General features: G+C 63.4%; 55 protein-coding genes and 1 tRNA gene (1 of these 56 running past the window's edge). 25 read left to right on the plus strand and 31 right to left on the minus strand.

Translation table 11 applies throughout. From position 1 onward, the window contains the following. Both Q7J44_RS20640 and Q7J44_RS20645 read left to right on the plus strand, forming a co-directional pair. Positions 1–479 (plus strand): SRPBCC family protein (locus Q7J44_RS20640; RefSeq protein ID WP_370693051.1); only part of this gene is annotated, 479 nt, incomplete at its 5' end. Beyond that, on the plus strand, positions 476–919 hold the full coding sequence (locus Q7J44_RS20645) for an SRPBCC domain-containing protein (protein ID WP_304882999.1): 444 nt from the start codon (positions 476–478) through the stop codon (positions 917–919). The genes Q7J44_RS20640 and Q7J44_RS20645, both read left to right, overlap by 4 nt. Here Q7J44_RS20645 and Q7J44_RS20650 read toward each other — a convergent pair. Continuing rightward, a complete protein-coding gene (locus tag Q7J44_RS20650; protein ID WP_199489565.1) occupies positions 916–1,071 on the minus strand; it encodes a DUF2256 domain-containing protein in 156 nt (51 codons plus the stop codon). The genes Q7J44_RS20645 and Q7J44_RS20650 overlap by 4 nt on opposite strands. Positions 1,072–1,074: 3 nt before the next feature. Next, complete coding sequence (locus Q7J44_RS20655; protein ID WP_304883000.1) at positions 1,075–2,586, minus strand: FAD-binding domain-containing protein; 1,512 nt, start codon at positions 2,584–2,586, stop codon at positions 1,075–1,077. A gap of 139 nt (positions 2,587–2,725) precedes the next feature. Between Q7J44_RS20655 and pepN (Q7J44_RS20660) the strand changes: the two genes are divergently transcribed. Continuing rightward, the gene (pepN, locus tag Q7J44_RS20660; protein WP_304883001.1) at positions 2,726–5,284 is read left to right on the plus strand and encodes an aminopeptidase N; all 2,559 of its coding nucleotides are present in this window, start codon (positions 2,726–2,728) and stop codon (positions 5,282–5,284) included. A 65-nt stretch (positions 5,285–5,349) separates the two neighbouring features. On the opposite strand, the gene rlmJ is transcribed toward pepN (Q7J44_RS20660), so the two are convergent. The 8 genes from rlmJ to Q7J44_RS20700 form a co-directional block, all read right to left on the minus strand. Continuing rightward, positions 5,350–6,129 (minus strand): 23S rRNA (adenine(2030)-N(6))-methyltransferase RlmJ, encoded by a 780-nt coding sequence (gene rlmJ / locus Q7J44_RS20665; protein ID WP_304883002.1) that lies wholly within the window; start codon positions 6,127–6,129, stop codon positions 5,350–5,352. A gap of 79 nt (positions 6,130–6,208) precedes the next feature. Continuing rightward, positions 6,209–6,385, minus strand: coding sequence for a DUF4169 family protein (locus Q7J44_RS20670; protein ID WP_304883003.1), 177 nt, complete (start codon positions 6,383–6,385; stop codon positions 6,209–6,211). Between the two features lies 1 nt (position 6,386). Further along, a complete protein-coding gene (fumC, locus tag Q7J44_RS20675) occupies positions 6,387–7,781 on the minus strand; it encodes a class II fumarate hydratase (protein WP_304883004.1) in 1,395 nt (464 codons plus the stop codon). A 108-nt stretch (positions 7,782–7,889) separates the two neighbouring features. Then, positions 7,890–8,348 carry an SspB family protein gene (locus tag Q7J44_RS20680; protein ID WP_304883005.1) on the minus strand — a complete coding sequence of 153 codons (459 nt, stop codon included), beginning with the start codon at positions 8,346–8,348 and terminating at the stop codon, positions 7,890–7,892. A gap of 58 nt (positions 8,349–8,406) precedes the next feature. Continuing rightward, positions 8,407–9,648, minus strand: coding sequence for a chromate efflux transporter (chrA, locus tag Q7J44_RS20685; protein WP_304883006.1), 1,242 nt, complete (start codon positions 9,646–9,648; stop codon positions 8,407–8,409). Positions 9,649–9,851: 203 nt separating this feature from the next. Next, the gene (locus Q7J44_RS20690) at positions 9,852–10,403 is read right to left on the minus strand and encodes an adenine phosphoribosyltransferase (RefSeq protein ID WP_304883007.1); all 552 of its coding nucleotides are present in this window, start codon (positions 10,401–10,403) and stop codon (positions 9,852–9,854) included. Positions 10,404–10,412: 9 nt separating this feature from the next. Further along, positions 10,413–11,081, minus strand: coding sequence for a hypothetical protein (locus tag Q7J44_RS20695; protein WP_304883008.1), 669 nt, complete (start codon positions 11,079–11,081; stop codon positions 10,413–10,415). Beyond that, positions 11,078–11,944: an S-methyl-5'-thioadenosine phosphorylase gene (locus tag Q7J44_RS20700; protein WP_304883009.1), complete on the minus strand. Its 867-nt coding sequence runs from the start codon at positions 11,942–11,944 to the stop codon at positions 11,078–11,080. Before Q7J44_RS20700 ends, Q7J44_RS20695 begins: the two co-directional genes overlap by 4 nt. Positions 11,945–12,419: 475 nt before the next feature. Here Q7J44_RS20700 and Q7J44_RS20705 point away from each other — a divergent pair, with 475 nt between their 5' ends. Then, positions 12,420–13,199 (plus strand): 23S rRNA (adenine(2030)-N(6))-methyltransferase RlmJ, encoded by a 780-nt coding sequence (locus Q7J44_RS20705; RefSeq protein ID WP_304883010.1) that lies wholly within the window; start codon positions 12,420–12,422, stop codon positions 13,197–13,199. 60 nt (positions 13,200–13,259) lie between these two features. On the opposite strand, the gene pepN (Q7J44_RS20710) is transcribed toward Q7J44_RS20705, so the two are convergent. Beyond that, entirely contained in the window at positions 13,260–15,818 is a 2,559-nt protein-coding gene (gene pepN / locus Q7J44_RS20710) for an aminopeptidase N (RefSeq protein ID WP_304883011.1), read from the minus strand. A 140-nt stretch (positions 15,819–15,958) separates the two neighbouring features. Here pepN (Q7J44_RS20710) and Q7J44_RS20715 point away from each other — a divergent pair, with 140 nt between their 5' ends. Beyond that, on the plus strand, positions 15,959–17,470 hold the full coding sequence (locus tag Q7J44_RS20715) for a cryptochrome/deoxyribodipyrimidine photo-lyase family protein (protein ID WP_304883012.1): 1,512 nt from the start codon (positions 15,959–15,961) through the stop codon (positions 17,468–17,470). Between the two features lie 3 nt (positions 17,471–17,473). Further along, positions 17,474–17,629, plus strand: a complete 156-nt coding sequence (locus Q7J44_RS20720; RefSeq protein WP_304883013.1) for a DUF2256 domain-containing protein — start codon at positions 17,474–17,476, stop codon at positions 17,627–17,629. On the opposite strand, the gene Q7J44_RS20725 is transcribed toward Q7J44_RS20720, so the two are convergent. The 3 genes from Q7J44_RS20725 to Q7J44_RS20735 are packed head-to-tail and all read right to left on the minus strand — an operon-like array spanning position 17,626 to position 18,876. Then, a complete protein-coding gene (locus tag Q7J44_RS20725) occupies positions 17,626–18,081 on the minus strand; it encodes an SRPBCC domain-containing protein (protein ID WP_304883014.1) in 456 nt (151 codons plus the stop codon). The two genes, Q7J44_RS20720 and Q7J44_RS20725, sit on opposite strands and share 4 nt — an antisense overlap. After that, positions 18,078–18,545, minus strand: coding sequence for an SRPBCC family protein (locus tag Q7J44_RS20730; RefSeq protein WP_304883015.1), 468 nt, complete (start codon positions 18,543–18,545; stop codon positions 18,078–18,080). Before Q7J44_RS20730 ends, Q7J44_RS20725 begins: the two co-directional genes overlap by 4 nt. Next, entirely contained in the window at positions 18,523–18,876 is a 354-nt protein-coding gene (locus tag Q7J44_RS20735) for a helix-turn-helix transcriptional regulator (protein ID WP_304883016.1), read from the minus strand. The genes Q7J44_RS20730 and Q7J44_RS20735 overlap by 23 nt, the downstream gene beginning before the upstream one ends. Positions 18,877–19,088: 212 nt before the next feature. Here Q7J44_RS20735 and Q7J44_RS20740 point away from each other — a divergent pair, with 212 nt between their 5' ends. Beyond that, positions 19,089–21,251: a malate synthase G gene (locus Q7J44_RS20740; protein ID WP_304883017.1), complete on the plus strand. Its 2,163-nt coding sequence runs from the start codon at positions 19,089–19,091 to the stop codon at positions 21,249–21,251. Beyond that, positions 21,248–21,673, plus strand: a complete 426-nt coding sequence (locus tag Q7J44_RS20745; RefSeq protein ID WP_304883018.1) for a heme-binding protein — start codon at positions 21,248–21,250, stop codon at positions 21,671–21,673. The genes Q7J44_RS20740 and Q7J44_RS20745 overlap by 4 nt, the downstream gene beginning before the upstream one ends. Positions 21,674–21,688: 15 nt before the next feature. Here the strand turns inward: Q7J44_RS20745 and Q7J44_RS20750 are convergent, their stop codons facing one another. Then, positions 21,689–21,940, minus strand: coding sequence for a BolA family transcriptional regulator (locus Q7J44_RS20750; protein ID WP_304883019.1), 252 nt, complete (start codon positions 21,938–21,940; stop codon positions 21,689–21,691). A gap of 89 nt (positions 21,941–22,029) precedes the next feature. On the opposite strand from Q7J44_RS20750, the gene Q7J44_RS20755 reads away from it, so the two are divergent. Next, positions 22,030–22,665, plus strand: a complete 636-nt coding sequence (locus Q7J44_RS20755) for a J domain-containing protein (RefSeq protein WP_304883020.1) — start codon at positions 22,030–22,032, stop codon at positions 22,663–22,665. Positions 22,666–22,767: 102 nt separating this feature from the next. Here Q7J44_RS20755 and msrB read toward each other — a convergent pair whose 3' ends face one another. After that, positions 22,768–23,232 (minus strand): peptide-methionine (R)-S-oxide reductase MsrB, encoded by a 465-nt coding sequence (msrB, locus tag Q7J44_RS20760; RefSeq protein ID WP_304883021.1) that lies wholly within the window; start codon positions 23,230–23,232, stop codon positions 22,768–22,770. Between the two features lie 167 nt (positions 23,233–23,399). Here msrB and cobS point away from each other — a divergent pair, with 167 nt between their 5' ends. The 4 genes from cobS (at position 23,400) to Q7J44_RS20780 (ending at position 29,706) form a co-directional block, all read left to right on the plus strand. Continuing rightward, positions 23,400–24,374: a cobaltochelatase subunit CobS gene (gene cobS / locus Q7J44_RS20765; protein WP_304883022.1), complete on the plus strand. Its 975-nt coding sequence runs from the start codon at positions 23,400–23,402 to the stop codon at positions 24,372–24,374. A gap of 67 nt (positions 24,375–24,441) precedes the next feature. Further along, positions 24,442–25,863 carry a hypothetical protein gene (locus Q7J44_RS20770; RefSeq protein WP_304883023.1) on the plus strand — a complete coding sequence of 474 codons (1,422 nt, stop codon included), beginning with the start codon at positions 24,442–24,444 and terminating at the stop codon, positions 25,861–25,863. 104 nt (positions 25,864–25,967) lie between these two features. After that, positions 25,968–27,839: a cobaltochelatase subunit CobT gene (cobT, locus tag Q7J44_RS20775; protein WP_304883024.1), complete on the plus strand. Its 1,872-nt coding sequence runs from the start codon at positions 25,968–25,970 to the stop codon at positions 27,837–27,839. A 73-nt stretch (positions 27,840–27,912) separates the two neighbouring features. Then, positions 27,913–29,706 carry an aminopeptidase P family protein gene (locus tag Q7J44_RS20780; RefSeq protein WP_304883087.1) on the plus strand — a complete coding sequence of 598 codons (1,794 nt, stop codon included), beginning with the start codon at positions 27,913–27,915 and terminating at the stop codon, positions 29,704–29,706. Here Q7J44_RS20780 and Q7J44_RS20785 read toward each other — a convergent pair. Next, positions 29,703–30,110, minus strand: coding sequence for a SufE family protein (locus tag Q7J44_RS20785; protein ID WP_304883025.1), 408 nt, complete (start codon positions 30,108–30,110; stop codon positions 29,703–29,705). The two genes, Q7J44_RS20780 and Q7J44_RS20785, sit on opposite strands and share 4 nt — an antisense overlap. Before the next feature lie 135 nt (positions 30,111–30,245). Between Q7J44_RS20785 and Q7J44_RS20790 the strand changes: the two genes are divergently transcribed. Beyond that, positions 30,246–30,701: a hypothetical protein gene (locus Q7J44_RS20790; RefSeq protein ID WP_304883026.1), complete on the plus strand. Its 456-nt coding sequence runs from the start codon at positions 30,246–30,248 to the stop codon at positions 30,699–30,701. A 40-nt stretch (positions 30,702–30,741) separates the two neighbouring features. Here Q7J44_RS20790 and rnd read toward each other — a convergent pair whose 3' ends face one another. Further along, on the minus strand, positions 30,742–31,899 hold the full coding sequence (gene rnd / locus Q7J44_RS20795) for a ribonuclease D (protein WP_304883027.1): 1,158 nt from the start codon (positions 31,897–31,899) through the stop codon (positions 30,742–30,744). A gap of 170 nt (positions 31,900–32,069) precedes the next feature. On the opposite strand from rnd, the gene Q7J44_RS20800 reads away from it, so the two are divergent. Continuing rightward, positions 32,070–33,068 carry a Hint domain-containing protein gene (locus Q7J44_RS20800; protein ID WP_304883028.1) on the plus strand — a complete coding sequence of 333 codons (999 nt, stop codon included), beginning with the start codon at positions 32,070–32,072 and terminating at the stop codon, positions 33,066–33,068. Positions 33,069–33,274: 206 nt separating this feature from the next. On the opposite strand, the gene Q7J44_RS20805 is transcribed toward Q7J44_RS20800, so the two are convergent. From Q7J44_RS20805 to purM, 3 genes are all read right to left on the minus strand, one after another. Beyond that, a complete protein-coding gene (locus Q7J44_RS20805; protein ID WP_304883029.1) occupies positions 33,275–34,321 on the minus strand; it encodes a glycerophosphodiester phosphodiesterase family protein in 1,047 nt (348 codons plus the stop codon). Between the two features lie 185 nt (positions 34,322–34,506). Further along, entirely contained in the window at positions 34,507–35,106 is a 600-nt protein-coding gene (gene purN, locus Q7J44_RS20810) for a phosphoribosylglycinamide formyltransferase (RefSeq protein WP_304883030.1), read from the minus strand. Continuing rightward, positions 35,103–36,149, minus strand: coding sequence for a phosphoribosylformylglycinamidine cyclo-ligase (purM, locus tag Q7J44_RS20815; RefSeq protein ID WP_304883031.1), 1,047 nt, complete (start codon positions 36,147–36,149; stop codon positions 35,103–35,105). Before purM ends, purN begins: the two co-directional genes overlap by 4 nt. A gap of 253 nt (positions 36,150–36,402) precedes the next feature. Here purM and Q7J44_RS20820 point away from each other — a divergent pair. After that, a tRNA-Ile gene (locus tag Q7J44_RS20820) sits at positions 36,403–36,478 on the plus strand. A 239-nt stretch (positions 36,479–36,717) separates the two neighbouring features. On the opposite strand, the gene Q7J44_RS20825 is transcribed toward Q7J44_RS20820, so the two are convergent. Continuing rightward, a complete protein-coding gene (locus tag Q7J44_RS20825) occupies positions 36,718–37,488 on the minus strand; it encodes a DeoR/GlpR family DNA-binding transcription regulator (RefSeq protein WP_304883032.1) in 771 nt (256 codons plus the stop codon). Between the two features lie 253 nt (positions 37,489–37,741). Between Q7J44_RS20825 and Q7J44_RS20830 the strand changes: the two genes are divergently transcribed. The 8 genes from Q7J44_RS20830 to Q7J44_RS20865 all read left to right on the plus strand — a co-directional run bounded on the left by Q7J44_RS20830 (position 37,742) and on the right by Q7J44_RS20865 (position 47,126). Beyond that, the gene (locus Q7J44_RS20830) at positions 37,742–38,536 is read left to right on the plus strand and encodes an inositol monophosphatase family protein (RefSeq protein WP_304883033.1); all 795 of its coding nucleotides are present in this window, start codon (positions 37,742–37,744) and stop codon (positions 38,534–38,536) included. Between the two features lie 60 nt (positions 38,537–38,596). Continuing rightward, on the plus strand, positions 38,597–40,171 hold the full coding sequence (locus Q7J44_RS20835; protein ID WP_304883034.1) for an ABC transporter substrate-binding protein: 1,575 nt from the start codon (positions 38,597–38,599) through the stop codon (positions 40,169–40,171). A gap of 68 nt (positions 40,172–40,239) precedes the next feature. After that, on the plus strand, positions 40,240–41,220 hold the full coding sequence (locus Q7J44_RS20840) for an ABC transporter permease (protein WP_304883035.1): 981 nt from the start codon (positions 40,240–40,242) through the stop codon (positions 41,218–41,220). Then, complete coding sequence (locus Q7J44_RS20845; RefSeq protein WP_304883036.1) at positions 41,220–42,131, plus strand: ABC transporter permease; 912 nt, start codon at positions 41,220–41,222, stop codon at positions 42,129–42,131. The genes Q7J44_RS20840 and Q7J44_RS20845 overlap by 1 nt, the downstream gene beginning before the upstream one ends. Position 42,132: 1 nt before the next feature. Then, a complete protein-coding gene (locus tag Q7J44_RS20850; protein WP_304883037.1) occupies positions 42,133–43,977 on the plus strand; it encodes an ABC transporter ATP-binding protein in 1,845 nt (614 codons plus the stop codon). Then, positions 43,970–45,253: a Zn-dependent hydrolase gene (locus Q7J44_RS20855; RefSeq protein WP_304883038.1), complete on the plus strand. Its 1,284-nt coding sequence runs from the start codon at positions 43,970–43,972 to the stop codon at positions 45,251–45,253. The genes Q7J44_RS20850 and Q7J44_RS20855 overlap by 8 nt, the downstream gene beginning before the upstream one ends. After that, positions 45,250–46,185, plus strand: a complete 936-nt coding sequence (locus Q7J44_RS20860) for a phosphotransferase (RefSeq protein ID WP_304883039.1) — start codon at positions 45,250–45,252, stop codon at positions 46,183–46,185. Before Q7J44_RS20855 ends, Q7J44_RS20860 begins: the two co-directional genes overlap by 4 nt. A 92-nt stretch (positions 46,186–46,277) precedes the next feature. After that, on the plus strand, positions 46,278–47,126 hold the full coding sequence (locus Q7J44_RS20865; RefSeq protein WP_304883040.1) for a choline/ethanolamine kinase family protein: 849 nt from the start codon (positions 46,278–46,280) through the stop codon (positions 47,124–47,126). A gap of 113 nt (positions 47,127–47,239) precedes the next feature. On the opposite strand, the gene Q7J44_RS20870 is transcribed toward Q7J44_RS20865, so the two are convergent. The 7 genes from Q7J44_RS20870 to Q7J44_RS20900 all read right to left on the minus strand — a co-directional run bounded on the left by Q7J44_RS20870 (position 47,240) and on the right by Q7J44_RS20900 (position 54,358). After that, positions 47,240–47,446 (minus strand): hypothetical protein, encoded by a 207-nt coding sequence (locus Q7J44_RS20870; RefSeq protein WP_304883041.1) that lies wholly within the window; start codon positions 47,444–47,446, stop codon positions 47,240–47,242. A 118-nt stretch (positions 47,447–47,564) separates the two neighbouring features. Further along, the gene (locus tag Q7J44_RS20875; protein WP_304883042.1) at positions 47,565–49,667 is read right to left on the minus strand and encodes an FAD-dependent oxidoreductase; all 2,103 of its coding nucleotides are present in this window, start codon (positions 49,665–49,667) and stop codon (positions 47,565–47,567) included. A gap of 2 nt (positions 49,668–49,669) precedes the next feature. Next, complete coding sequence (locus Q7J44_RS20880) at positions 49,670–50,425, minus strand: nitrilase-related carbon-nitrogen hydrolase (protein WP_304883043.1); 756 nt, start codon at positions 50,423–50,425, stop codon at positions 49,670–49,672. 88 nt (positions 50,426–50,513) lie between these two features. After that, positions 50,514–51,542: an extracellular solute-binding protein gene (locus Q7J44_RS20885; protein ID WP_304883044.1), complete on the minus strand. Its 1,029-nt coding sequence runs from the start codon at positions 51,540–51,542 to the stop codon at positions 50,514–50,516. 28 nt (positions 51,543–51,570) lie between these two features. Continuing rightward, positions 51,571–52,377, minus strand: coding sequence for an ABC transporter permease (locus tag Q7J44_RS20890; RefSeq protein ID WP_304883045.1), 807 nt, complete (start codon positions 52,375–52,377; stop codon positions 51,571–51,573). Further along, positions 52,377–53,300: an ABC transporter permease gene (locus Q7J44_RS20895; protein WP_304883046.1), complete on the minus strand. Its 924-nt coding sequence runs from the start codon at positions 53,298–53,300 to the stop codon at positions 52,377–52,379. Before Q7J44_RS20895 ends, Q7J44_RS20890 begins: the two co-directional genes overlap by 1 nt. After that, positions 53,300–54,358 carry an ABC transporter ATP-binding protein gene (locus Q7J44_RS20900; RefSeq protein ID WP_304883047.1) on the minus strand — a complete coding sequence of 353 codons (1,059 nt, stop codon included), beginning with the start codon at positions 54,356–54,358 and terminating at the stop codon, positions 53,300–53,302. Before Q7J44_RS20900 ends, Q7J44_RS20895 begins: the two co-directional genes overlap by 1 nt. 89 nt (positions 54,359–54,447) lie before the next feature. Between Q7J44_RS20900 and Q7J44_RS20905 the strand changes: the two genes are divergently transcribed. Then, positions 54,448–55,260, plus strand: coding sequence for a helix-turn-helix transcriptional regulator (locus Q7J44_RS20905; protein WP_304883048.1), 813 nt, complete (start codon positions 54,448–54,450; stop codon positions 55,258–55,260). Positions 55,261–55,285: 25 nt separating this feature from the next. Here the strand turns inward: Q7J44_RS20905 and Q7J44_RS20910 are convergent, their stop codons facing one another. Next, complete coding sequence (locus Q7J44_RS20910) at positions 55,286–55,477, minus strand: hypothetical protein (RefSeq protein WP_304883049.1); 192 nt, start codon at positions 55,475–55,477, stop codon at positions 55,286–55,288. 78 nt (positions 55,478–55,555) lie between these two features. Next, on the minus strand, positions 55,556–55,952 hold the final stretch of the coding sequence (locus Q7J44_RS20915; protein ID WP_304883050.1) for an ABC transporter ATP-binding protein/permease. It continues 1,322 nt past the right edge of the window; the window shows 397 of its 1,719 coding nt (coding positions 1,323–1,719); the start codon falls outside the window, past its right edge — the gene reads right to left on this strand; it ends in the stop codon at positions 55,556–55,558.

The raw sequence follows: 55,952 nt of genomic DNA on the forward strand, positions 1-55,952 counted from the left end.
GGAGGATGACGATGATCCTGAACCCCGAGACTGATCTTGAACTGGTGCGCCATCTGAAGGCCCCGCCGGCCAAAGTCTGGCGCTGCTGGACGGAACCCGCGCTGCTGGAACAGTGGTTTGCGCCCAAACCAGTCGTGACCCGCGATGTGCAGATCGACCTGCGCCCCGGCGGCATCTTTGCGACCACGATGGATATTCCCGGCATGGACAGCCAGACCGGCGCAGGCTGCATTCTGGAGGTCGTGCCAGAGCGGCGGTTGGTCTGGACCGATCTGCTGGGCCCTGGCTATCACCCGGCTGCGGACAGCTTTGGCATGACCGCCATCATCCTGCTGGAACCCGAAGGCACTGGCACACTCTACCGCGCCATCGCCCTGCACCGCACCCCAGATCAGCGCAAATCGCATGAGGATATGGGCTTTCACGACGGCTGGGGCACGGCGGCGGCGCAGCTCGACGCTGTGGCGGCGGCACTATGAGCGGACGTACAATCACCCTGTCGCGGCTGATCGCAGCACCGGTGCCAAAGGTCTGGCGCTGCTGGACCGATCCGGCGCTGTTGCCGCAATGGTTCGGGCCGGAGGGGTTCACCTGCCGCACTCATGACATCGACCTGCGCGAGGGCGGGCAGTGGCTGTTCGACATGACCGGGCCGGATGGCAAGGTCTGGCCCAACCGACACCGCTATACAAGGATGGAAGCGCCGCACCGGCTGGAGTTTCTGCTGGACGCAGGCACGGACGATGAGGCGGCGAATGCGGTGGTGATGACCCTGACTGCCGAGGGCGATGCCACCCGAATCCGCTATGAGATGACCTTTCCCAGCCTCGCTGCGCGGGCGATGGCGGTCGGGTTCGGTGCGGTGGAACTGGGGCATCAGACCCTGTCCAAACTCGCGGCGATGGCGCAGGGCGATTAACCCGGCTTGCGCTTTGCCTCGCCCCGGCACCGGTCAGAGCAAAAGCGCACTTCGTCCCAGACCTTTTCCCATTTCTTGCGCCAGACGAACGGCCTGCCGCAGGTGGCGCAGATCTTGCCGGGCAGATCGCCCTTTTTCACCATCTTTGCCATGGCTTACAGCCCAAGGCTCAACTGCGCCGAAGACACCGCCGCCCGCCGCTTGGGCGCGCGGTCGTTGACAAAGCGCGGATCGGCGCGACTGGCGTGGCGCTCGATGATCTCGACAATTTCGGCGCGTGGTGCGGTTTTGCGCAGGCCAAACACCGCATCGCGCGCGGCCCGCTGGGCGGCCATCACATCGACCACCGGCTCCGGATAGCGCCGCCCCAGCAGCCCGCGCGCGCCCTCCCACCGCCACGGGCTTTGCAGGAACGCATCCGGCACATCGGCCAGTTCCGGCAGCCAGCGGCGGGTGAACGCGCCGGTCGGGTCCTGATCCTGCCCCTGTTTCACCGGGTTGTAGATGCGCGGCGTGTTGATGCCCGTCGTGCCCGACTGCATCTGCACCTGCGGCCAGTGAATCCCCGGCTCGTAATCGGTAAACCGCCGCGCCAGCACAGGCCCTGTGGCGCGCCAGTCCAGCCAGAGGTGATAGGACGCGACCGATGTCACCATCGCCCGCATCCGGAAATTCAGCCAGCCGGTCGCCGCCAGATAGCGCATGCAGGCATCGACAAAGGGCAAGCCGGTTTCCCCCGCGCTCCATGCCGCCAGACGGCTGGCGTCGGGATCGCGCGGGCGCAGGTGTTCGGCGGCGCGGTGCAGGCAACGCACCTCGATCTGCGGCTCATCCTCCAGCTTTTGCATGAAGTGGTCGCGCCAGGCCAGACGGCTCTGGAAGCTGGTCAGCGATCCCGGCCAGCGCCCGCCGGGGCGCTCGGCCAGCCGGGTCGTGGTGGCTTGCGCCACCTCGCGCCCCGACAGCGCCCCCAGCGCCAGATAGGGCGACAGCCGTGAACAAGCGCGCTCGCCGGTCAGGGGCGAGGACATGGCGGTACGGTACGGCTCGCCGCGCAGGGTCAGGAAGGAGTCGAGCGCCAGCAGCCCATGCTGCCGCCCGCCCGCCTGCCGGTGGGCGCAACGATCCTCTGCCAGCCGCAGGGCGCGGGCTGAGGGGATCACCCCCGGCTCGACCCCGGAGACCGGGGTCAGCCCTGTGGGCGCGGGAAGTTGCGGCTGCGCAGTAAAGCTGTCGCGCTTGCGCGCCCAGCCATCCCGCCCGGCCATCCTGCGCACCACACCCGATTGCGGCAGCTCGGTCCAGTCCACCCCCGCCGCTTTGGCCCAAGCCGCCACGCGTTTGTCGCGGGCAAAGGTCCACAGATTGCCGGTCTCTTCATGGCTGACGATATGGCTGATCTTGTGCTGACGGCGCAGCCGCTCCATCACCTCGACCGCCTCGCCGACCCGCACGATCAGCCGCGCCCCCGCTGTCCCCAGATCCTGCCGCAGATCGGCCAAGGTTTCGGCGGTAAACTCCCATTGCCTGGCCGAGGTATCGGGCAGCGCCCAATACTCCGGCTCTACAATATACAGCGGCAGAACCGGCCCGAGGCTTGCCGCCAGCGTCAGGGCAGGGTGGTCATGGACCCGCAGATCGCGCTTGAACCAGATGAGAACATTCATGGAACATATCAGATAGCGGCTGGGCCAGATTCGTAAAGACCTGATCCGCCGTGCGCAGGATTTTTCCCCCGCGCCAATGCCTTCGGGCTTGCACGTGGCGGCACAGCGCATAGCTTGGGTGGGCAGGAGGACCAGACCCATGACCGACGCCCGCGCCATACACCTTGCCGATTACCAGCCGTTTTCGCACCTTGTGGATCAGGTCGCGCTGAAATTCCATCTGTCGCCACAGGCCACAAAGGTACAGGCGCGGCTGGAGATGCGGCCAAACCCGGCGCGGGGTGCGGGCCATGACCTGCGGCTAGATGGTGAGGGGCTGCGGCTCATGTCGTTGTCAATAGACGGGCGGGCGCTGTCGGTGCAGCCCGATGACACCGGGCTGACCATTCCGGCGGCGGAGTTGCCCGATGCGCCGTTTGTGCTGGAAACCGAGGTCGAGATCGCGCCCGAGGGCAATACCGCGCTGGAGGGCCTGTATATGTCGCGCGGCCTGTACTGCACCCAATGCGAGGCCGAAGGCTTTCGCAAGATCACCTTTTACCCCGACCGCCCCGACGTGATGGCGCGGTTCCGGGTGCAGGTCGCGGGCGATCTGCCGGTGCTGTTGTCCAACGGCAATCTGGTGGCCGAGGGGCCGGGCTGGGCGGAATGGGATGACCCATGGCCCAAACCCGCCTATCTGTTCGCACTGGTCGCGGGAGATCTGCGCGCCCATTCCGCCCGGTTCGTCACGATGTCGGGCCGCGATGTCGCGCTCAACATCTGGGTGCGGCCGGGGGATGAGGGGCGCTGCGCCTATGCGATGGACAGCCTGATCCGCTCGATGCGGTGGGATGAACAGGTCTACGGGCGCGAATACGATCTGGACGTGTTCAATATCGTCGCGGTCGATGATTTCAACATGGGCGCGATGGAGAACAAGGGGCTGAACATCTTCAACTCCAAATTCGTGCTGGCCAGTCCCGAGACCGCCACCGACGATGACTTCGCCCGGATCGAGGCGATCATCGCGCATGAGTATTTCCACAACTGGACCGGCAACCGCATCACCTGCCGCGACTGGTTTCAGCTGTGCCTGAAAGAGGGGCTGACCGTCTACCGCGACCAGCAGTTTTCCGGTGACATGCGGTCCCACGCGGTCAAGCGGATCGAGGATGTGCTGATGCTGCGCGCCCGCCAGTTCCGCGAGGATCAGGGGCCGCTGGCCCATGCGGTGCGGCCTGAGAGCTATGTCGAGATCAACAATTTCTACACCGCCACGATCTATGAAAAGGGTGCCGAGGTGATCGGCATGCTGAAACGTCTGGTGGGGGATGACGGCTATGCCCGCGCGCTGGATCTGTATTTCGAGCGCCACGACGGGCAGGCGGCCACGATCGAGGATTGGCTGGCGGTGTTTCAGGATGCCACGGGGCGCGATCTGACCCAGTTCAAACGCTGGTATTCCGAAGCGGGCACGCCCCGGCTACGGGTAACAGATGACTTTAACAACGGCACCTATACGCTTCATTTCGAACAGGAAAACCCGGTCACCCCCGGCCAGACGGTCAAGGGCGCCAAGGTGCTGCCGATTGCAGTCGGGCTTTTGAACCCCAATGGCGACGAGGTGGTGCCGACCACGGTGCTGGAAATGACCGAGACCCGGCAATCCTTCCGCTTTGACGGGTTGGCGGCGCGGCCGGTGCCCTCGATCCTGCGCGGCTTTTCCGCGCCGGTGCTGCTGGAGCGTACGGTCAGCGCCGAGGAGCGCGCCTTTCTGCTGGCGCATGACACCGACCCGTTCAACAAATGGGAGGCGGGGCGGGCCTTGGCCAAGGATCTGCTGGCGCGGATGGTGATCGACGGGGCTGCACCGGGGCCGGACTGGCTTGATGCACTGGCGCGGGTGGCGCAGGATGACAGCCTTGACCCGGCGTTTCGCGCGCTTTGCCTGCGGCTGCCGTCCGATGACGACATGGCGCAAACCTTGTACGCCTCAGGCCATGTGCCAGACCCGGCGGGGATTTACGCGGCGCGCAGACGGATGGGGGATGCGCTGGCACAGCGGCTGGCCGGGGTGTTGCCGGGGCTGATGGCGGGGCTTGCCGAACCCGGCCCGTTTACGCCCGATGCCCGCGCTGCGGGCCGCCGGTCGTTGCGGCTGGCCGCGCTGTCGCTGCTGTCCCGGGTCGATGGCGGCACCGCCGCGCGCGCCGCCTTTGCGGCGGCGGACAACATGACCGAAGAGGTCGGCGCGCTGTCCTGCCTGCTCGACATCGGCGCGGGGCAAGAGGAGCTGGCGCGGTTTGAATCCCGCTGGCGGACCGACCGCAATGTGATGGACAAGTGGTTTGCGCTGCAGATCGGCTTTGCCAGCCCGGAGCGGGCGGCAGAGGTGACCCGCGCCCTGACCGAACACCCGGATTTCGACTGGAAAAATCCCAACCGCTTCCGGTCAGTGATCGGGGCGCTGTCGGGCCATCATGCGGGGTTCCACCACATCAGCGGCGCGGCTTATGCGCTGGTGGCGGATTGGTTGCTGCGGCTCGACCCGCTGAACCCGCAAACGGCGGCGCGGATGTCGACCGCGTTCGAGACCTGGCCGCGCTATGACGCCGACCGGCAGGGCATGCTGCGCGATGTGCTGCGCCGGATGCTGGCAACCAAGGGGCTAAGCCGGGATCTGTCCGAGATGGCCGGGCGCATGCTGGGGGACTAAGCGCGCGCAGCAGGCCGGGCCCGAATTTTCGCCGAAAATTCGTCTGCGGCCGGGGGTGTGATCCGTCAGCCGAGCTTACGGAACAATCCGGTCAACCGCTTCGTCTCGGTTTCAATGCCAAAGGGCGGGTTGATCATCACCATGCCCGAGCCTTCCATCCGGTGCCCGTCGCGCACCGGGGGGAAGCGCACCTCATGCACCAGCGCCTCGGGCTGGATCGCGCGCAGCTCTACCAACATCGGCTTGTGATAGCCTTCGCGCAGGATCGGATACCACAGGTAAATGATCCCGACATTCCACTTGCGGTGCAGCTGGCCGACCACGCGCGGTATCGTCTCGTAATCGGTCTTCACCTCATAAGACGGGTCGATCAGCGCCATGCCGCGCCGGGGCGTGGGCGGGCAGATCGACAGCGCTTTGGCCAGACCATCCTCGTGATAGACCTTGGCCCCGAACGGGGCAGAGGCATATTCCAGCGCCGCATGTTCCTGCGGGTGCAGCTCGCACAGATGGATGCTGTCGGTTTCGCGCAGCAGGTGCCCGGCGATCAGCGGGCTGCCGGGGTAGGCGGCTGGCCCGCGCTGGTCGCGGGTGGCGGCCAGAGCGCGGCTATAGGGGTGCGTCGCGGGAAACCAGTTGGCGGCGATGGCAATGCCCTTGGCCGCCTCGCCGGTTTTCATCGCTTCGGGGGCGGTCAGATCATACAGCCCGCGCCCGGCGTGGGTTTCCACAGAGGTCAGCGGTTTGTCCTTGCGGGTCAGGTAATCGAGCGTGGTGGCCAAAAGCGCGTGCTTGTGGACATCGGCAAGATTTCCGGCGTGATACAGGTGTTGATATGACAGCATCTCATTGCCGTAGCAGGCGGCGGCCTGCCCCGCAAGGGCAGGGCGGGGTTTGGCGTCGCAAGGCGGGGTGAACCCCGCCCTACGGCTCGCGTTTATGTGCCGCAAGATCGCGGGCGGCTTTGTCTGCTTCGGCCTTTTGCCGGTCGCGCTCGGTTCGGGTCAGGCCAAACTTCACCGCGTTTTCATCCGCCTGCGCGCGGGCCGCCTTGCGGGCGGCCTGCTTTTTCACCATGCGCAGGTTGACGACCTCGGCCATATCAGCCTTTGGGGCCGATCATATCCTCGGGCCGCACCACGCGGTCAAAGGTTTCGGCGTCGACAAAGCCAAGCGCAATCGCCTCTTCCTTCAGGGTGGTGCCGTTCTTGTGCGCGGTCTTGGCCACCTTGGTCGCGTTGTCATAGCCGATGGTCGGGGCCAGTGCGGTGACCAGCATCAGCGATTCCTTCATCAGCTTGTCGATCCGCGCCACATTGGCTTGGGTGCCCACCACCATATTGTCGGTGAACGATCCCGCCGCGTCGCCCAGAAGTTGCATGGATTGCAGCAGGTTGTACGACATCATCGGGTTGTAGACGTTCAGCTCGAAATGACCCTGCGAGCCGGCAAAGCCGATGGCCGCATCATTGCCCATCACATGCGCACAGACCATGGTCAGCGCTTCGGCCTGCGTCGGGTTGACCTTGCCCGGCATGATCGACGATCCGGGTTCATTTTCCGGCAGGATCAGCTCACCCAGACCCGAACGCGGGCCCGATCCCAGCAAGCGCAGGTCATTGGCAATTTTGAACAGGCTGGCGGCAACGGTTTTCAACGCGCCCGAGAACATCACCATGGCGTCATGCGCGGCGAGCGCCTCAAACTTGTTGGGCGCGGTCACGAAGGGCAGATCGGTGATTTCGGCAATGCGCGCGGCGACACGGGTATCCCAGCCCACACGGGTGTTCAGCCCGGTGCCGACAGCGGTGCCGCCCTGGGCCAGTTCATAAATGTCGGGCAGGCACATTTTCACCCGGGCGATGCCCTTGGCGACCTGCGCAGCATAGCCGCCGAATTCCTGGCCAAGCGTCAGCGGCGTGGCATCCTGCGTATGGGTGCGGCCGATCTTGATGATATCCTTGAACTCTTCCGATTTCGCGACCAGTGCGCCGTGCAGCTTTTCCAACCCCGGCAGCAACACATCGCGCGCCATCATGCCAGTGGCGACGTGCATTGCGGTGGGGAAGGTGTCGTTGCTGGATTGCCCCATGTTCACATGGTCATTCGGGTGGACCGGCTTTTTGGACCCCATCACCCCGCCCAGCATTTCAATCGCGCGGTTAGAGATCACCTCATTCGCGTTCATGTTGCTTTGCGTGCCCGACCCGGTCTGCCAGACCACCAGCGGGAAGTTGTCGTCGAACTTGCCGTCGATCACCTCTGTCGCGGCGGCGGCAATCGCAGTGCCCAGATCGGCAGGCATATCGCCCTGATCGACGTTGACCAGCGCGCAGGCCTTTTTGATCACGCCAAGCGCGCGGATGATCGCAACGGGCTGCTTTTCCCAGCCGATCGGAAAGTTGATGATCGACCGCTGGGTCTGCGCGCCCCAGTATTTGTCGGCAGGAACCTCCAGCGGGCCAAAGCTGTCGGTTTCGGTACGGGTGGCGGACATCGGCAAGCCTCCTGATTTTGCTGCCCCGTCCTTACGGTGCGGGCGCAGAAAAATCAATCGGCATACCGTCGCATACAGGACCAGATCCCGTTGCTTTTTCCCAAAACGCTATTGCTTGCGGAACTTGTCCAGGCTGACAACCTCGGCGTCATGCTGTGGGGGCGGCGGATCATCGTCGCCGTCGTCTTCGTCGCCCTCATCCTCATCGTCTTCGACATGGCTTTCAAAGCGCAGGCCGAATTCGACGGACGGGTCAACAAAGGTGCGCACCGCATCGAACGGAATCACCATCGGTTCCGGCTGGTTGCCGAAGTTGAGGGTGATGGTGAAACCCTCATCCGTCACGGTCAGGTTTTCAAACCAGTGCTGGATCACGATGGTCATTTCCGCCGGATAGCGGGCTTTGAGCCAATCGGCCATCTCCACCTCGGGATGGGTGGTGTCAAAGGTGATGAAGAAATGATGCGCGCCGGGCAGGCCGTTCTGGCCCACATCCTCCAGCACAGACTGGATCAGGCTGCGCATCGCGCGATGCATCAGATTTCCGTAGTCGATCGACCGCGCCATTCCAAACCTCAAACTCTTGTCCCGTCAGCATAGGGGATTCGCCCCCGATGAAAAGGGGTCAGGCCGCACTGATTGCAACCGACAGCAGGGCCGAGGCGGCGAGCACCTGCCACAACGGGCGGTGAAACCCCAAGAGCAGCAGCGCCGACAGGGCCGCAAGACCAAGCGCGGTCAGGTTCAGACTGGCCGGATCGGGCACGATCAGCTGCACCGGACCCAAGCTGCGCGGCGTGATGGTGGCGAACAGCAGGTGCAGCGCAAACCACAGCGACAGATTCGCAATCACCCCCACCACCGCCGCCATGATCGCCGCCAAGGCCCCGGCAAGCCGCGGGTCAGCGGTGATGCGCGACAGGTACGGAGCGGCCACGAAGATCCACAAAAAGCACGGCGCAAAGGTCATCCACAGCGTGACACCCGCCGCCGCAATGCCCATCGCCCAGCCGCCCGCGCCATAGCCCGCCATGAAGCCCACGAATTCATTGACCAGTATCAGCGGGCCGGGCGTGGTTTCCGCCAGCCCCAGCCCCGCCATCATCTGCGGCGTGGTCAGCCAGCCCTGCACCGCCACCACCTCTTGCGTCATCCATGCCAGCACCGCGTAGGCCCCGCCAAAGGTCAGCACCGCGAGCTTGGAGAAGAACCAGCCGACATCGAACAAGATCCCGCCCGTCAGCCACAGCAGCGCCAGCGGCACCAGCCAGACCGACAGCCACAGCATCAGCGTTGCCGCCGTGCGCGGGGCAGTGACCTCGGGCAAGGCGGCGCGATTGCCGCGCGCGGTGATCAGCCCCCAGATCCCGGCGGCAAGGATGATCACCGGGAACGGCAGGTTCAGCACGAACAGGCCCAGAAAGGCAGCAATCGCAATCACATAGGCCACGCGCCCGCGCAGCGCACGGCGCGCCACCTTGATCAGCGCCTCGATCACAATGGCGATGACCGCCGCCTGCACGCCCAGAAACAGCGCCTGCATCAGCGGCAGTTCCCCCCAAGCGGCATAGGCCATCGTCAAAACCAGCACGACCAGCGCGCCGGGCAGCACGAACAGCCCGCCCGCAATCAGCCCGCCTTTTGTGCCCTGCAGCCGCCAGCCTGCCCATGTGGCCAGCTGCATCGCCTCTGGCCCCGGCAGCAGCATGCAAAACGACAGGGCCGACAGATAATCCTTTTCGGTCAGCCATTTGCGTTCGTCCACCAGCACCTTGTGCATCAGGGCGATCTGCGCGGCGGGGCCACCAAACGACAGCATGCCAATGCGGGCGAAGGTGCGGGTCAGGTCGGATATGCTGGCTGTCATCCGCGCAGGCTAAGCGCGCCGGATGACGAGGGCAAGACAGGAACCCCGCCGGCCCTGGGGGACCGGCGGGGCGGGGTCGTTTGACGTGTGATTGCAAGCAGCACGTCAACAAAGGGCACAACACCCTTACAAGCAGCAACGCGACCAGGGCCGCGTCAGATATGTCTAGGACCGATTCTCTAATTCAGGGTTAACAGCGCCGGTCACAGCCCTTCGAACGCACACAGGGCATGCACCTCCATGCCCAACGCCTCCAGCCTTTTGCGCCCGCCCAGATCGGGCAGATCGACGACAAAGGCGCAGCCCACCACCTGCGCGCCCAGACGTTCGATCAGCCTGATCCCGGCCTCGGCGGTGCCGCCGGTGGCCAGCAGGTCATCGACGATCAGCACCGCCTCGCCGGGTTGCAGGGCGTCGTCATGCACCTCGACCACCGCCTCGCCATATTCCAGCGTATAGGCCTGGCTGATGGTCTGCCCCGGCAGCTTGCCTTTCTTGCGCACCGGCACAAAGCCGGTCGACAGCTGATGCGCCACCGCCCCGCCAAGGATAAAGCCGCGTGCCTCCAGCCCCACCACCTTGTCGATCCGCACGCCCACATAGGGGGCCAAGAGCTGATCGACACACATCCTAAATCCGCGCGGATCGGCAAACAGGGTGGTGACATCGCGGAACAATATCCCGTCATGCGGAAAATCCACGATGGTGCGGATGTAATCCTTGACCGTTTTCGGGGCGGGTTTTGGCACGGGCATAGCAGGCTTTCAGGGTTCGGGCGGGTACAGATGGCGCAGCAGGCGCGCATCCTGACCGGCGATGGTGACAGTGGCGTTAGAGGTTTGCGACAGGATCGACACCCCCTCATAGGCAGCGGCATCAATGTCGAAGACAGGGCCGGTGGCCTGAAAAATCTCTTCCAGCACGACCGAGACAATCTCCCCCGGGGTGATCGAGGTGGAAATCAGGATCGAGGCTTCGGTGATCTTGTGATCCGGCGTCCACCACAGGGTGGCATAGCCCACCCCCATCACCCCGGCCCCCGACATGCCGGGCACCTCGGCGATCTGGCTGCCATCGGTCGCGTCGGTCAGCGACAGGCGGATATCCGCCTCTGGCCCGGCAATGCGGGTGATGGACAGGGCAGAGCCTGCGCCGTTAATCTGGGCAATCGCATAATCCACGCTGGCCGACAGCAGCATCCGGAACAGCAGCCCGCTTTGGGCGTCGGATGGCACCACCGCAAGGGTCAGGCTTTGCTTGCCCCAGGTTACCGGGGGCTGGCGGCAGTCCTGCCCGGGTGCGGCCCCGCAGGTGGCAGCGCGGAAGAAGTCTGCATCGGGCAGGATGCCCTCTACCGTCACGCCATCGAACGCCCAGCCGGCCCCGGCAAGGCACAGGGTCAGCGCTGCGGCAAGGGGCAGGCGTTGCGTCACAGCACCCGCCCGGCAACGGCGTCAAGCTTTGCCAGCAGGTCCGGATCGCGCAGCGACGGCGCCGTCATGATCGCATGATCCAGCGCCCGGTCGCAACCGTGCGGGCACGGCGCGCGGGTGGCCCCCAGCAGCGCGGGCAGGCGCGCCACCAGATCACGCGCTACCTGCGCATTGCGCCCCATCGTCGCCAGCACCTGCGCCACATCCACCGCGCCATGCGACGGGTGCCAGCAATCAAAATCGGTCACCATGGCGATGCAGGCATAGCACAACTCGGCCTCACGGGCGAGTTTCGCCTCGGGCATCCCGGTCATCCCGATTAGATCGGCCCCCCACTGCCGGTAGAGCCGCGACTCGGCGAGGGTGGAAAACTGCGGCCCCTCCATCGCGACATAGGTGGCCCCCTCATGCACCCTTGCCCCTGCAGCAACGGCGGCACTGGCCACGTGGCCGGACAGCCGCGCACAGGTGGGGTGGGAAAAGCCGACATGGGCCACACATCCGCTACCGAAAAAGGATTTCTCGCGCGCGAAGGTCCGGTCGATGTACTGGTCGACCACCACAAAATCGCCCGGCGCGTAATCTTCGCGCAGCGAGCCCACCGCCGACAGCGCCACCAGATCGGTGCAGCCCAGCCGCTTCAGCGCATCGATATTGGCCCGGTAGTTCACCGCGCTGGGGGAATGGACATGGCCGCGCCCGTGGCGGGGCAGAAACGCCATGGCGACCCCGTGCAGCCGCCCCACCAGAATATCGTCCGAAGGCTTGCCCCAGGGGGTCTTGACCCGCACCCAGCTCGCGCCCTCCAGCCCGTCGATCTGATAGAGGCCAGAGCCCCCGATGATCCCGATCATGGTGTCCATCCCGCGCCGCCCCTGTGCTGCCCCTGTTCCGGCCTGATCTTAAGCCGGGCAGCGGGTGGGGGGAAGAGGCGGCTTCCCCCTGTGTTGCACGGGAGCGGGGTGAGGGAAATCAAGGGGTTGGCGGAGGGGGATTGGGTAAGGTTCGGACGGGAGAGTCAGTGGGGTTAGTTGCGATGCGCTTATCAGTTAAACCCAGGCCTACCCGCGCAGCAATGTGCGATCAGGGTGCGCTCGGCCTGTATAGGGGCGTCGGGGCCGGTTTGCGCGAGGAAGTCTTCGACCGTTCTGAACATGCTGTGCCCCTTGCCACAGTCTGTTGGTGGCGGGTTCGTGCATTTGGTGCAAGGGGGATGCCGTTGCGCAATGGTGGGTTGACCCGCCCTGCCTTGGCGTGGCGGGGAGACCCCCGCCCTATCCATGCGACGATGCCCCACCCCATCTTGCGGGACCGCGCCCCACCTGCTACGGCAGGCTCATGCTGTCATATCAACACCTGTATCACGCCGGAAATCTGGCCGATGTCCACAAGCACGCGCTGCTGGCCACCACGCTCGATTACCTGACCCGCAAGGACAAACCGCTGACCTATGTGGAAACCCACGCCGGGCGCGGGCTGTATGACCTGACCGCCCCGGAAGCGGTGAAAACCGGCGAGGCGGCCAAGGGCATCGCCATTGCCGGGGGCTGGTTTCCCGAGGCGCATCCCTACAGCCGCGCTCTGGCGGCGACGCGCGACCAGCGGGGGGCCAGCTTTTACCCCGGCAGCCCGCTGATTGCCGGGCATCTGCTGCGCGAGACGGACAGCATTCACCTGTGCGAACTGCACCCGCAGGAACATGCGGCGCTGGAATACGCCTCTGCCCCCTTTGGGGGCAAGGTCTATCACGAGGATGGTCTGGCCAAGGCGCTGTCGATCTGCCCGCCGACGCCCCGGCGCGGCATCGTGCTGATCGACCCGTCCTATGAGGTGAAGACCGATTACGAGACCATTCCGCGCGTGATCGGCCAGCTGCACCGCAAGTGGAATGTCGGGATCGTCTATCTGTGGTATCCGATCCTGCGCGAAGGCTATCACAAGCCGATGCTGGCCGAGCTCAAGGCCATCGCCCCAGAAGCGCTGGTGCATGAGGTGCGCTTCCCCCCGGTGCGCGACGGGCACCGGATGGAAGGCTCTGGCATGGTGATGATCAACCCGCCCTACGGAATCGAGACCGAGACCAAACGGCTGACCGGGTTGTTCCGCAAGCTCGGCTGACGGACTATTCCCCCGGCCACAGACGAATTTTCACTGAGAACTCGCTCCCGGCCGGGGTGCTCAGTCGCCCAGCATCCGCCCTGCCATTTCGGTCAGATCCCGGCTCAGCCCTTCGGTCGCCAGCATCCGGCCCAGCACCTCGCGCACCATGGCCTTCCGGTCGGCGTCATAGCGCGGCCAGGTCTCGAACGCGGTCGACATCCGCGCCGCCGTCTGTGGGTTCAGCGGGTCAAGCCGCAGCAGCCAATCGGCCACCAGCGCATAGCCCGCCCCGCTGTGGTGGTGGAACCCGGCATGGTTGCCCGACAAGGCCCCGATCACCGAACGGAAGCGGTTGGGATTCTTCCAGTCGAAATCCTTGTGGGTGGTCAGGCCGCGCGTCACCTCTGCCGCCCGGTCGGGTGCAGCATAGGCGATCTGCAGCGCAAACCACTTGTCCATCACATTACGGTCGGCGTGCCAGCGGGCTTCAAACCGGGCCAGTTCCTGCTGCCCCGCGCCGATGTCGAGCAGGCAGGACAGCGCCCCCACCTCTTCGGTCATGTTGTCCGCCGCCGCATACGCCGCCTGCGCCGCCCGGCCGCCATCGACGCGGGACAGCAGCGACAGCGCCGCCAGCCGCAAGGCCCTGCGCCCTGCGGCGCGGGCATCGGGCGTGAACGGTCCCGGTTCGGCCAGCGATGCGATCAGCCCCGGCAAAACCCCGGCCAGCCGTTGCGCAAGTGCCGCGCCCATGCGGCGGCGGGCGGTGTAAATGCCGGCCGGATCAGGCACTTGGCCCGCTGCGTGCAGGGTCTGCGCCATATCGTCATCCGATGGCAGCCGCAGGCAGAGCGCGCGAAAGGCCGGATCAAGACTGTCATCCTGCGCCACGCGGGCCAAAGCATCCAGCCAATCCGGCCCCGGCGATGCGCCTTCCGTCACCATCCGCGCCAGCAGATCCTTGGCGAGTGCGCGCCCCGCCTCCCATTTGTTGAACGGGTCGGTGTCATGCGCGAGCAGGAAGGCGCGCTCTTCGGCGCTGACCGCATGGTCCAGCACCACCGGCGCGGAAAATCCGCGCAGGATCGAAGGCACCGGGCGGGTGGACAGCCCGTCAAACGAGAAGGATTGGCGGGTTTGCGTCATTTCCAGCACCGTGGTCGGCACCACCTCATCGCCATTTGGGTTCAAAAGGCCGACCGCAATCGGCAGCACCTTGGCCCCCTTGACCGGCTGGCCCGGGGTTTCCGGGTTTTCCTGTTCAAAATGAAGCGTATAGGTGCCATTGCTAAAGTCATCCGTCACCTTCAGGCGCGGCGTGCCCGCCTCGGAATACCAGCGTTTGAACTGGGTCAGATCACGCCCCGTCGCATCCTGAAATACCGCCAGCCAGTCCTCAATCGTGGCGGCCTGTCCGTCGTGGCGGTCGAAATACAGATCCAGCGCGCGGGCGTAGCCGTCATCGCCGACCAGACGTTTCAACATGCCGATCACCTCGGCGCCCTTTTCATAGATCGTGGCAGTGTAGAAGTTGTTGATCTCGACATACGACTCTGGCCGCACCGCATGGGCCAGCGGCCCCTGATCCTCGCGGAACTGACGGGCGCGCAGCATCAGCACATCTTCGATCCGCTTCACCGCATGGCTGCGCATGTCGCCGGAAAACTGCTGATCGCGGAACACGGTCAGCCCTTCCTTGAGGCAGAGCTGGAACCAGTCGCGGCAGGTGATGCGGTTGCCGGTCCAGTTGTGGAAATACTCATGCGCGATGATCGCCTCGATCCGGGCGAAGTCATCATCAGTGGCGGTTTCGGGGCTGGCCAGAACGAATTTGGAGTTGAAGATGTTCAGCCCCTTGTTCTCCATCGCGCCCATGTTGAAATCATCGACCGCGACGATGTTGAACACATCCAGATCATATTCGCGCCCGTAAACCTGTTCATCCCACCGCATCGACCGGATCAGGCTGTCCATCGCATAGGCGCAGCGCCCTTCATCGCCCGGGCGCACCCAGATGTTGAGCGCGACATCGCGGCCCGACAGCGTGCGGAACGCGGCGGAATGCGCGCGCAGGTCGCCCGCGACCAGCGCGAACAGATAGGCGGGTTTGGGCCATGGGTCATCCCATTCGGCCCAACCCGGCCCTTGGTCCAGCAGGTTGCCGTTGGACAAAAGCACCGGCTGGGTTCCTTCGACCCGCACCCGGAACCGCGCCATCACATCGGGGCGGTCGGGATAGAAGGTGATCTTGCGAAAGCCTTCAGCCTCGCACTGGGTGCAATACATGCCGCGCGACATATACAGCCCCTCCAGCGCGGTATTGCCTTCGGGCGCGATCTGCACCTCGGTTTCCAGCACAAAGGACGCGTCGGGCAGGTCTGTCGCCGGAAGGGTCAGGCCGGTGGCGTCGGGGGTGATATCAAGCGCCCGCCCATCCACCGTCAGCGACAAAAGCCGCAGCCCTTCGCCATCCAGCCGCAGATCAATCCCCGCACCGCGCGCCGGGTTTGGCCGCATCTCCAGCCGCGCTTTCACCCGCGTCGCCTGTGGGGACAGATGAAAGGTCAACGCGACCTGATCGATCAGGTGCGAAAACGGCTGGTAGTCGGCAAGATGGATGGCGCGGGCGTGGGTCATGGCAATGGTCTCCTGTCCCGGCCCAAGCTAGGCGCTTGGGGGGCACACGCAAGCCCGAAGGCTTTGACGCGGGGCAAAAATCCATGCGCGGGGCGGATCGGGGCTTTACGAATCTGCGCCAGCCGCTATCTGTTTGTTCCATGAATGTTCTCGTCTGGTTCAAGCGTGATCTGCGGATCGATGACCACCCTGCCCTGACCCATGCCACGGGCCTCGGGCCGGTGCTGCCGCTGTATATTGTGGAGCCGGAGTATTGGGCGCTGCCCGACACATCGGCCCGGCAATGGGCGTTCACCGCCGAATGTCTAGCCGATCTGCGTCAGGATCTGGGGGCGGCAGGTGCGCGGCTGGCGGTCCGGGTCGGCGACGCGGTGGAGGTGATGGAGCGGCTGTGCCGCCAGCACAAGATCACCCAAATCGTCAGCCATGAAGAGACCGGCAATCTGTGGACCTTTGCGCGTGACCGCCGGGTGGCGGCATGGGCACGCGCTGCCGGGGTGGCATGGACCGAACTGCCGCAATCGGGCGTGGTGCGCAGGCTGGCCGGGCGCGACGGCTGGGCGCGGCGGCGCGACAGCTTTACCGCGCAGCCGCAACTGCCAGCGCCTTCGGGGCTGACCCCGGTGTCGGGGGTAGAGCCGGGGGTGATCCCCACCGCGCGCGCGCTGCGATTGACTGAGGATCGCTGCGCCCACCGCCAGGCGGGCGGGCGGCAGCACGGGCTGCTGGCGCTGGATACGTTCCTGACCAAACGCGGCGAGCCGTACCGTGCCGCCATGTCCTCACCGCTGACCGGCGAGCGGGCCTGTTCGCGCCTGTCGCCCTATCTGGCGCTTGGCGCGCTGTCGGGGCGCGAGGTGGCGCAGGCCACCACCGCGCGGCTGGGTGAGCGGCCCGGCGGGCGGTGGCCGGGGTCATTGGCCAGCTTTCAAAGCCGTCTGGCCTGGCGCGACCACTTCATGCAAAAGCTGGAGGATGAGCCGCAGATCGAAACGCGCTGCCTGCACCGCGCAGCGGAAGGCTTGCGCCCGCGCGACCCTGATGCCGCGCGGCTGGCGGCGTGGTCCGCGGGGGAAACCGGCTTGCCCTTTGTCGACGCCTGCATGCGATACCTGGCGGCGACCGGCTGGCTGAATTTCCGGATGCGGGCGATGGTGACATCGGTGGCGTCCTATCACCTTTGGCTGGACTGGCGCGCCACCGGCCCGGTGCTGGCGCGGCTGTTCACCGATTATGAACCCGGCATCCACTGGCCGCAGGTGCAGATGCAGTCGGGCACCACGGGCATCAACACGCCGCGCATCTACAACCCGGTGAAGCAGGGGGTTGATCAGGACCCGACCGGCGCCTTCACCCGCCGCTGGGTGCCCGAACTGGCAGAGGTGCCGGACGCCCTGCTGCAAAGCCCATGGCGGTGGGAGGGCGCGCGCGGGTTGCTGGGGCGGCGCTATCCTGAACCCGTGGTCGATGTGATGGCCGCGCAAAGGGCCGCGCGTGAGGCTGTCTTTGGCCTGCGCAAGACCGCGCCGCGCGCGGAAATCGTAGAGATCATCGAACGCCATGCCAGCCGCGCCGACCCGCGGTTCGTCAACGACCGCGCCCCGCGCAGGCGCGCGCCGGTGTCTGCGGCGCAGCTGAGCCTTGGCTTATAAGCCATGGCAAAGATGGTGAAAAAGGGCGATCTGCCTGCCAAGATCTGCGCCAAGTGCGGCAGGCCCTTTGCCTGGCGCAAAAAGTGGGAAAAGGTCTGGGACGAGGTGCGCTTTTGTTCCGACCGCTGCCGGACTGAGGCAAAGCGCAAGCCCGGTTAGCGGGCGAGTGACCCGGTGCTTGCCATCACCGACAGCTTCGCCAGCGTCTGATGCCCCAGATCCACCGCGCCGAAGCCCACGGCCATGCTCCGCGCGGCAAGGCTTGGGAAGGTCATTGCATAGCGGATGCGGGTGGCGTCGCCCTCTGCCGTCAGGGTCATCACAACCTCGGACGCGGCTTCGTCATCCGCTCCGGAGTCGAGCAGGAACTCCAGCCGGTGCGGGGCCTCCATCCGGGTGTAGCGGTGGCGGTTGGGCCAGACCTTGCCGTCCGGGCCGGTCATGTCGAAGATCCAGTGCCCGCCTTGCCGCAGATCAATCTCATGGGTCTGGCAGGTGAAGCCCTCTGGCCCGAACCATTGCGGCAGCAGGGTAGGATCAGTCCAGCAGCGCCAGACCCGTGCCACCGGGGCCGCGATCAACCGCGACAGGGTGATCGTGCGCCCGCTCACAGTGCCACCGCCACGCTGTCCAGCTGGTCCGCCGCCGTGCCCCAGCCCTGATGAAACCCCATATCCTCATGATTTTTGCGCTGGTCGGGGGTGCGGTGCAGGGCGATGGCGCGGTACAGCGTGCCAGTGCCTTCGGGCTCCAGCAGGATGATCGCGGTCATGCCAAAACTGTCAGGTGCCGGGCGATAGCCGGGGCCAAGCAGGTCGGTCCAGACCAGACGCCGCCCGGGGACAACCTCCAGAATACAGCCCGCGCCGGTCTGGCTGTCCATGCCGGGAATATCCATCGTGGTCGCAAAGATGCCGCCGGGGCGCAGGTCGATCTGCACATCGCGCGTCACCACAGGTTTTGGGGCGAACCACTGCTCGAGCAACTTGGGTTCGGTCCAGCAGCGCCAGACCTTTGCCGGCGGGGCCTTGAAATGGCGGGTCAGGTCCAGATCAGTCTCGGGGTTCAGGATCATCGTCATCCTCCAGCGTTTCAAGAAATGCGCCCAGCCGGTCGGTCCGCGCCTCCCACTCGGCCCGGGCCGCGGCCAGCCAGTCGGTTGCCAGATCCAGCGTCACCGGCACTGCCCGGCACAGCCGGGTGCGGCCGCGCTTTTCAGACCGGATCAGCCCCGCCTCTTCCAGCACGCTCAGGTGCCGCAGCACGGTGGGCAGCGCAAAGCCGGTGGGGGCGGCCAAGGCTGAAACCGGCACAGGCCCCTGCCCCAGATGCAGCAGCAAGGCCCGGCGGGTGGGGTCGCCAAGCGCGTGAAAGATGCGCGACAGATCGGGATCATGCTTAGCCATATGGCTTAGTATCATAAGCGGCGCGGCGTGCCAAGAAAAACTTAGCAGATTGGCTTTGTATTGCACTCTTCGGCAAACGCGAAAGCTGTCATCCGGTTTTTTTGGTAAAATAACATGACCGCTTTTATTGCCTCTGGCGGGTTTTCTGACTATCTCTGCCCCAGCATACCACGGCATCCCATCGGACACCGAACCAGAGACGAGGACACCCCATGACAGACCGCATCGCCATCACCGGGCTGAAGGTTGACGCCCGTCTTGTGGATTTCGTCGATAAGCACGCGCTTCCTGGCACCGGGATCGACGCCGCCAGCTTCTGGCATGGATTTGCCGGGGCGGTGGCTGATCTGATGCCGAAGAACCTCGCCCTGCTGGCCAAACGCGCCGCTTTGCAGGCGCAGATCGACGATTGGCACAAGGCGCGGCGGGGGCAGAGCTTTGATGCGGGCGCTTACCGCGCGTTTCTGACCGGGATCGGCTATCTGGTGCCCGAAGGCCCGGATTTCGCGATCAAAACCACGCAGACCGACCCGGAAATCGCGCTTGTCCCCGGCCCGCAATTGGTGGTGCCGGTGATGAACGCGCGCTATGCGCTGAACGCGGCCAATGCGCGCTGGGGCAGCCTGTATGATGCATTGTATGGCACCGATGCTTTGGGCGATCTGCCGACGGCCAAGGGCTATGACGCGGCGCGCGGCGCGCGCGTGGTCGCCTGGGGCCGGACGTTTCTGGATGAGGCGGTGCCGCTGGCGGCTGGATCGTGGTCCGAAGCGCGCGGCTTTCGCGTTGAGGATGGCCAGCTTTGGGTGACCGGGGCGGAAGATGCGGTCGGTCTGGCCAATCCGTCGCGTTTCGTCGGCTATGCGGGCGATGCGACGGCCCCGACCACGATTGTGCTGAAGAACAACGGCTTGCACATTGCGGTGCAGGTGGATGCCAGCACGCCGACCGGGCGGGACGATCTGGCGCATGTGTCGGATATCCGGCTGGAATCGGCGATGTCGGCGATCATGGACTGCGAAGACTCGGTCGCGGCGGTGGACGCCGAAGACAAGGTGCTGGCCTATGGCAACTGGCTGGGGCTGATGAAGGGCGATCTGGCTGAGGTGATTGTCAAGGGCGGCAAGGAATCTGTGCGCAGGCTGAACCCGGACCTGAGCCTTACCGCCCCGGAGGGCGGCACGGTGACGCTGAAAGCGCGCGCGCTGCTGTTGGTGCGCAACGTCGGCCACCTGATGACCAACCCGGCGATCCTGACCGAAGATGACCGCGAGATTGGCGAGGGCATCATGGATGCTTTCTTGACCACGCTGTGTGCGATGCATGATCTGAAAAAGACGGACGGCACCCGCAATTCGACCATGGGTTCGGTCTATGTGGTCAAGCCAAAGATGCATGGGCCCGAAGAGGTGGCCTTTGCTTGCGAGATTTTTGACCGGGTGGAACAGGTGCTGGGCCTGCCCCGCTTTACCGTCAAGCTGGGCATCATGGATGAAGAGCGCCGCACCAGTGCCAACCTCAAGGAATGCATCCGCGCCGCCACGGACCGGGTCGCCTTCATCAACACCGGCTTCCTCGACCGCACCGGGGACGAGATCCACACCAGCATGGAAGCCGGACCGATGGTCCGCAAAGGCGACATGAAGGCGTCTGCCTGGATCAAGGCCTATGAGGACCGCAATGTCGATATTGGCCTCGCCTGCGGCTTGCAGGGCCGCGCGCAGATCGGCAAGGGCATGTGGGCCGCACCTGACCTGATGGGTGACATGCTGGCGCAGAAGATCGCGCATCCGCAGGCCGGGGCGAATTGCGCCTGGGTGCCATCGCCCACCGCCGCCACGCTGCACGCCACGCATTACCACCGCGTCGATGTGCTGGCGCGGCAGGTCGAGATTGCACGCGGCGGCCCGCGCGGCATGCTGGACGCGCTGCTGAACATCCCGCTGGCGCAAGGTGCCAACTGGTCGGAAGAGGATATCCGGCAAGAGGTGGAGAACAACGCGCAGGGCATTCTGGGCTATGTCGTGCGCTGGATCGATCAGGGCGTGGGCTGCTCCAAAGTGCCTGACATCCATGATGTCGGCTTGATGGAAGACCGCGCCACCTGCCGGATCTCATCACAGGCTTTGGCGAACTGGCTGCACCATGGGGTGATCGGGGAAGATCAGGTGATCGCGGCCATGCGCAAGATGGCGGCAGTGGTGGACCGGCAGAACGAAGGCGACCCGCTGTACCAGCCGATGGCCCCGGGCTATGACGGAGTAGCCTTCCGCGCCGCCTGTGATCTGGTGCTCAAGGGGCGCGAACAGCCCTCGGGCTATACCGAGCCGGTGTTGCACGCCCGTCGTCTGGAAAAGAAAGCACAAGCCCTATGACCATCAGCATCGCACAAGCCCGCACGATCATCTCCACCGCTCTGGCCACGGGGCATGCGGCGGGGATGAAGCCTTTGTCGGTGGTCGTGGTCGACACCGGCGGCCATACCATCGCCTTTGAGCGCGAGGATGGGGCCGCGCCGGGCCGCTATGCGCTGGCGCATGGCAAGGCCAATGGCTGCATCATGCTGGGCCTGCCCGGCAGCGCCATTCAGGCCCGTGCGGACAGTCAGGCCTATTTCATGCAGGCGATGAACGGGCTGTATGGCGGCGATTTCGTGCCGGTCAAGGGCGGGGTACTGGTGCGCGATGGGTCAGGCACCGTGCTTGGCGCGGTCGGGGTCACCGGCGACACGTCAGACAATGATGCGCTGGCGGCCTGTGCGGGGGTTGAGGCGGCGGGGCTGGTGGCGCAAAGCTGACCACCCGCCCCCTTCTCAACCAATATCCAGCGCGATGGAATGAACCCTCGTGTTGAGGTCGCCAAGTGCGGCATGAACCGCGCGGTGGCGGGCCACGCGGCCCATCGCAGCCAGACTGTCGGCCCGCAGCAGGATGCGGAAATGGCTCTCACCCGTGCCGTCATCGCCGGCATGACCGGCGTGCATATGGCTTTCGTTCACGATTTCAATCTGTTGCGGTGCAAAGGCTGCGATCAGCCGCTGTTCCATTTCGGTCTTCACGGTCATTTTTGATGTCACCCCTTCAATCTGCCGCTCAAACCCCTAAACTGTGCCGCCCGAGTCGGAAAGACACAGGGACGCATGAAAGGCAGACCATGGTCACGAAACCCCCCTTCGAATTCGACATCCGTGTCTCTGCGGACAAGAAACGCAAGAAAACCACACGGCGGGGGATGTCTGGCGCGTTCGAGACCTCGAACAAACCCTGCGACTTTCCGGGCTGCACCGAGGCCGGTGCGTATCGCGCGCCCAAAAGCCCCGAACTGCTGGATGAGTTTTTCTGGTTCTGCAAGGATCACATCCGCGAATACAACCTGAAGTGGAACTTCTTTCAGGGCACGTCGGATGATGATTTTCAGAAATTCCTCGACAAGGACCGGGTCTGGGAACGCCCCACCAAACCGTTCAGCCGCAAGGATGACGGGCGGGCCTGGGCACGGCTGGGGGTGGATGACCCGCTGGCGCTGCTGGGGGAAAAGGCCACGCAGAACCCGGGCAGCCGGCCTGCCGGCACATCAACCCGCAAACTGCCCCCGACAGAGCGCAAGGCGATCGAGATTCTGGATGCCCGCGACACCTGGACCAAGACCGAAATCCGTAAGCAATACAAATCTTTGGTCAAGGATCTTCATCCGGACATGAACGGCGGCGACCGCAGCGACGAAGAGCGACTGCAAGAGGTGGTCTGGGCCTGGGACCAGATCAAGGACAGCCGTTATTTCCGGGAATGACCGGGTAGTCGATTTTTCTGCGACACATAAAAGCAGCGGGCCGGGGCCCGCTGTTTTTATGTCTGCCGGATTTTTCGCCGCAAAATCGTGGCGCTGCGCCGGTCAGGCCGCGCGGAAGGTCAGCGCCGCACCATTCATGCAATACCGCTTGCCGGTCGGTTGCGGACCGTCATCGAACACATGGCCGAAATGCCCGCCGCAGCGGCGGCAATGCACCTCGGTCCGCGTGCCGAACAGGCTGCGGTCGGCCTTGGTGCCGACGGCATTCTGCAACGGCTGCCAGAAGCTGGGCCAGCCGGTGCCGCTGTCATACTTGTGCTCGGATGAAAACGCCGGCAGATCGCAGCCCGCGCAATAATAGGTGCCCACCCGCGTTTCGGTGTCCAGCGGGCTGGTGAAGGCGCGTTCTGTAGCCTCTTCGCGCAGCACGCGGTAGGGCAGATCGCCCAGTTTTGCGCGCCATTCCGCTGGCGTCATCTGAATTTCAAAATTCCCTTCGGCAGACCATGCCGACCGGCCCATGACAAAAAGGGCCACGCCCCCCAATACAACCGCACGTCTGTTCATGCTCGCCTCCATCTATGCCAACCTTATACCCTGCTCTACGCGGGCGCGGGCACAAAGGTTTCGCCCTCACGCAAACGGGAAGTCTTGCCCTTGCCCTTGAACCCCCCGGTATTATGATCCACAACTCCACAGAACATGCCCATAAGACCTGAACAGGACGACGCACGATGCTGGATCACGCCATGAAGCCGACAGAAGAAATCAATGTGCGTGAGGTGTTCGGCATCGACACTGACATGAAGGTCAAGGGCTTTGCCGAAGCCACCGACCGCGTGCCGGCGATTGACCCGACCTACAAGTTCGATCCTGACACCACTTTGGCGATTCTGGCAGGCTTTGCCTATAACCGCCGGGTGATGATCCAGGGCTATCACGGCACGGGCAAATCGACCCATATCGAACAGGTGGCGGCCCGGCTGAACTGGCCTTGCGTGCGGGTCAACCTGGACAGCCACATCAGCCGGATCGACCTGATCGGCAAGGATGCGATCAAGCTGCGTGATGGCAAGCAGGTGACGGAATTCCACGAAGGCATTCTGCCCTGGGCCCTGCGCAACACCGTGGCCATCGTGTTTGACGAATATGACGCAGGCCGCGCCGATGTGATGTTCGTGATCCAGCGCGTGCTGGAAACCGATGGCAAGCTGACCCTGCTGGATCAGAATGAAATCATCACGCCGAACCCGTATTTCCGCTTGTTCGCCACGGCAAACACCGTGGGTCTGGGCGATACCACGGGGCTTTACCACGGCACCCAGCAGATCAACCAGGCGCAGATGGACCGCTGGAGCCTTGTGGCCACGCTGAACTACCTGAGCCACGACGCCGAGGCCGCGATCGTTCTGGCCAAATCGCCGCATTACAACACCGAAAAAGGCCGCAAGGTGATCAGCCAGATGGTCACTGTGGCCGACCTGACCCGCACCGCCTTCATGAACGGCGACCTGTCGACGGTCATGAGCCCGCGCACGGTGCTGAACTGGGCGCAGAACGCCGAGATTTTCCGCAACGTGGGCTATGCCTTCCGGCTGACCTTCCTGAACAAATGCGACGAGCTGGAACGGCAGACGGTGGCCGAATTCTACCAGCGCTGCTTTGCCGAGGAACTGCCGGAATCGGCGGCGTCGATGGCGATGAAGTGATGAGGCTCGGGCTCATGCTGTTCAAGCGTTGAACGAGACACCTCTGAAGCGTCCGGTCTGGTCCCGGATGTTTGACACGATTTATATCGTCTCTCTGCCGGGCGACAGTGCAAGGCGCGCGCGCCTGGCAGAATACCTGCCCGCGTTCGGCATTGATAACGTTGTCTGGGTGACGGCGCTTGGCGCGGAAAGTAGCGAGGTGGCGCAAGCATATGCCTCTGGCCTTGTCGTTGATTTTCCGCCTTGCTTCAGATGTGGCCATACCGACTGCGGCAGCAAAGACTGCAACAATATCCTTGTGCCGCCACAGGTTGGAAATTTTCTGACGAAGCTGGGCCTGTGGCGCCGCATCGCGGCTCATCCCCAACGTGCGCTTGTGCTTGAGGATGATGTTGTTTTTCACGAATGGAGTGTATCCACGCTGGAATGGCTGGAACAGCAGATCATTGATGGTGGTCTGACGTTCAGAGCTGACATGCCGTTGCTTATCCGGCTGGGATGGGCGCTTGGGGCGGACCACACAGCCGCTGCACCCCGCGTGACAGCAGATGTCCGGATGTCAAATCCGGGCTATGCCATCACCTCGGCGATGGCAGAGCTTGTCTTGAAGCGCTTCAAAAAGATCGACACCACATCGGATGTGTTTCTCCACGCGCGCGCATCAGCCAAAGAAGAGGCGATCACACTGCTGCCGCCCATTGCCTCCGATCTTTCCTGGTCCGTGGGGTCGATGCCGTCGACAATTCACCCCAAGGAAACCCATGCAGCCTATCTTGAACAGCAAGGGCTCGGGGATAAGGCCGACGCATACCGAAAAGTCATTCGCAAACATATCAAGCATGCCTTCTGGAGACGGCTGTTGATTCTGGGCCATCCGCGCACGGGAACCGGACATGCTGCGGCCACTTTGCGCGCATGGGGCCTCGATATCGGACACGAGGCAGATGGCAAGGATGGCATATGCTCATGGATGCTCGCCGTTGAGGATGAGGCCCCCTGGGCTGCGGACGAGGTTGCCCGGCACCGCGCTGCCCTACGTTACAAACTGCTTTTGCATGTTGTCCGCTCTCCCGTTGACGCGATTCCGTCTATCATCCGCGAAGACAGGCATGCGCCGCTGTCGCTTGCCTACCGAAGAAAACATGTTCTGGAACGCTTCGATATCGACATCTGCGCTGCTGCGACGGAACTCGAAACGTCGGTGATGTCTCTGGTGTACTGGTCCCGCTTGATTGCAGCGCAAAAGCCCGATTTGGTGTTTCATGTCGAGGATGGACTGGAAGGATTGCGCACCTTCCTGACCACGCAGGGAGAGCAGGTCTCCCCCGACGCTCTGCCTCCGTCAGCACCGGTCAATGCTGACAAGTTTTACCGTGGCCTGCGCCATCCCAAGCCTGCCATGACGTCGCAGGATTGGAAGACGCTCTCGCCGCAGACCCGGAATCTTCTGGCAAGCTATTGTGATCACTACAGATACCCGATGCCCTGACTGGCTATGATCCCACCGGGGACAAAGAAATTAGTCATTCCCCGACCCCGGAAAACACCGATATTGCCCTTGCTGACCACTCCCGTCGGTGCCACATTCCCGCTATGACCAAACCCACCGACAACCCCGCCGACCCGTTCAAGAAGGCCCTTGCCGAGGCCACCAAGGTCATGGCCGATGATCCGGAGATGACCGTCACTTATTCGGTGGACCCGCCGGGGATGAACCGCGATGGCGTGCGCCTGCCGCAGGTCAGCCGCCGGATGACGCGGGATGAGGTGTTGCTCGCCCGTGGCACCGCCGATGCCTTTGCCCTGCGCCGCAAATTCCATGACGAGGCGGTGTCGAACCGCTATGCCCCCAGCGGCCAGATGGCGCGCGATATCTATGACGCGATGGAAACTGCCCGCTGTGAGGCGGTTGGTGCCCGCGCCATGCCGGGCACGGCGGGCAATATCGACGCCAAGATCGGGCATGAGGCTGACCGCAAGGGCTATGCCCAGATCACCAATGCGCAGGACGCGCCTTTGTCGGTGGCGGCCGGCTATCTGGTGCGGCATCTGGCGACGGGGCGCGATCTGCCTGCCGGGGCCGCCAATGTGATGTCCCTGTGGCGCGGTTTTATCGAAGAACAGGCCAGCGGCACATTGGAAAACATCGACCATGTGCTGGCCGATCAGGCCGCTTTTGCCCGGCTGACCCGCAAGGTGATTTCCGACCTTGGCTATGGCGACCAGCTGGGCGATGACCCCGACGCACCCGATGACGATGCCGCCGATGATCAGGCGCAGGAGGATGAAGACAGCCCTGAAAGTCAGGGTGAGGACCAGTCCGAACAGGACGAATCCGAGGCCAGCCCCGAGCGCAGCCAGGAAGACCAGCAGGACCAGTCACAGGCGCAGGTCTCGATGGAAGACAGCGCCGATATGGAGCAGGGCGATGAGGCGGAGCTGCCCGAGGGCGAGGCCCCGCTGGAACCACCGCCCCCTGCCCCGCATTCCTCGGCCGATCCGAACTACACCGTCTATACCACCGATTTCGATGAGGAGATCCGCGCCGAAGATCTGGCCGAACCGGCAGAACTGGAACGTCTGCGCGCTTATCTCGACCAGCAGCTCGAACCGCTGAAAGGTGCCGTCAGCCGTCTGGCCAACAAGCTGCAGCGCCGGTTGCAGGCGCAGCAGAACCGCAGCTGGGATTTTGATCTGGAAGAGGGCACGCTGGACGCGGGCCGTCTGGCGCGGGTGGTGGCGAACCCGACCACCCCACTGAGCTTCAAGCAGGAAAAGGATACCGAGTTCCGCGACACATGCGTAACGATCCTGCTCGACAACTCCGGCTCGATGCGCGGGCGCCCAATCAGCATTGCCGCCATCTGCGCCGATGTGCTGGCGCGCACGCTGGAACGGTGTTCGGTCAAGGTGGAGATTCTGGGCTTTACCACCCGCGCCTGGAAGGGCGGCCAAAGCCGCGAACGCTGGCTGGCCCAAGGGCGTCCGCAGCAGCCGGGGCGGCTGAACGATCTGCGCCACATCATCTACAAGGGGGCCGATGCGCCCTGGCGCCGGGCGCGGCCCAATCTGGGGCTGATGATGAAAGAGGGCTTGCTGAAGGAAAACATCGACGGCGAGGCGCTGGAATGGGCGCACCGCCGCGCGGCGGCCCGGCCCGAGGCGCGCAAGATCCTGATGGTGATTTCAGACGGCGCGCCGGTGGATGACAGCAGCCTGTCAGTCAACCCGGCGAATTTTCTGGAAAAGCACCTGCGCGACGTGATCGCCATGGTCGAACGCAAGCGCGCGGTGGAACTGATTGCCATCGGCATCGGCCATGATGTGACCCGCTATTACCAGCGCGCCGTGACCATCACCGATGTGGAACAGCTGGCTGGCGCGATGACCGAGCAGCTGGCCGGGTTGTTCGACACCGATCCACGCAAGCGCGCCCGCGTGTTGGGGATGCGCAAGACGGGGTAACAGTGCACCTTTGCGGCAGGCCTTCCGCCCGGCCCCGGCGGTGCATTTGAGTATTTTGATCAAGGTGAACGTGATGTTCCAGAGCTTTGACAGCCATGCCACGCCGGAACAGGGCCCGCCCCGGCTGGCAGCTCTGCGCGACGCTCTGGCGCGCGAGGGGCTGGCCGGGTTCATCATCCCGCGCGCCGATGCGCATCAGGGCGAATACGTTGCGGCGCGGGATGAGCGGTTGCAATGGCTGACCGGGTTTACCGGATCAGCCGGCTTTGCCGTGGTGCTGCCGGACATTGCGGGGGTGTTCATAGACGGGCGCTACCGTGTTCAGGTCCGGGCGCAGGTGGACCTTGAGTGCTTCACTCCGGTGTCCTGGCCTGAGGTCAGGCCCGGCGACTGGATCAGGCAGCATCTGAGCACGGGGGAGGTCGGCTTTGACCCGTGGTTGCAGACGGCGGATGAGATTGCGAGCCTGCGGGCGGTGCTGGAGCCCGCTGGGCTGGGCCTGCGGGCCACGCGCAATCAGGTGGATGCAATCTGGCCCGACCAGCCGCCTGCGCCCTGCGGGCTGGCATTCGTGCACCCCGACGCTCTGGCCGGGGAGAGCAGTGCCGACAAGCGGGCGCGGCTGGCCGAAACCCTGCGCGATGCGGGACAGTTTGCGGCGGTGATCACCCTGCCCGACTCGATCTGCTGGCTGCTGAACATCCGTGGCGCGGATGTGCCGAAAAACCCGGTGCTGCACGGCTTTGCCATCTTGCAGGATGATGGCCACGTGACCCTGTTCACTGACCCTGCCAAGCTGGACGAGGCCACGCGCGCCCACCTTGGCCCAGAGGTCAGCCTGTGCCCGCCCGCCGCCTTTGTGCCCGCGCTGCGCACGCTGTCCGGGCCGGTGCGGGTGGACCGGGGCACAGCGCCGCTGGCGGTCAGCGAGGAGCTGACCGATGCGGGGACAGAGGTGGCCTGGGGCGATGACCCCTGCCGCCTGCCAAAGGCCCGCAAGACGGCGGCCGAGATTGCAGGCATGCGCGAGGCCCATCTGCGCGACGGGGCGGCGATGGTGGCGTTTCTGGCCTGGCTGGACCGCCAGCCGCCGGATACGCTGACCGAGATTGATGTGGTGACGGCCTTGGAAGGCTTTCGCCGCGCCACCAATGCGCTGCATGACATCAGCTTTGACACCATCTGCGGTGCCGGGCCGAATGGGGCCATCATGCATTACCGCGTGACGCGCGAGACCAATCGCACGGTGCGCAACAACGAACTGCTGCTGGTGGATTCAGGCGCGCAATACCGCGACGGCACCACTGACATCACCCGCACGGTTGCGGTTGGTGACCCGGGGGATGAGGCGCGGGCCTGCTATACCCGGGTGTTGCAGGGCATGATCGCCATTTCGCGCGCGCGCTTTCCCAAGGGTGTGGCGGGCCGGGATCTGGACCCGCTGGCGCGGTTTGCGCTGTGGGTGGCGGGGCAGGATTTCGACCACGGCACCGGCCATGGGGTGGGCGCGTTCCTGTCGGTGCACGAAGGGCCACAACGGCTGAGCCGGTTGTCAGAGGTGCCGCTGGAACCGGGGATGATCCTGTCGAACGAACCGGGCTATTACCGTGAAGGCGCCTTCGGCATCCGGCTGGAAAACCTGATTGTGGTGCAGGTGGCCCCCGGTCTGGGCGACAACCGCGCGCAGTATTCGTTCGAGACGCTGACCTTTGTGCCGCTGGACCGGCGGCTGATCGTGACGGCGATGCTGTCACCGGATGAGCGGGTCTGGCTGGACGCCTACCACGCCGAGGTGCTGGCGAAGATCGGGCCGCGTGTGTCGGGCGATGTGCTGGACTGGCTGACGGCGGCTTGCGCGCCGCTTTAAGCGGTCGCCGCCACCGACCGGATGCGGTCGACCATCGCGCGCAGCCCGTTTGACCGCTGCGCCGACAGGTGGTCGTTCAACCCCAACCGCCCGAGTTCCGCCGGGGCGTCGATGGCCACCACCTGACCCACCGGCACGCCGGAATACAGCGCGTGCAGAATGGCGATCAGCCCGCGCACGATCATCGCATCGCTTTCGCCCTGAAAATCGAAGCGCCCGTCGGTCACCACCGGGCGCAGCCAGACCTGACTGGCGCAGCCGTCAACCTTCAGCGCAGGCACCTTGAATTCATCGGGCAAGGGCGGCATCGCCTTGCCCAGCTCGATCACATGGCGATAGCGGTCTTCCCAATCGTCGAGAAAATCGAAGGTTTCGGCAATGTCTTCAAAGGCGGGGGTGGCCATGGGCGGGGCTCCTTTGCGACAGGAGGTAATGCCCCACCCGGCATTGGTCCAGCCCCTTTGGGTCAAATCAACAGCCGCCCTTTTCAAAAGCAGGCTGATCGGCTACCCAAGATCAAAGCGAAGAGGGATGGACCTATGAAACGACCTGTGACCGCCGCCCTTGTTGCCGTTCTGGTTCTGACATCCTGCGGGGCGGTGCGCGAGTCGCGGCTGAACCCGTTCAACTGGTTTGGCCGGTCAGAGCGGGTGGAAACCATCGCGCCGCTGCAACGGACCGTCGATCCGCGCCTGCTGGTGGCGGATGTGGCCGAGCTGAGCATCGAACCCTATACCGGCGGGGCGATCGTGCGCGCGACCGGGGTGATGGAAAGTCAGGGCTGGTGGAACGCCGAACTGGTCGAGGTGGAAGGCGACGATCCGACGCATCTGGTGCTGGATTTCCGCATCCTGCCCCCGGTCACCCAAACGGCGGTCGGCAACACCCGCACGCGCGAGGTGACGGCCGCGACGACCATCAACCCGCGCCGGCTGGAAGATATCAGCCGCGTGACCGTGCAGGGCGAGCGGTCGGCGCGTACGACACGCCGCTAAGGGTTTGGGGCGCCGGTCAGGTTCCGGCGCGCCGCTGCGCTTACAGCCGGATCACCCGCACTTCGCTGCCCTTGGCCGACAGGGCAATCTCGCCCCGGCACAGGGCCAGCGCGTCATTGCCAAAAGCTTCCTTGCGCCAGCCGCCAAGCGCCTCGACCTCGCGGCCACCGGCAGCGATGGCGTCAAGGTCTGACGACGATGCGATCAGTTTCGGGGCAACGCCAAGGCTTTCCGACTTGGCTTTCAGCAGCACGCGCAGCAGATCGGCCAGTGCCGGGTTGACCTGAATCTGCTCGCGCTCATCGGCGACCTTTGGCATGTCTTCCGGCTTCATCGCCAGCCCGGCCTTGACGGCGGCCAGAATGCCATCGGCAATCTCGGGCTTGCGCCCTTCGCGCATCAGCAGGCGCGACCGGCCCAACTCCTCAACCGAAGTTGGCCGGGTCGAGGCCAGTTCGAGCAGGGCATCGTCCTTCATCACCCGGCTGCGTGGCACGTTGTTTTTCTGCGCATATTCCTCGCGGAACCGCGCCAACTCTTTGACCACGGCCAGAAACCGGCCCGAGGTGGTACGGGTTTTGATCCGCAGCCAGGCCTCTTCCGGGGTGGTGGTGTAGGTTTCGGGATTGACCAGCACCGCCAGCTCTTCGCCCACCCAGTGCGAGCGGCCATTCTTGGCCAGCTGCGCCGCCAGCCATTCATAGATCACCCGCAGATGGGTGACATCGGCCAGCGCATATTCCTTTTGCGCATCGGTCAGCGGGCGGCGCGACCAGTCGGTAAAGCGGCTGGTCTTGTCAAGGTTTTCCTTGGCAATCTTGCGCACCAGCGTCTCGTAGCCCACCTGTTCGCCAAAGCCGCAGACCATGGCCGCGATCTGGGTGTCGAACAGCGGTTCGGGGAAGACATTGCCCTCAACGAAGAAGATCTCCAGATCCTGCCGGGCGGCGTGGAACACCTTGACCGTCGCCTTGTGGCGAAAGAGGTCATACAGCGGCTCCATGCTCATCGCCTCGCCCTCGATCGGGTCGACCAGAACCGCGTCGCCGGTCTTGCCGGGCAGCGCCATCTGGATCAGGCACAGCTTTGACCAATAGGTCCGCTCGCGCAGGAACTCGGTGTCGATCGTCACATAAGGTTGGGATTTTGCCGCCTCGCAAAAGGCTGCGAGGTCTTCGGTGGTGGTAATCGTGCGCATCGGTCGCGTCTTTCAAGGGGCCGCGGGGGCATCCCGCAACAAGTGTCCTTTCGCTATAGGCGGCAGCCCTCCCCTTGAAAAGCCCCAGATCCAATTTTACGGGCTTTCGCTGCGACAGATGGGGGCAAGGCTGCTAGATTTCCCGGCAGGCAGAGCAGAAATCACACCCTATGGCACAAGTAGAACTGTTCCTGCGTGGCGATCAGATCGCCACGTATCAATCACTTGCGTCTTCCGGCAACGGGGATGACATGCAGGTCACCCTGACCGGGGTGGAAACGCTGGGTGCATCCGACAGCTATTTCCGCGTGGTGGTGCGTCAGGTCAATGATGGCGAGGGCAACTTCAGCAACGGTCAGTTTGTCGACATCTATGCCTGGCCGGAAGATGACCCGCCGGGCCCGGCGCTGTACAGCAGCCTGAACCCGCAACACGACCAGTATCAGGGCCGGGCCTCCTCTGGCGGGCATCAGATTTTCACCAACCCTGCCAATATCGTGTTCCAGATCAACGGGATCACGGCAGGCACGGTGCAGTACGGGCCGGGGGCTGACCCGCCCCGCGCGGAAAAGCTGCCGTTCAACGGATTTGAACAAAGCCCGCCTGCGATTCCCTGCTTTGTTGCAGGCACGCTGATCCTGACCAGTCGCGGCATGCTGGGGGTAGAGGGGCTTCGCCCCGGCGATCTGGTGCAGACCATGGACAATGGCTATCGCCCCGTGGTCTGGGCCGGGCGGCGCACGGTCTGCGGGCTGGGGTCGATGGCCCCCGTGCGGATTGCCGCCGGGGCGGCGGGCAACCAGCGCGATCTGCTGGTATCGCCGCAACACCGGATGCTGGTCACCGGCTGGCCGTCCGAACTGACGATGGGCGAGCGTGAAACCTTTGCCGCCGCCCGGCATCTGATCAACGGGCGCACGATCCGCCGCTTGCGCAGACCGACGGTCACCTATGTGCATCTGTTGTGCGAAGATCATCAGGTGATCTTTGCCGAAGGCGCGCCGACCGAAAGCCTGTTCGCCGGGGGATCGGCGCTTTCAGCCTTTGACCCGCGCGCGCGCGACGAGATCCGCCGGTTGTTCCCGGCGCTGTGTCCGGTCAGCGGCACCGGAACCGGGCTCGCCCGTCCGGTGCTGCCGCCGGTGGCGGCACGTCTGGCGGGGCTTTGACGCAGGTCGCGTCCTGACCGGCTCCGGTCAAACGCAACATGCTCTGGCGCAGTCTGTTTATCCAGCCGCATCAGAAATGGCAGCGCATTGCGCAATCCGGTTTGCCCCCCTCGGGGCAAACCAGACCTGTCGCGCAGAGCAATATCGGGCTGGAAGCGGGACGCAAATCCACCACGGATGCGCGTCCCGCCTCTGGCCTGACTGTATCAGGCAGCTTTGCGACGGGCGAAGGCAAGCGCCCCAAGGCCCCCAAGCAGCAACAGACCGCCTGCAGGCAGCGGCACAGGTGACGGTGGCAGAAGCGCATCCACGCTTGCACGGACGCGATCCGTGTAGTCAGTGAAAAATCCGTCATAGCCCAGCTGGAACAATGCGGCGATCTGCGCATCCGAGGCCTCTTGGGTCAGCGGACGCAAGGTATAGCCGTGGACGATCAGGCCAAGCGCATGGGCCGCATCGACAAAACCCTGGGTCAGGGCCTGCCCGGACAGGCTGACGCCCACCCCGTCCGCAAACGTGGCAATCTCGGCCAGGGTCATGCCGCCAATGCTGTACTCGCCGGATGCCAACAGCGAAACGCCGCCGAGAGCGGCAAGGCGCTGGCTGCTGCCTTCCTCTTCCTGAATCTTGGCAATCGCGCGCAGGGCGTTCAGATCAAAGCTCTGGATGAACACCTTGTCATTCGCGCTGTTGAAGCCAGCCGCGTTCAAATGCTGGACAATCTGGCGGCTTCCGGCTTCCGATGTCGGCGATTTCGCCTCGGGGTAGATGCCGATCTGGGTTCCGTTGGCCGTGTTGTAGTCTACCAGAAAATCAAGAACCTCCTGGAAGGTCGGCACACGGTAGGGGTTGTCCATCGACGGCGTAAAGCCGGGATAGGTGGTGCCTGCCTGCGGGCCGCGCGGCGTGACCGTCAGTTGCTGGATCTCGGCATAGGTGAAGTTGCCGACCGGCTCATTCTCGCGTCCCGGAAACACGGTGGCGACGTTCGTCGTGCCTTTCAGCGTTGTATCGTGCATCGCAACCAGAACACCATCCTTGGTCAGCGCAAGGTCGGGTTCGATATAGTCCGCACCCATTTGGATCGCGAGCTGGTAGCCGCCAAGCGTATGCTCTGGCAAATACCCCGCCGCCCCGCGATGGGCGATCACAATCGGGGCCTGCCCGTCAAGCGTGTTCAGGGTTGCCGCACCGACAGTGCCGGTCAGACCCAAGGCGGCGATCAATGCCGCCGCGAGGACGTGAAATTTCATGTTGGTTCCTTTCAAGCTGTGCCCGTTAACGAATTGGACACGCTTGTGCGGCTACCAGCGGCACGTGACAGGATTGTTGCGCCAATGCGAACAATTTTACACAGGGTTGACCGACAAGCCCTGCCCAAACGTGGGAGCGGGCCATGTTCGGGCCGGGACTGAAACACAGGTTCGCCTGTGGCCGGTTATTGATCCCGATCCAGAAACAGGGGCTTCCGCTGGCCCGCCACAAAGCGGCGCAGCACCAGCGGATACAGCCGGTGCTCCTGCACCAGCACCCGGGCCGACAGGCTGTCTGCGGTATCATCTGCCAGAACCGGCACCACGGCCTGCCCCAGCACCGGGCCTGCGTCCAGTTCCGCCGTCACCTCATGCACCGTGCATCCGGCCTGGGTGTCGCCCGCGTCCAGCGCGCGCTGATGGGTGTGCAACCCTGGGTACTTCGGCAGCAAGGACGGGTGGATGTTCAGCATCCGCCCGTCAAACCGGCGCACAAAATCCGGGGTCAGCACCCGCATGAACCCGGCAAGGCACAGCACATCCGGGTTTGCCGCAAGGATGGGCTTCAAAAGCTCGGCCTCGAACGCGGCGCGGTCGCGGCCAAAGCCGCGATGATCCACCGCAACCGTGGCCACCCCGAGGGCAGCCGCCGATGCCAACCCCGCCGCCTGCGGGTCATTGGAGGCCACCAGCACCGGCTGCGCATAGCCATTCGCCAGCATATCCTGCACCAGCCGCAGCATGTTGGAGCCACCCCCGGAAATCAGGATGGCAACCCGTGTCACAGCAGGCGGCCCGTGTAGATCACGCCTTCGCCTTCAACGACCTGACCCATGCGGATCACAGTCTCACCCTCGGCCTGCAGCAGTGCGGTCAGCGCCTCGGCACGGTCTGCGGCCACCACCAGCATCATGCCGATGCCGCAGTTGAAGGTTTTCAGCAGTTCCGGCTCTGACATGTTCGCCGTGCGCGCCAGCCAGCCGAACACCGGCGGCAGATCCCAGGCATCCAGATCAATCTGACAGGCCAGGCCTTCGGGGAGCACCCGCGGCGGGTTTTCGGTCAGCCCGCCGCCGGTGATATGGGCCAGCGCATGCACCCCCCCGGCCCGCACCGCTGCCAAAGATTGCTTTACATACAACCGTGTAGGGGCCAGCAGCGCCGCGCCCAAGGTGCCGTCGCTGAACGGCGAGTCTGCGTCCCACGCCAGCCCCGACAATTCCACCACCTTGCGCACAAAGCTGTAGCCGTTGGAATGCACGCCGTTGGACGCCAGACCCAGCAGCACATCGCCCTGCCCCACCCCGGATGGCAGATCGGCCCCGCGTTCCATCGCGCCGACAGCAAAGCCGGCAAGGTCGAAATCGCCGCCATGATACATGCCCGGCATTTCCGCCGTCTCGCCCCCGATCAGCGCGCAACCGCTTGCTTCGCAGCCCGCCGCGATGCCGGTGATGATGCGGGTCGCCTGATCCAGTTCCAGCTTGCCGGTGGCGAAATAATCAAGGAAAAACAAGGGCTCTGCCCCCTGACACACCAGATCGTTGACACACATCGCCACCAGATCGACGCCGATGGTATCGACATTGCCGGTATCAATCGCGATCCGCAGCTTGGTGCCCACGCCATCGGTGGCGGCCACAAGGATCGGATCGGCATAGCCCGCGCCCTTCAGGTCAAACAGCGCGCCAAAGCCGCCCAGGCCCCCCATGGTGCCCGACCGCATCGTGCGTTTGGCCGCTGGCTTGATCCGTTCGATCAGGGCATTGCCCGCGTCAATATCCACACCCGCATCGGCATAGGTCAACCCGTTGTGGCCTTTGGTCATTGCCCGTCTCCGTTCAGGGAATCCGCTGTTGGGGTCCTTTACGCGTTTCCCGATTTGGGCGCAACAAACCAACCCGCTTCGGGGTATGGTGCGCGTATGGTTCAGGTATGGGATACGTATGGCAAACGTCATGACGTGTGTGCGGCGCGCTTGGGTCGCAACAAAGGTGACGGGCTATCGCCGGAGTTGCCCCCGATCCTGACGCACCCAACCTTGACCCGCCCGTCTGATCTGCTAGGCAAGGCAGCGGTACGGGGCTGTAGCTCAATGGTTAGAGCCGGGCGCTCATAACGCCTTGGTTGGGGGTTCGAGTCCCTCCGGCCCTACCAGCTTTCCCGGTTCAATTGTCGATCAGGCATAAGTGTGCAGGTTTCGGGGGCGTTTTCGTGCCCCCCCCTGTCAAGGGACAGATCGGCGATCTGATCATCCATCAAGGGGTGGATATGGGCGTTCCGCCGCGTATCGAAGTCCGGTTCGGTGATGTGAAGGGTCGCCCCCTGCAGGGGGCGCTGTCTTGAGTGGAATGGCCACAGCACCTTGTTCACGGCGCGGGTACAGCCTTTCAGGATCACTCTAAACTGTGGAAGGGCGCAAAATGGACTTCCCCCCTCGGCAGCGACGTCTCAGGATCAGTGGTAACATCGGTGATGAGGTGATCGATCTCTTCCGGCCGACAAATTGCCACGCGGCTTTCCTTCGCGATTTTTTCTGCATGGCATAACATGACGCAACGCTTTGAGCAGACGATCATTTTTCGCGCCACCTCTGCCTCATGCAATGCGTAATTGGTGGCTCCGCGCGCCGAATGATAAGCAACCGGCGAAATAACGGCAAAGTCTGCCAAAAAGCGATCGACTTCTGAAAGCGTTAGCTCGCCATAGGTCGCGGGCACCTCTGCATGCGGCTTGCCGCCCAACAGCAAGACTTCAAGATTTGGATGCGGCGCCACCATTTGCGCAATCTCGATGGAGTTGGTGATAAGCCGCAGATCACGGTGATGCAAAATCTCCTGCGCAAACGCGAGCGTCGTCGTGCCGGCGTCTATGAACAGGGTAGAACCTGGCGGTATCAAACCGGCCGCAAGCCGGCCAATCGCCATCTTTGCGCCTGCATGGGTTTTCAGACGATCTGAAAATGCGGGTTCAGGCAGAATTTTACGGTCTGAAAGCACGGCACCACCGTGAACGCGCTTCAGATTGCCTTGCTCTTCCAGATCCAGGAAATCACGCCGTATTGTCTCGCTTGAGACGTCCAGCAAGGTCGCAAGTTCATTGGTGGTCACCTTTCCATCCCGGGAAAGACGATCAAGAATTTTTGAATGGCGCTCGTGCGACCACATCCTGCGTGCTCCAAAAGATACCGCACCTGACTGTTAGCCGCAAAAATCCACAAATTCCAGCCCCCATGTGGATTTGAGACCGTTTCGCCAGATACCTGAGCAAAAAGTCCCGTATTTTTGCCTATTTTTTTGGCAAGCTATGGATTTCTGTGCCTTTATGCGATTTTTATGTGGATTTGCGTGCGATCACGCGTCAGCCTGAACACGTCCGCCACTCGCGATGCATTCCTCAAACCCTGCCCAAGAGGTCCATATGCTGGATTTGCAACTTGCCCTGGATTTCGCGAATCGCGCTGCAGATGGTGCGGGAGAGATTGCACGCTCACACTTTCGAAAGTCGATCGAAGTGGAACACAAAAGCGATGATAGCCCGGTCACCATCGCAGACCGCAACATCGAGCGGTTTCTTCGGGACCAGATCGAACAGGTCTATCCGGATCATGGAATCCTTGGGGAAGAACATGGCGACCTGAATCTCGACAGGGATTTCGTCTGGGTGGTCGATCCGATTGATGGAACCAAGAGCTTCGTAACAGGGCATCCGATGTTCGGGGGGCTCATGGCTTTGCTCAAGAACGGAGAGCCCCAGCTTGGGCAGATCGACATGCCCGCAATGGGCGAGCGTTGGTGCGGTATCAAGGGCAGACCCACGACCCTGAACAGGGTGCCGGTCAGGACCAGCGGCTGCAAGGATCTGGCGACATCCTATGCCTATACCACCGATCCCATGCTGTTTTCGGGCAGTGCTCAGCCGGTTCTGGACATGCTGCGGAACAGGGTCCGGCTGCTGCGCTTTGGGGGTGATTGCTACAACTATGCACTCTTGGCTTCGGGCTATTGCGATCTTGTGCTGGAAACCGGGCTGCAACCTTATGACTACCTGCCTGTCGTCCAGATTATCCGTGGCGCGGGCGGCGTGATCTCTGATTGGCAAGGTCATGACCTTGGCATCGGCTCCCGCGGGGATGTCCTTGCCTCTGCCACACCTGAATTGCACGCACAGATGCTCAAGGAGCTTGAGCGCCTGCGCGTGACTGAAGCGGCATGAAGACCGCGCCTTTTCCGTGAACAAACAGCCCGCTGCGGGCCCCATCAGGAGAGTGTGACAATGGACCGAAGAAAATTCCTCCGCTACGGCATGAGCGCTGGCGCGACCATGGCCGCGATGCGTCTGAATCCTGACTTCTTTTTCAGCTCCGCCTTTGCGCAGGAGGCCCGGCCCCTGATCATCCTGTCGGCGGAAAACATCACCGGGAACTGGGACCCGATGGCGCATACCACGCTGTCGCAGTTCAACATCGAAGGCTTTGTCATGGGGTTTCTGACCCGCTCGCCCATGATGCCCGACAATCCGGATGAGGTGGTCTACGAACTGGCCACGTCGATCACCCAGATTGATCCGTTCAAGCTGGAGATCAAACTGCGCGAAGGCGTCACCTTTCATGACGGCGAGCCGTTCTCGGCCAAGGACGTGAAGGCAACCTTTGAATACGGCGCGCAGCCGGAACGGGCGCGGCAGGTCTATCCGGGCTTTGCCGACACGTTCGAAGTGACGACACCGGACGATTTCACGGTGATCGTGGACACGACCAAGGGGGGCTATGGCGCGGGGATGTTCGTGTTCCTTGCGTCCTATCTGCCCATCATGTCGGCCAAGGATATTGCTGGCGGCCCCAACGGCCCCTTGTCGCAGCGGCTGAATGGCACAGGTCCGTTCCGGTTTGCACAACAAGCCGGCAATGACACGCAGATGACCGCTTTCGAGGGGTATTTCCGCGGCGCGCCCAAAGTGCCGGGCGTCAACTTCACCTTTGTCGGGGATTCGACCACACGGATGCTGTCCTTGCTGAACGGGCAGGCAGATGTGATCGAACGGCTGGAACCCGAACAGGTGACCACCCTGCAAAGCGAAGCCGACATCGTGGTGAACCGCGCAGTTTCGGTGGAAAACAAATATCTGTGGTTCCGCTGCTCCAAGCCGCCATTTGACAATCCATTGGTGCGCAAAGCCGTGTGCCATGCGATTGATCGCAGTGTGATCATGGAGGTCATGGGAACCGCCGGGGAGCCGTCGTCGAACTTTGTCTCGCCGATCAAGTTTGGCTACATCGAACTGGAGAATTACCCGGAATACAACCCCGAGGAATGCCAACGCCTGCTTGCCGAGGCTGGATATCCGGGGGGCGAAGGCCTGCCTGATCTGGAATACATCACCTCGACCGGGTTCTATCCCAAGACCAAGGAATATGGCGAGGTGATCACCGCCATGCTGCAAGAACAGGGTTTTCCGGTCACGCTGAATGTGATGGAAGTCGCCGCCTGGAACGAGCGGCTCTATGACCGCCCCGGCGGCGGGCCGGGCCACATGATCGACTGCGGCTGGACCAGTGCCTCGCCCGAACCGGATCTTGTGCTGCGCACGCACTTCCATTCGACATCGAAACGGATCTGCGGGATCGAAGACCCCGAAATCGACGCGGCGCTGGACGAAGAGCGCGATGCACCGTCGATCGAGGCACGTCGGACCAGCCTGCAAACCAACCTGATGCCGATGCTGGCGGACAAGGTTCCTGCCTACAGCCTGTTCACCTCTGTCCTGATGCACGGGGTCCGGGCCGATGTGAAAGACCTGTTCATCTATCCGGACGGCACAATGGATGCCGCCAGCGCGATGCGCGGCTGATCACCAGAACCGGAATCCCTGCCTGCGGGGGTTCCGGTGCTTCTTCGACAGGCTGACCGGAGAAACCCATGTTCATCGCCAGATTCCTTGCCAGACGATTGCTTCAGGGTGCACTGATCGTCTTCCTTGTCTCGGCCGTCATCTTCACCTTGCTCCGTGTGGTGCCCGGCGACCCGGTGCGACTGATGGCAGGCGGGATGGCCCCAGAGGCGCTGATCGAACAGATTGCCGAAGACATGGGCCTGCGCGATCCGATTTATCAGCAGTTCGGCCGCTATGTCTGGGGCATCGTGCAGGGCGATCTGGGGCAAAGTTTTGTGCGCCCTGCCAGCGGTGCGGCGGTGGGTGGGGCCAGTTTTGACGACAACACTCGAAGTGAGCGCGCCAAGGTCTGGGATCTGATTGCCCAGACCGCCCCGATGACCGTGCAGCTTGCCCTGCTGTCGATGCTGTTTGCCCTGATCATCGCGGTGCCCATCGGTGTTTGGGGCGGCCTGAGACCCGGGCGCTTTCCAGACAAGCTGGCGCTCTATCTGTCATCGCTTTTCGTCAGCCTGCCAAACTTCTGGCTTGGGATCGTGTTGGCCTTGCTGCTGTCGGTTAAGCTCAAGCTGCTTCCGGCCATAGGTTATGGCGGATTTGCCTACACGATCCTGCCCGCCATCGTTCTGGCCATCGAAATTGCGCCCTTCATCATCCGAACGCTGACCGTGTCAGTGGCCGGGGTGATGCGCGAAAACTTCATCGACATTGCGGCCGTGCGGGGTCTGACACGCAACCAGATCATCTTCCGCCACGCCTTGCGCAACTCGTCCGTGCCGCTGCTGAACCTGCTGGGTGTACAGTTTTCGATGCTGCTGGGTGGCGTCCTGGTGATCGAGTTCATCTTTGACTATCCGGGCCTTGGACTTTTGACGATCAATGCCGTCATGCAGCGGGACTTTCCTCTGATTCAAGGCATCGCCATCGTCACCGCAGCGGCCTTTGTCCTGATCAATATCGTCGTTGATCTGTGTGCAACGGCAATCGACCCAAGATTGGAATATTGATGAGCATTCAAGAGATGGCATCTGACCCGCCGGCGGCCCGCAAGGACCGCAAGATTGCTGCGCGGATCTGGTCACAAGCCTATGCCGCCATCGAGTTCAAGATCGGGCTGGCGGTCTTTTCGGCGCTTGTGCTTGCAGCGGTCTTCTATCCGATGTTTTCCGGCATCGATCCCACAAAGATGGCGATTTCGTCCAAACTTCTGCCGCCCCTGTTCATGGGCGAAGGCTGGAGCTGGGCCCGCCCGCTTGGCACCGATCAGTTGGGGCGCGACATGCTTTCGCGGTCTTTGGTTGGCTTGCGCTACTCTTTGCTGATCGGGATTTCGACCACCATTCTGATGGTGGCCGTTGGCGCGATGATGGGGCTGTTTTCGGGATATTTCGGCGGCAAGGTTGATACGGTTCTGATGCGCCTGACAGATGCGCAACTGGCCATCCCGATGATCATTCTGGCCATCACCATTCTGGGCGTGTCGCGGCCCACCATCCCGGCGATCATTCTGGTGCTGGGTCTGTCGGGCTGGCCGATTTACGCGCGGGTCATGCGGTCGAGTGTGATGTCAGAGCGCAAGAAGGAATTCGTGCGCGGCGCCATGGTTCTGGGGGCGACTGACTGGCGGATCATGTTCACGCTGATCCTGCCGCTGGTGCTGCCGCCGATTGCCTTTGTCGCGGTGCTGGATATTGCGCGGATGATGATCTTTGAATCGGTGCTGGGGTTTCTGGGTTTGGGCGTGCAACCTCCGACGCCGACCTTTGGCAATATCATCGCGGATGGGCGCAAATACCTGCTGAACGCGTGGTGGATTGCCACGATGCCGGGGGTTTTTCTTGTATTGACGCTGACATCCATCAACCTGATGGGCGCTTCCCTCGAACGGGCGCGCAACAGCATTTACGGAGGTGCATGAGATGACCACAGATCCATCCCCCCCGGATACGCCGCTGTTGTCAGTGCGCAACCTGACAGTTGTTGCGCAAAGCGAAGGGGTCAGCCGGACGATCCTGAACGGCATCAGCTTTGATCTCGAACCCCGTCAAATCCTGTCGGTCATCGGGGAAAGCGGGTCGGGTAAAACCGTGCTGGCGCGGGCGCTGGTTGGCTGGATGGCACCACAGTTGAAAATCACGGCGGGCAAAGTCCTGTTCAAGGGGCGCGACCTGATCCTCGACAAGGCCTATGCCAGCGGTCTTGCCGGGCGCGAGATTGCCTATATCGGCGGCAACCCCGCCGGGGCCCTGGACCCTACGATGACCGTGGGCGCGCAACTGGTCGAAAAGCTGCGTGCCGTCAGGCCGGACATTTCCAGCAAAGACGCACAGGAAAAGGCGATCCGGTTGCTGGAGGCGGTCAAAATTCCGTCTGCGGCAAGCCGTTTCCACGAATATCCCTTTCAATACTCGGGCGGGATGATGCAGCGGGCGATGATTGTAGACGCCCTGATTTCGGACCCTGCCCTGCTGATTGCAGACAACATCACCCAGCCTCTGGATGTGACGGTGGCCGCCCAGATCCTGAAACTGATGCGGGAGCTGAATGAAAAATTCTCGACTGCGATCCTTTTCATCTGCTCGTCTTTGCCAGTGGCTTGCGATGCGGGGGACGAGGTGATGGTGCTGCACGCGGGTGAGGTGGTGGAACGCCAGACCTCGGCCAATCTGGTGGCACGTCCGCAGCATGGCTACACGCAGGGTCTGATTGCCGAACTGCCGACACTTTGGGCAAACGGACAAGACGGGCGCGACGCGCGACAAGACCGCAACCGGCAAGCGATCATGTCGGTGCGCGGCGTTGCCAAGTTCTATGAAAGCCGTGGCAAGGCGGGAAAGGCCGTGGTTCAGGCCGTGCGCAATGTCGAATTTGATGTGTTTCCGGGCGACAACTTTGGAATTGTAGGGGAATCCGGTTGCGGAAAGTCTTCCCTGATGCGTCTTCTGACCGGGCTCGAACGGCCCGACGCCGGGTCGATCATCTTTGAGGGCGAAGATGTCGGCACGGCCAGCGCGTCGCGCCTGCGGCAGTTGCGCAGGCGGTTTCAATTGGTGTTGCAAGATCCGTTCGGGTCGCTGCCACCCCAGTCCTCCATCGGTGCCATTGTGGAAGAGCCCCTGAAAATTCATGGCCTTGGCAACAAGAAAGAACGTCAGGACCGCGCGCGTGCGGCGTTGAACGAAGTCGGACTGAGCGACAGGATTTATGATCAGCTGCCAACGGGCCTTTCAGCAGGACAGCGCCAGCGGTTGCAGGTGGCGCGTGCCATGGTGTTGGAGCCGCGCCTGTTGATCATGGATGAAACGCTCTCGGCGCTGGATCAGACCGAACAGGGCAAGCTCCTGGACCTGTTCGGCCGCCTTCAGGCGCAACACGGGTTTACCTATATCTTCATCTCGCATGATCTGACGATGGTGCGCCAAGTGTGTTCGCGCATTGCGGTGATGTATCTGGGGGAGACGGTCGAGGTTGCGCCAAACGAGCGGATGTTCTTTGATCCGGGCCATCCCTATACCCGCGCGCTGCTGTCAGCTGCGCCGACTCTGGAAGAGCGGCGCTATCGGCCCGAAGACTGCCTGCTGGAAGGCGAGCCGCCCTCGCCCATCGACCTGCCGCCGGGCTGTGCTTTTGCTGGCCGCTGCCCGCATGCGTTTGACCGTTGCCACCGCGAAAATCCGGTCCTTGTCAGCCGCGGGGATCAGGCGCTGGCCGCCTGTTTTCTGTTGAATGCCACGTCCACAGCGAAAGCCACCGCCGATGCCTGATACTGCCGACCTTGCGCCAATCGACGCGCCCTTGTTTGATATGCTGATGGAACAGGTGTCGGCCTTTGGCAGCACCGGCGATGGCGGCGTGGACCGGCCCGTGCTGACCGATGCACATAAGGCCGCGCGGGATTGGCTGTGCGCGGAGTTGAAACAGCGCGGCTATACGGTGTTGATCGACAGCATTGGCAATGTGTTCGGGCGGCTTGATCTGGCAGGGGACGGCGCGCCGCTGGTGATGGTCGGTTCGCATCTGGACAGCCAGCCGAAAGGCGGGCGCTTTGACGGGGCTTACGGCGTGATCGCCGGAGTGGTGGCCATCGAAAGCTGGCGCAACCATTGCGCCCAAAACGGCATCACGCCACGATGCAACTACGTTGTCGCGGATTGGATGAACGAAGAGGGCGCGCGCTTTCAGCCCTCGCTCCTTGGCTCCTCGGTTTTTTCGGGCGCACTGACCCGCGATTTCGCCCTGTCGCGCAAAGACCGCGATGGCGCATCGGTCGGGGCGGAACTGACCCGCACGGGGTATATGGGCCACGATGAAGCCCCGCGCCCCGATTGCTATATCGAGGTGCACATCGAAGGCGACAGCCACATGGAACGCAGCGGCGCAAAGATAGCGCCATTCGTGCGCCATTGGGGGGCGGTCAAGCTGCGCATCGAAGTCGACGGAAAGCAAAACCACACGGGCCCGACTCCGATGGAAGACCGCCAGGATGCGCTTTTGGGGGCGGCCTATATCATCGCAGAAGTGCGCGCGCTTGCCGATCAGGCGCAAGACACGCTTTACACCTCGGTCGCGCGTGTCGATGTCACGCCAAATTCGCCCAACGTCGTTCCCGGAAAGGCCGTGCTCTTTGCCGAACTGCGCGCACCCGAACCTGACACGCTGACTGCGGCAGAGGCAGCACTACGCGCCGCCCTGCCCGAACTCGCCCGGCGCGCCTTTGTCACCGCCAAAGTGGTTGGCGTTGATATCCGTCCCGCCGGAAAGTTTGACACCCGGCTTGTCGCCCTGGCCGAACAAGCCGCAGATCGGTTCGCCCTGCCCCGCATGCGTCTGGATACCATCGCGGGCCATGACGCTGTGGCCCTGAATGCGATCCTGCCCAGCCTTGTGCTTGCCGTGCCTTCGGTCAACGGTGTGATCCACCGCAATGACGAATACACGTCGCCGGAAGACCTGAAAGCCGGAGCCGGAGTGGTTCTGGACATGATACGACGGATCGATCAGGCGGGCGGGTGCCTGGACACAGCAGCGGGGGCAAAATGACGGAACTTGTTACAGATGCCATGATGGCCGAGGCTGTCACCGCCGCCGGGTTTTCGATGGCCGATGTCGTCTCTGACGGCCCTGCAGCGCTTGCGTCCCCAAGTTACAAGGCGCTGGAAAGCCGCTCGGTTGTGACCGCAGGTGCGTTTGTCAAACGCATGCATCCTGAAATGCGCGGCACCTTTCATCTTGGGGCCGCACTTCAGGCCGCACGAAACGCAGGCGCGGCCGGGGTCGGGCCAGAGGTTTTGTGGTCAGATGAGGGGCTTGGCGCAATTGCCATGAACCGCCTTGGCAACGGCTGGATCACCGCGCGGCAAAATGATCTGCAGACCGAGGCGGTGATGACATCCGCCGTAAAGGCGCTGAAAACGCTGCACGCCGGCCCCGCCCTTGACCACAGGTTTGACCCGTTTGCCGAAATTGATCATCTGATCGCAGCCTACAAGGCCGATGGGCTGGCGCTGCCCGACAACATCGGCTGGCTGCGCCGTCTTGTCTGGATGGCAAAGGGGCTGTCAGACAGCGCAGCGCTGCGGCCCTGCCGCAACGACGGGTCTTGTTCCAACCTGATGATCGGCCCCGGCGCGCAGGTGATGTTGGTGGACTTTGACCGCGCGGGCATGAACGATCCGCTTTACGATCTGGGCTGCCTGCTTGCCGAACTGACCGACCACGAAAGCGAAATGCGGCCTGCGTTCGAGGCTTATGTCGGACATTTCGACCCGGTCGGCTTTGCCCGCGCGCGGCTGTGGTCGCATGTGGACGACATGCTGCATGCGCTCTGGTCCGGGCTGATGGCGCATAAATCCGAACGTACATCCGTGGAATGGATCAAATACGGTGAATGGCGGTTGCTGCGCCTGACGATGGCCTTGCAGCACCCCTTGTTCGAAGAACGGGTTCGCCAGACAGCGCAGGGGGCAGCATGACCATGAAACTTCTGGGCAGCGCAAAAAACGCAATGGAAGAAACCATCGAAGCCGCGATCCGCGAAGCGCCCTTGTTCAACGGCGGTCAGACCATGGTCTACGGCATGGTGTCGGGCGGCATTTCCAACGAGAACTGGCGCGTGCGCAACACGGCAGGCCCGGGCGACTGGTTCGTAAAGGTTCCCGGCGCGGGCACCGAGATGTTCATTGACCGCGCGACGGCGCTGGACGCCTCACGCAAGGCGGCTCAGGCAGGTCTGGGGCCAAAGGTGCATGACGACCTGGCCGCGCGCGGGATAGAGATCAATGATTTCCTGCACGACAGACGCCCCTCCAATCACAGCGATTTCCGCGATCTGGGCATGTGCAAGGCCGCAATGGGCGCGTATCGCATCATGCATGGGCTGCCGCCGCTGCAGCTGACAAAGACGATTTTCGACATGATCGACGAACATCTGGCGCAGATAAAAGAACTTGGTGCGCCGATGTATAAGGATGCAGACTGGCTGCGCATCAACACCGATCTGGCGCGCGATGCCATGCACGCCTCGGGCCTTGATCTTGTTACCTCGTTCAACGATCCGATGCCCGGAAATTTCATGATCGGCAAAGACGGGTCCATCATGCTCATCGATTATGAATATGCGTCGATGAATGACCGCTGCTACGATTTGGGGATTTGGTTTGGTGAAATGTTTTTCAGGCCGGAACGAGAACTTGAACTGATCGAAGAATATTTCGGCACGGTGACGCCTGAGATTGTTTCACGTATCACGGTGCACAAGGCCCTGGCAGACGTGAAGTGGTGCTTGTGGTCTATGGTGCAACTGAAAGTGTCGCGCCTTGACTTTGATTTCCATAAATATGGCATGTGGAAAAAAATGCGCGCACGGTCAGTGTTTGAACACCCCGATTGGTCGCTTCACCTGTGCAGACTTTAGGATCATAGCCCCTTCCACTTCGTATGTGGCGGGATCAGTCCCGGCAGCCGCGAGACATCCACAGCACGGCGGTCATCCAGCAGTGTCGGTCCGAGCGTGAACTGACCCCGAAATCATCCGCCCCCTAGCTCACCTTGGCCTAGCCCCAGGTGGTCGAGCCTTTTGTTGCGGGCGGCGACAGCAACAGGCATCGGGTGGACACAGGTGCAGCCGAACAGCATCAGCCCGCCCGGCAGATCGCGCCCGGCCCGCGCGTGCAGCGCGGTTTTCTGCCCCGCAGCATCAGCAAAGCCGGTGCTGACGGCACAGCGTGCGGTCAACGCCGGTCAAGCCTCAGCCAGCAGCGGCAGATGTGTGGCTGCTGGCGGTGAGATGGGTGATCAGCTGGGCCAGCCAATGATCGGGCGGCGTCCTGCTATGCCCCCTTGGTGCCGGTCCTTACGATGGCAGGCGTGAGGGCAATGGCTCCAGCCGTGCCACTTCGCGGCGAAAGGCGGGGGTGTCGCTGCGGTCCTCGGGCTGGTCCAGCTCTTCGGCAAAGCGGCGACCGGCATAGGTGGCCCAGGCAATCGGGCCGGGGGCGGCAGCATCGCCGATCAGCTTGACCGAAAGGATACCGGCATCGGCCCATTCGCCCTGACGGGCGCGCAGATCGTGATACAGGCTGTCATGTGGGATGCGAGATGTGACCATGACCACGGCATCGGCTTGCAGGGTGCTTTGCGCTCCGGTCCATGTGCAGCCCAGCATGACTTGGGTTGCGGTGATGGCCTCGGGCGCTTTGCTGGTGTGGACTGTGACGCCCAGCTCCAGCAGGCGGCGCATGATGATGGCCTGTTCCAGCGTGTTTTCGGCCCATTCGGCGACTTTTGTGGCGGGGGAGATGAAATCGACGCGGCAGCCGCGCGCGACCAGCACCTCGGCGATGACCGAGCCCATGTAGAAATGGTCATCATCATAGAGCGTGACGCGCCCGCCCATCGGGCCGTTGCCATCCATGATGTCATCGGGGGAAAATACCGGCATCGCGGGATCGGTCGGGATCGGACGCAGGTGCAGACGGGCCACCGCATCGCGCCGCCAGTCGGCCCCGGTGGCAATGGCCACATGCTGCGCGCCCATGGCCAGCACGTCACCTGCCGTCAGGCGGCTGTCGCGGTAGATCTCGGCATTGGTCAGGGGGGCAAGCTGCCCGGTGCGGAAATCGGCGACCCTTCCCCAGGCCGACAGACCGGGCAAGGAGCGTTCGCGGGCGACCCGGCCACCGAGTGTGGTCGTCGCCTCGGCCAGCGTGACGTGGTAGCCGCGTTTTGCGGCCTGCAATGCCGCTTCCAGCCCGGTAGGACCGGCACCGACGATCAAAACGGTGTCGGAAGCGCCCTTGGCCCGTGCCCGTTCCGGGTGCCAGCCTTTGCGCCATTCCTCCATGAAGGCCGTGTTCTGGGTGCAGCGGCTGATGCCGCCGGTCATGTCGCCCGAAACGCAGATGTTGCAGCCGATACATTCGCGGATGTCGTCGAACCGGCCCTCTTCGATCTTTTTCGGCAGGAACGGATCGGCAATCGAGGGCCGCGCCGCGCCGATGAAGTCGAGGATGCCGGAGCGGATCTGGCGGACCATGGCATCGGCAGAGGTGAAGCGGCCAACGCCGACCACGGGTTTGCTGGTCAGCGCTTTGATGCCGCGCACCAGATCTTCCTGTGCCGCTTCGGGTTTGAAGCGCGAGGTGCCGGAACACGCCTCCCAAGTACCATGGGCAAGATCCCAGATGTCGGGCAGATCGCCGTGCATTTCGATGAAATCGCGCAGCTCGGCATTGGAAAACCCAAAAGCCCCCGCCTCGTGCAGCGACAGGCGCAGCGAGATGGCCAGCTCACCCTTGGTTTCCTCGCGCGCCTCCTCCACGATTTCGCGCAGGAAGCGGGCGCGGTTTTCCAGGCTTCCACCGTATTCATCGGTGCGGTGGTTGGTTGCGCGGGAGAGGAAATGTTGCAGGATGCCGAAACCATGCGCGCCGTAAAGGCAGATCAGGTCAAAGCCCGCCGTCTGGCTGCGGCGGAAAGCGTTGCGGAACCAGCGGCGTAGATCGCGGATATCCTCCCGGTCCATGGTGCGGGCCTGCACCGGATCGGAGGTGAAGGTGAGGATCGGGCCGCCGCTGACCGCCAACGGCACCTCACGGCTGTAAAGATTGGGGCCGTTGATGCCGGAATAGGCCAGTTGAATCCCCGCCAGCGCGCCATGTGATTTCATCGCATCGGCCATCGCGGCAAGCGCGGGAATATCCTTATCCTCCCACAGATGCTGTTCGATGAACGGGGTGATCTCAGAGCTGGGATGGATCTCGGTCTGTTCGGTAAAGATCACGCCCCAGCCGCCCTCGGCCTTGGTGCGGCGCATCTCGGCCACGGCGGAAGGGTCGCGGTACCCGCCGCCATTGCAGTGCGGCACCTGATAGAAGCGGTTCTTGGCGGTTTTCGGGCCGACCCGGAGCGGCTCGAACAGGATATCATAGCGGCTGTCGCGGACATCTTTCGGCATGGTCACATCGTCCTGAAATCGGCAGATTGGGTGGACAGCCGGGCCGGATCACGTGGCGGCAGATCGGCGATCAGCAAAGCCGGGTGTTCGCCCGCCAACGCGAGGGTTTCGCCATGTGGGCCGGTGATCTGACTGCCGCCGGTGTAGGTCAGATCGCCCTCGGACCCGCAGTAATTGGCATAGGCAATGGCGATGCCGTGATTGGCGGCCATGGCGGGCACGGTAACACGCGGGACATGGGTGAAAGGGTGCATGTTGGCGGTGGGGCACAGGATGACACTGACGCCCTGCGCGGCCAGTGCATTGATATGCGGCGCGAATTCGATGTCATAGCAGATCAGCAGCGCGAATGTGTGCCCGGCGAGGTCAAAGGTCACATAGCCGGTGCCGGGCGTATAGAGCGCCTGCTCGCGCGGGCCGTAAAGCTGGATCTTGCGGTAATTGGCAAGGATGGTGCCGTCGGGGCCGATACAGAGCGCGGAATTGTAAAGGGCCTCGCCGTCGCGTTCGGCATAGCCGATGGCAAGCGCACAACCTGCGTCACGTGCGGCGGCGGCGAGGCGCGCCAGTTCTGGCGCATCGGCGGCAAGGCCCCGGGACGGGATATCGGGCTGATTGTAGCCCGGCAGCCAGATCTCGGGGAGGACGAGAACGGAAGCGTTCACCCGACCTGCGGCGGCAAGGGCAGCTGTTGCCTGTGACAGGCCGGTTTCCAGATCAGAGGCGGGCGATGGCCCTTGCCAGACAGCGATGCGCATGATGCAAACCCCGGGGGCGCTGCCCCCGGACCCCCGGGATATTTGTGAACAGATGAAAGGGGGCCAGCATGCCCGGCCCCCGGCGGGTTCATTTTTTCAGGTTGATCCAGATCGCATCGTAGAGTTTCTGGGTGTCTTCATCGCAGACTTCGGCAAAGACGCCGGGGGTCGTGCCTGCGGGCGGGTTGTTTTCCGGGCTGGTGCGGATCGCCTCATCAAGGAACGGCTCCACCCCCGACACGCCTGAGGTATAGGCCGCGTAATTCGTCACCGCGGCGGCGTTTTCAGGCTCCAGCAGGAAGTTCATGAAGGTGATCGCATTGGCGCGGTTCGGCGCGTCTTTCAGCAGCACCACATTGTCCATCCACAGCACATGGCCTTCGGTCGGGTAGCTGTATTCGACATTCGCGCCCTCGGCCCGGGCCTTGGCGGAAAAGCCGTTGTAGATCATGCCTGCCGCCGCATCGCCGGAGACCATCACATCCTTGGCGGTGTCAGAGCCGAAGCTGGCCCAGTGCTGCTTTGCCGCCACCAGCATTTCGGCCAGCGCGCGCAACTGGTCGCGGTCGGTCGAGCATTGCGGGATGCCGAGGTACAGCGAGCCAAGGATCAGCACCTCGTTCTGGCTGTCGAGCACGTTAATCTTGCCGCGCAGTTCTTCTGGCGGGTCGAAGATCACGCCAAGGCTGGAGATGTCGCCGGTATAAACCCCGCGGTTCACCGCAAAGGAGGTGGAGCCCCATTGATAGGGGATCGACGAGCTGCGGCCCGGATCGAAGGGCACATCGAGCCATTGCGGCGCGATATTGGGCAGGTTTGGCATCTCTTCCGCCGTGAAGGTGTCGAGCATGCCGCTTTCGGCCATGATTTCCACCATGAAATCGGCAGGCACGGCCACGTCATACTGGCCCAGCTTGCCGGCCTTGAGGCTGGCGAGCATGGATTCGTTGCTGTCATAGGTGTCGATGGTTACCTTGATGCCGGTCTCGGCGGTGAATTTGTCGACCAGCTCCTGCGGGATGTATTCAAACCAGTGATAGACCGACAGCGTGCCTTCGGCTTGGGCGGCACTGGCCAGCAGGCACAGAGCGGAGGTCGTGGATATGAGGCGTTTCATGGGGCACTCCTTGTTGGGCGGGATTGGTTTACGGGCTCTGACGGCCCTTGCGGTTGATCAGGTAGGACAGGGTGACAAAGAGGATCGAGACGCCCAGCATCAGCGTGGAAATCGCCATGATGTTGGGCTTGATCCCCTGTTTGACCGAACCGAAGATCGCGGTCGGCAGGGTTTCCATACCCGCACCCTTGACGAAATTGGTGATGATGAAATCGTCAAGGCTGATGATGAAGGCGAGCAGGTAGCCAGAGATCACGCCGGGGGCCATCAGCGGCAACAGCACCAGCCAGAACGACTGCGCGCGGGTAGCGTAGAGGTCGCGGGCCGCGGCCTCAAAACTGCCGTCGATGCCCTGCAGGCGGGCAGCGATGGGCAGGTAGGCGAAGGGGATGCAGAAGGTGATGTGTGCGATCAGGATGGTCAGATAGCCGGTGGTAAAGCCGATCATGGTGAAAAAGATCAGCGTGGCGACAGCGATCACGATTTCCGGCACCATCAGCGGCAGGTTGATCAGGGCAAAGGTCAGCGACCGGCCCTTGAACTTGCCCGCCCGCAGCATGGCCAGAGCGGCAGCGGTGGCGATGCCGGTGGCAATCGTCGCGGCCAGCACCGCGATGGTCAGCGAGTTCCACGCGGCGGCGCGAAAGCGCGGGGCCTCGGGCCCGGTGAACACATCCACGTACCAGCGCAGCGACACCCCGCCCCAGTTGGTCAGAGAGGGGCTGTCGTTGAAGGAATAGATCATCACCACGATCAGCGGCGCATAAAGGATGATCAGGCAAAGCATGGCGATGCTGAAAAAGCCCGGGTAATGGCGGACGGATCGCAGGGCCATCAGCGTGCCTCCGCCCGGGACGTGCTGCGCGCATAGAGCATGAGCAGGATCAGCACGAGGCTCATCAGGATCATCGACACCGCAGCCCCAAACGGCCAGTTGCCGAGCGAGCGTTTGAACTGTTCTTCGATCAGCGAGCCGATCATGAAGTTCTTGGCCCCGCCCAGCAGGTTGGGGGCCAGAAACGCGCCCAGCGACGGGATGAAAACCAGCAGGCAGCCGGCGATGATGCCGGGTTTGACGATGGGCAGCACGATGTCGCGCAAGGTGACCCAACGGCTGGCGTAGAGATCGGCGGCGGCTTCAGAGAGGGCGAAGTTATAGCGCTCGACCGCTGCATAGATCGGCAGCACCATGAAGGGCAGATAGCTGTAGAACAGGCCCAGCTGCACGGCAAAGTTGGTGTTGATCATGCCGAGCGGTTCAGAGATCAGGCCCACGACCATCAGCGCGTCGTTCAGCGGGCCGTTTTCGCGGATCAGGAAGCGCAAGGAGACCGTGCGGATCAGCAGGTTCACCCAATAGGGCACCGTGATCAGGAACAGCCAGACCCCACGCGTGGCGGCCGGGCGGGTTGCGATGAACCATGCGGTGGGAAAGCCGATCAGCAGGCACAGGGTGGTGGCGGTGGCGGCCTGCGCGATCGAGCGGCCAAAGACGCTGATGTAGGTCCATTCCAGCGAGGGCGGCTCGTCGCCGAACAGGCCCCGGTTTATGAAGAACTGGTCATAGGCGGCAAGCGAGAATTCCCAGATCACGCCACCGCGCATTTCCTTGGTCAGGAAAGAGTAGACCGCCATCAGCGCGACGGGCAGGATCAGGAAGACCCCGATCACCAGCCATGTCGGCAACAGCAGCGGCACGCGGGCGCTGCGATAGGTCGTCTCGGCACTGGTGCCGCTGTCGGGGGCCGCTCCGGCCATCAGTCGGCCAGAAGGCGCGCGGCACCTTCCTCCAGATACAGGCCGATGCGGGTGCCGGGTGTGGGCACTTCCGTCCGCGCGGCGTTCTGGATGCGGACCTGCAGCGGCGTGCCGCCATCCAGCCGGACCAGAATCTGCAGATCGGTACCGAGGTAGATCACCTGGTCCACCACAGCCTCCATCCCTGCGCCCAAGGGCACAATCGTCAGCCGCTCCGGCCGGATCGACAGGTGGTGACGGCCGGGGTCGTGGGTGGCGGTAGAACAGGTGATGGCATGACCTCCGGGCAGGATCACCTGCGCCTGATCGCCTGCGATGCTGGCAACGTCCACCTCCAGCAGATTGGTCTCGCCGATGAAATCGGCGACGAAACGGTTGACCGGGGTTTCGTAGATGTCACGCGGGGTGCCGATCTGCTGCACATGGCCCGCGCTCATCACCGCGATGCGGTTTGACATCGTCAGCGCCTCTTCCTGATCGTGGGTCACGAAAATGAAGGTGATGCCGGTGTCTTGTTGCAGCTGTTTCAGCTCCATCCGCATGGCCTGCCGCAGTTTGAGATCCAGCGCCGAAAGCGGTTCATCCAGCAACAGCACCTTGGGTTGCGGGGCAAGGGCGCGGGCCAATGCCACGCGCTGCTGCTGGCCACCGGACAGCTGGGCGGGGAGGCGATCGGCAAAGCTGGACAAATGCACCATGTCCAGCATCTCGCCCGCCCTCTTTGTGCGGGTGGGCAGGTCAAAGCCCTTCATCTTCAAGCCGAACGCCACATTGTCGATCACCGACATATGCGGGAACAGGGCGTATTGCTGGAACACTGTGTTGACCGGGCGCAGGTTGGGGTCAAGCGTGGCGATGTTCTGGCCAAACAGCAGGATGTCGCCTTGTGTCACATCCTCGAACCCTGCGATCATCCGCAACAATGTGGTCTTGCCACAGCCGGAGGGGCCGAGCAAAGTAAAGAACTCGTTGTCCATGATCGACAGTGACACGCCATGCAGCGCGGTAAAGGTGCCAAAGGTCTTGGTCACGGTGCGGATGTCGATGGCGGTCTGCATGCAGCTGGTCCATACCCCCGGAATATGCCATCAAACGCTAATTGCGGGATTTTCCGGGGTATATACCCCTAACGAGGTATGACAGTCGAATGAAGGCTCTGCCCAATCTGGCCGAGGCGCAACTGGCCGAGACGATCCGCCTGCGGGGGCTGCCGGGATTTGAGCAGGCGCTGGCGACGTTCTTGCGGGCGGTCTGTGCGCCGGACAACCTGATCATCCTGGCCTATCGCTCTGCGGGGCCGCCGCTGGTGTTGTACCAACAGACCGATCATCCGCAGGTGTTTGCCTCACTGGATCGCACCTACCTGGCCGGGGCCTACCGGCTGGACCCGTTTTACGACCTGCACCTGCGCCGTGCGCCTGCCGGGGCGTATCGCATTGCCGATATTGCGCCGGATGCGTTTCAGCGCAGCCGGTATTTCATCGAATACTACGACCAGACCACGCTGATCGACGAGATAACTTTTGTGGCCTATCCTTCCCCTTGGGTCACGCTGAACATCTGTGTGGGGCGCGATGCGTCATCTGGCCGGGTGTTTTCGATGCGCGAGGCAGAGACCTGCAGCCGGATCGCGCCGATCATTCTGGCGCTGGTCGAGGCGCACTGGGCCAAAATCGCGCGGGCGACGGGGCCGGTGGAGAATACCCCCGCCCTGCTGGCCGATGCCGCGCGGGCCGGGCATGGGCTCCATCTGTCGCCAAGACAGGCCGAGGTGGCGCTGCTGATCTTGCGTGGGCATTCCACCGTGTCGATCGGCTTGCGGCTGGGCCTTTCGGCGCAGACGGTCAAGGTGTTCCGCAAGCAGCTATATGCCCGCTGCAGGATCTCGTCACAGGCGGAACTGTTCGCGCTGATGCTTCCCCTGCTGAAAGACCGGCCAGAGCCGGGTCAAAGCGGCTGATAAGTAATGCGCCCGCCGCAGAGTGTCAGGGCTGCGTCAGGCAATCGAGCACCGTGCACCGCCCGGCCAGGATATCGGCCTCCGCCACCATGCCCGGGACGATCTCGACTGCCGTGCCATCGGCGTCGAGAATGTCCGATCTGGTGCGGATTTCGGCGACGAAGACCTGTTCGTCGCGGTCGGGACGCTGCACGGCATCAGCGCCGACCTTTGCCACCGCTCAGTTGCGACGTCCTTCGCACGAAGCATTTCCAAAAGCATCCAGACGCTTCAACGCAAAGAAAGCGGCGCGTGATCATGAGGCCGCCGTTGACTGGCGCGCCGGTGTTCCCAATACAACGCGGCGGGTGATGTCGAGCGCTTCAGGCGGGCGGTGGGCGACGCAGATCACCGACGAATCGGGCAGAGCGTGCCGGATCAGCGCCAACATCTCTTGTTCCGCCACAGGGTCCAGCGCCGAGGTTGCCTCGTCCAGCAGCAGCACATCGGGCCGTGCCAGCAGCACCCGCGCCATGGCCACGCGTTGCGCCTGCCCCTGCGACAGGCCGGCGATGGACAGCGGGCCCGCCACATCCAGCATCGGAATGCGGTCGGCCAGGCCAACACGCATCAGGGCTGTGGCCATGGCTGCCCGGCTGTGCGGCCTGTCGGTGTCGGGCGCGGCAAGGCTGGCGACCAGCCCCTCGGGGCTG

The sequence above is a fragment of the Pseudotabrizicola sp. genome (assembly GCF_030656345.1).
In the GTDB taxonomy this organism is placed as follows: domain Bacteria; phylum Pseudomonadota; class Alphaproteobacteria; order Rhodobacterales; family Rhodobacteraceae; genus Pseudotabrizicola.

Coding starts and splice junctions, on each gene's coding strand:
- Q7J44_RS20645 (WP_304882999.1), top strand. CDS start 476: ATGAGCGGACGTACAATCACCCTGTCGCGGCTGATCGCAGCACCGGTG.
- Q7J44_RS20650 (WP_199489565.1), bottom strand. CDS start 1,071: ATGGCAAAGATGGTGAAAAAGGGCGATCTGCCCGGCAAGATCTGCGCC.
- Q7J44_RS20655 (WP_304883000.1), bottom strand. CDS start 2,586: ATGAATGTTCTCATCTGGTTCAAGCGCGATCTGCGGGTCCATGACCAC.
- pepN (WP_304883001.1), top strand. CDS start 2,726: ATGACCGACGCCCGCGCCATACACCTTGCCGATTACCAGCCGTTTTCG.
- rlmJ (WP_304883002.1), bottom strand. CDS start 6,129: ATGCTGTCATATCAACACCTGTATCACGCCGGAAATCTTGCCGATGTC.
- Q7J44_RS20670 (WP_304883003.1), bottom strand. CDS start 6,385: ATGGCCGAGGTCGTCAACCTGCGCATGGTGAAAAAGCAGGCCGCCCGC.
- fumC (WP_304883004.1), bottom strand. CDS start 7,781: ATGTCCGCCACCCGTACCGAAACCGACAGCTTTGGCCCGCTGGAGGTT.
- Q7J44_RS20680 (WP_304883005.1), bottom strand. CDS start 8,348: ATGGCGCGGTCGATCGACTACGGAAATCTGATGCATCGCGCGATGCGC.
- chrA (WP_304883006.1), bottom strand. CDS start 9,648: ATGACAGCCAGCATATCCGACCTGACCCGCACCTTCGCCCGCATTGGC.
- Q7J44_RS20690 (WP_304883007.1), bottom strand. CDS start 10,403: ATGCCCGTGCCAAAACCCGCCCCGAAAACGGTCAAGGATTACATCCGC.
- Q7J44_RS20700 (WP_304883009.1), bottom strand. CDS start 11,944: ATGGACACCATGATCGGGATCATCGGGGGCTCTGGCCTCTATCAGATC.
- Q7J44_RS20705 (WP_304883010.1), top strand. CDS start 12,420: ATGCTGTCATATCAACACCTGTATCACGCCGGAAATCTGGCCGATGTC.
- pepN (WP_304883011.1), bottom strand. CDS start 15,818: ATGACCCACGCCCGCGCCATCCATCTTGCCGACTACCAGCCGTTTTCG.
- Q7J44_RS20715 (WP_304883012.1), top strand. CDS start 15,959: ATGAATGTTCTCGTCTGGTTCAAGCGTGATCTGCGGATCGATGACCAC.
- Q7J44_RS20720 (WP_304883013.1), top strand. CDS start 17,474: ATGGCAAAGATGGTGAAAAAGGGCGATCTGCCTGCCAAGATCTGCGCC.
- Q7J44_RS20730 (WP_304883015.1), bottom strand. CDS start 18,545: ATGATCCTGAACCCCGAGACTGATCTGGACCTGACCCGCCATTTCAAG.
- Q7J44_RS20735 (WP_304883016.1), bottom strand. CDS start 18,876: ATGGCTAAGCATGATCCCGATCTGTCGCGCATCTTTCACGCGCTTGGC.
- Q7J44_RS20740 (WP_304883017.1), top strand. CDS start 19,089: ATGACAGACCGCATCGCCATCACCGGGCTGAAGGTTGACGCCCGTCTT.
- Q7J44_RS20745 (WP_304883018.1), top strand. CDS start 21,248: ATGACCATCAGCATCGCACAAGCCCGCACGATCATCTCCACCGCTCTG.
- Q7J44_RS20750 (WP_304883019.1), bottom strand. CDS start 21,940: ATGACCGTGAAGACCGAAATGGAACAGCGGCTGATCGCAGCCTTTGCA.
- Q7J44_RS20755 (WP_304883020.1), top strand. CDS start 22,030: ATGGTCACGAAACCCCCCTTCGAATTCGACATCCGTGTCTCTGCGGAC.
- msrB (WP_304883021.1), bottom strand. CDS start 23,232: ATGAACAGACGTGCGGTTGTATTGGGGGGCGTGGCCCTTTTTGTCATG.
- cobS (WP_304883022.1), top strand. CDS start 23,400: ATGCTGGATCACGCCATGAAGCCGACAGAAGAAATCAATGTGCGTGAG.
- Q7J44_RS20770 (WP_304883023.1), top strand. CDS start 24,442: ATGTTTGACACGATTTATATCGTCTCTCTGCCGGGCGACAGTGCAAGG.
- cobT (WP_304883024.1), top strand. CDS start 25,968: ATGACCAAACCCACCGACAACCCCGCCGACCCGTTCAAGAAGGCCCTT.
- Q7J44_RS20780 (WP_304883087.1), top strand. CDS start 27,913: ATGTTCCAGAGCTTTGACAGCCATGCCACGCCGGAACAGGGCCCGCCC.
- Q7J44_RS20785 (WP_304883025.1), bottom strand. CDS start 30,110: ATGGCCACCCCCGCCTTTGAAGACATTGCCGAAACCTTCGATTTTCTC.
- Q7J44_RS20790 (WP_304883026.1), top strand. CDS start 30,246: ATGAAACGACCTGTGACCGCCGCCCTTGTTGCCGTTCTGGTTCTGACA.
- rnd (WP_304883027.1), bottom strand. CDS start 31,899: ATGCGCACGATTACCACCACCGAAGACCTCGCAGCCTTTTGCGAGGCG.
- Q7J44_RS20800 (WP_304883028.1), top strand. CDS start 32,070: ATGGCACAAGTAGAACTGTTCCTGCGTGGCGATCAGATCGCCACGTAT.
- Q7J44_RS20805 (WP_304883029.1), bottom strand. CDS start 34,321: ATGAAATTTCACGTCCTCGCGGCGGCATTGATCGCCGCCTTGGGTCTG.
- purM (WP_304883031.1), bottom strand. CDS start 36,149: ATGACCAAAGGCCACAACGGGTTGACCTATGCCGATGCGGGTGTGGAT.
- Q7J44_RS20825 (WP_304883032.1), bottom strand. CDS start 37,488: ATGTGGTCGCACGAGCGCCATTCAAAAATTCTTGATCGTCTTTCCCGG.
- Q7J44_RS20830 (WP_304883033.1), top strand. CDS start 37,742: ATGCTGGATTTGCAACTTGCCCTGGATTTCGCGAATCGCGCTGCAGAT.
- Q7J44_RS20835 (WP_304883034.1), top strand. CDS start 38,597: ATGGACCGAAGAAAATTCCTCCGCTACGGCATGAGCGCTGGCGCGACC.
- Q7J44_RS20840 (WP_304883035.1), top strand. CDS start 40,240: ATGTTCATCGCCAGATTCCTTGCCAGACGATTGCTTCAGGGTGCACTG.
- Q7J44_RS20845 (WP_304883036.1), top strand. CDS start 41,220: ATGAGCATTCAAGAGATGGCATCTGACCCGCCGGCGGCCCGCAAGGAC.
- Q7J44_RS20850 (WP_304883037.1), top strand. CDS start 42,133: ATGACCACAGATCCATCCCCCCCGGATACGCCGCTGTTGTCAGTGCGC.
- Q7J44_RS20855 (WP_304883038.1), top strand. CDS start 43,970: ATGCCTGATACTGCCGACCTTGCGCCAATCGACGCGCCCTTGTTTGAT.
- Q7J44_RS20860 (WP_304883039.1), top strand. CDS start 45,250: ATGACGGAACTTGTTACAGATGCCATGATGGCCGAGGCTGTCACCGCC.
- Q7J44_RS20865 (WP_304883040.1), top strand. CDS start 46,278: ATGGTCTACGGCATGGTGTCGGGCGGCATTTCCAACGAGAACTGGCGC.
- Q7J44_RS20875 (WP_304883042.1), bottom strand. CDS start 49,667: ATGCCGAAAGATGTCCGCGACAGCCGCTATGATATCCTGTTCGAGCCG.
- Q7J44_RS20880 (WP_304883043.1), bottom strand. CDS start 50,425: ATGCGCATCGCTGTCTGGCAAGGGCCATCGCCCGCCTCTGATCTGGAA.
- Q7J44_RS20885 (WP_304883044.1), bottom strand. CDS start 51,542: ATGAAACGCCTCATATCCACGACCTCCGCTCTGTGCCTGCTGGCCAGT.
- Q7J44_RS20890 (WP_304883045.1), bottom strand. CDS start 52,377: ATGGCCCTGCGATCCGTCCGCCATTACCCGGGCTTTTTCAGCATCGCC.
- Q7J44_RS20895 (WP_304883046.1), bottom strand. CDS start 53,300: ATGGCCGGAGCGGCCCCCGACAGCGGCACCAGTGCCGAGACGACCTAT.
- Q7J44_RS20900 (WP_304883047.1), bottom strand. CDS start 54,358: ATGCAGACCGCCATCGACATCCGCACCGTGACCAAGACCTTTGGCACC.
- Q7J44_RS20905 (WP_304883048.1), top strand. CDS start 54,448: ATGAAGGCTCTGCCCAATCTGGCCGAGGCGCAACTGGCCGAGACGATC.